The 56,499-nt window shown below is 66.7% G+C and carries 52 protein-coding genes, 1 tRNA gene and 1 pseudogene (1 of these 54 only partly in view); 30 read left to right on the top strand and 24 right to left on the bottom strand.

The window, feature by feature from the left end; translation table 11 throughout:
• The 11 genes from HB681_RS34255 to HB681_RS34205 all read right to left on the bottom strand — a co-directional run.
• Window positions 1-779, bottom strand: the 5' portion of a protein-coding gene (locus tag HB681_RS34255) for an ABC transporter ATP-binding protein (protein ID WP_213959346.1). It extends 757 nt beyond the left edge of the window; 779 of the gene's 1,536 nt are visible here — the first part of the coding sequence; its start codon is at window positions 777-779; the stop codon falls past the left edge of the window.
• A 4-nt stretch (window positions 780-783) separates the two neighbouring features.
• Window positions 784-1,719 (bottom strand): 5'-methylthioadenosine/S-adenosylhomocysteine nucleosidase, encoded by a 936-nt coding sequence (locus HB681_RS34250; protein WP_213959345.1) that lies wholly within the window; start codon window positions 1,717-1,719, stop codon window positions 784-786.
• A 27-nt stretch (window positions 1,720-1,746) separates the two neighbouring features.
• A complete protein-coding gene (locus HB681_RS34245; RefSeq protein ID WP_213959344.1) occupies window positions 1,747-2,766 on the bottom strand; it encodes a BMP family protein in 1,020 nt (339 codons plus the stop codon).
• Between the two features lie 39 nt (window positions 2,767-2,805).
• The gene (locus HB681_RS34240) at window positions 2,806-3,507 is read right to left on the bottom strand and encodes a hypothetical protein (protein WP_213959343.1); all 702 of its coding nucleotides are present in this window, start codon (window positions 3,505-3,507) and stop codon (window positions 2,806-2,808) included.
• Window positions 3,508-4,137, bottom strand: a complete 630-nt coding sequence (gene upp, locus HB681_RS34235) for a uracil phosphoribosyltransferase (RefSeq protein ID WP_213959342.1) — start codon at window positions 4,135-4,137, stop codon at window positions 3,508-3,510. It lies immediately after the preceding gene.
• A 57-nt stretch (window positions 4,138-4,194) separates the two neighbouring features.
• The gene (locus tag HB681_RS34230) at window positions 4,195-5,550 is read right to left on the bottom strand and encodes a URC4/urg3 family protein (RefSeq protein ID WP_213959341.1); all 1,356 of its coding nucleotides are present in this window, start codon (window positions 5,548-5,550) and stop codon (window positions 4,195-4,197) included.
• Window positions 5,547-6,950, bottom strand: coding sequence for a GTP cyclohydrolase II (locus tag HB681_RS34225; protein ID WP_218628382.1), 1,404 nt, complete (start codon window positions 6,948-6,950; stop codon window positions 5,547-5,549). The genes HB681_RS34230 and HB681_RS34225 overlap by 4 nt, the downstream gene beginning before the upstream one ends.
• 92 nt (window positions 6,951-7,042) lie before the next feature.
• On the bottom strand, window positions 7,043-7,525 hold the full coding sequence (locus HB681_RS34220) for a DoxX family protein (protein ID WP_213959340.1): 483 nt from the start codon (window positions 7,523-7,525) through the stop codon (window positions 7,043-7,045).
• Window positions 7,522-8,277: a DNA-binding domain-containing protein gene (locus HB681_RS34215; protein ID WP_213959339.1), complete on the bottom strand. Its 756-nt coding sequence runs from the start codon at window positions 8,275-8,277 to the stop codon at window positions 7,522-7,524. Before HB681_RS34215 ends, HB681_RS34220 begins: the two co-directional genes overlap by 4 nt.
• Entirely contained in the window at window positions 8,274-9,161 is an 888-nt protein-coding gene (locus HB681_RS34210; RefSeq protein ID WP_213959338.1) for a DUF692 domain-containing protein, read from the bottom strand. The genes HB681_RS34215 and HB681_RS34210 overlap by 4 nt, the downstream gene beginning before the upstream one ends.
• 55 nt (window positions 9,162-9,216) lie before the next feature.
• Window positions 9,217-9,519 carry a DUF2282 domain-containing protein gene (locus HB681_RS34205; RefSeq protein ID WP_213959364.1) on the bottom strand — a complete coding sequence of 101 codons (303 nt, stop codon included), beginning with the start codon at window positions 9,517-9,519 and terminating at the stop codon, window positions 9,217-9,219.
• A 148-nt stretch (window positions 9,520-9,667) separates the two neighbouring features.
• Here HB681_RS34205 and HB681_RS34200 point away from each other — a divergent pair, with 148 nt between their 5' ends.
• On the top strand, window positions 9,668-10,249 hold the full coding sequence (locus HB681_RS34200; protein WP_213959337.1) for a sigma-70 family RNA polymerase sigma factor: 582 nt from the start codon (window positions 9,668-9,670) through the stop codon (window positions 10,247-10,249).
• A complete protein-coding gene (locus HB681_RS34195) occupies window positions 10,246-10,887 on the top strand; it encodes a DUF1109 domain-containing protein (RefSeq protein ID WP_213959336.1) in 642 nt (213 codons plus the stop codon). Before HB681_RS34200 ends, HB681_RS34195 begins: the two co-directional genes overlap by 4 nt.
• A 9-nt stretch (window positions 10,888-10,896) precedes the next feature.
• On the opposite strand, the gene HB681_RS34190 is transcribed toward HB681_RS34195, so the two are convergent.
• Entirely contained in the window at window positions 10,897-12,414 is a 1,518-nt protein-coding gene (locus HB681_RS34190) for a helicase HerA-like domain-containing protein (RefSeq protein WP_213959335.1), read from the bottom strand.
• Between the two features lie 105 nt (window positions 12,415-12,519).
• On the opposite strand from HB681_RS34190, the gene HB681_RS34185 reads away from it, so the two are divergent.
• The 10 genes from HB681_RS34185 to fabG all read left to right on the top strand — a co-directional run bounded on the left by HB681_RS34185 (window position 12,520) and on the right by fabG (window position 22,161).
• Complete coding sequence (locus HB681_RS34185; RefSeq protein ID WP_213959334.1) at window positions 12,520-12,831, top strand: phosphopantetheine-binding protein; 312 nt, start codon at window positions 12,520-12,522, stop codon at window positions 12,829-12,831.
• 10 nt (window positions 12,832-12,841) lie between these two features.
• Window positions 12,842-13,477, top strand: coding sequence for a hypothetical protein (locus HB681_RS34180; RefSeq protein ID WP_213959333.1), 636 nt, complete (start codon window positions 12,842-12,844; stop codon window positions 13,475-13,477).
• Between the two features lie 11 nt (window positions 13,478-13,488).
• A complete protein-coding gene (locus HB681_RS34175; protein ID WP_345944801.1) occupies window positions 13,489-15,195 on the top strand; it encodes an AMP-binding protein in 1,707 nt (568 codons plus the stop codon).
• Window positions 15,196-15,353: 158 nt separating this feature from the next.
• Window positions 15,354-16,259: an acyl-CoA synthetase gene (locus tag HB681_RS34170; protein ID WP_218628384.1), complete on the top strand. Its 906-nt coding sequence runs from the start codon at window positions 15,354-15,356 to the stop codon at window positions 16,257-16,259.
• Window positions 16,231-16,875 carry an outer membrane lipoprotein carrier protein LolA gene (locus HB681_RS34165; protein WP_256354024.1) on the top strand — a complete coding sequence of 215 codons (645 nt, stop codon included), beginning with the start codon at window positions 16,231-16,233 and terminating at the stop codon, window positions 16,873-16,875. The genes HB681_RS34170 and HB681_RS34165 overlap by 29 nt, the downstream gene beginning before the upstream one ends.
• A gap of 2 nt (window positions 16,876-16,877) precedes the next feature.
• Window positions 16,878-19,274 carry a transporter gene (locus HB681_RS34160; RefSeq protein WP_213959330.1) on the top strand — a complete coding sequence of 799 codons (2,397 nt, stop codon included), beginning with the start codon at window positions 16,878-16,880 and terminating at the stop codon, window positions 19,272-19,274.
• 29 nt (window positions 19,275-19,303) lie between these two features.
• A complete protein-coding gene (locus HB681_RS34155) occupies window positions 19,304-20,107 on the top strand; it encodes a polysaccharide deacetylase family protein (protein ID WP_213959362.1) in 804 nt (267 codons plus the stop codon).
• A 118-nt stretch (window positions 20,108-20,225) separates the two neighbouring features.
• Window positions 20,226-20,972 carry a class I SAM-dependent methyltransferase gene (locus HB681_RS34150; protein ID WP_213959329.1) on the top strand — a complete coding sequence of 249 codons (747 nt, stop codon included), beginning with the start codon at window positions 20,226-20,228 and terminating at the stop codon, window positions 20,970-20,972.
• Window positions 20,969-21,424: a hydroxymyristoyl-ACP dehydratase gene (locus HB681_RS34145; protein WP_213959328.1), complete on the top strand. Its 456-nt coding sequence runs from the start codon at window positions 20,969-20,971 to the stop codon at window positions 21,422-21,424. The genes HB681_RS34150 and HB681_RS34145 overlap by 4 nt, the downstream gene beginning before the upstream one ends.
• Window positions 21,421-22,161, top strand: coding sequence for a 3-oxoacyl-ACP reductase FabG (fabG, locus tag HB681_RS34140; protein ID WP_213959327.1), 741 nt, complete (start codon window positions 21,421-21,423; stop codon window positions 22,159-22,161). The genes HB681_RS34145 and fabG overlap by 4 nt, the downstream gene beginning before the upstream one ends.
• A gap of 12 nt (window positions 22,162-22,173) precedes the next feature.
• Here the strand turns inward: fabG and HB681_RS34135 are convergent, their stop codons facing one another.
• From HB681_RS34135 to HB681_RS34120, 4 genes are all read right to left on the bottom strand, one after another.
• Window positions 22,174-23,190: an STING domain-containing protein gene (locus tag HB681_RS34135; RefSeq protein WP_213959326.1), complete on the bottom strand. Its 1,017-nt coding sequence runs from the start codon at window positions 23,188-23,190 to the stop codon at window positions 22,174-22,176.
• A 114-nt stretch (window positions 23,191-23,304) separates the two neighbouring features.
• The gene (locus tag HB681_RS34130) at window positions 23,305-24,087 is read right to left on the bottom strand and encodes a glycosyltransferase family 2 protein (protein WP_213959325.1); all 783 of its coding nucleotides are present in this window, start codon (window positions 24,085-24,087) and stop codon (window positions 23,305-23,307) included.
• The gene (locus HB681_RS34125) at window positions 24,048-24,848 is read right to left on the bottom strand and encodes a lysophospholipid acyltransferase family protein (protein ID WP_213959324.1); all 801 of its coding nucleotides are present in this window, start codon (window positions 24,846-24,848) and stop codon (window positions 24,048-24,050) included. Before HB681_RS34125 ends, HB681_RS34130 begins: the two co-directional genes overlap by 40 nt.
• A gap of 14 nt (window positions 24,849-24,862) precedes the next feature.
• Complete coding sequence (locus HB681_RS34120) at window positions 24,863-25,894, bottom strand: hypothetical protein (protein ID WP_213959323.1); 1,032 nt, start codon at window positions 25,892-25,894, stop codon at window positions 24,863-24,865.
• A gap of 375 nt (window positions 25,895-26,269) precedes the next feature.
• Here HB681_RS34120 and HB681_RS34115 point away from each other — a divergent pair, with 375 nt between their 5' ends.
• Genes HB681_RS34115 through rng form a run of 8 tightly spaced genes read left to right on the top strand, consistent with a single transcriptional unit; the run spans window position 26,270 to window position 33,113 of the window.
• On the top strand, window positions 26,270-26,995 hold the full coding sequence (locus tag HB681_RS34115; protein WP_213959322.1) for a YebC/PmpR family DNA-binding transcriptional regulator: 726 nt from the start codon (window positions 26,270-26,272) through the stop codon (window positions 26,993-26,995).
• Window positions 26,992-28,275: a phosphoribosylamine--glycine ligase gene (purD, locus tag HB681_RS34110; RefSeq protein WP_213959321.1), complete on the top strand. Its 1,284-nt coding sequence runs from the start codon at window positions 26,992-26,994 to the stop codon at window positions 28,273-28,275. The genes HB681_RS34115 and purD overlap by 4 nt, the downstream gene beginning before the upstream one ends.
• Complete coding sequence (gene hemF / locus HB681_RS34105; protein ID WP_213959320.1) at window positions 28,275-29,195, top strand: oxygen-dependent coproporphyrinogen oxidase; 921 nt, start codon at window positions 28,275-28,277, stop codon at window positions 29,193-29,195. Before purD ends, hemF begins: the two co-directional genes overlap by 1 nt.
• A gap of 8 nt (window positions 29,196-29,203) precedes the next feature.
• A complete protein-coding gene (nadD, locus tag HB681_RS34100; protein WP_213959361.1) occupies window positions 29,204-29,812 on the top strand; it encodes a nicotinate (nicotinamide) nucleotide adenylyltransferase in 609 nt (202 codons plus the stop codon).
• A complete protein-coding gene (gene rsfS, locus HB681_RS34095) occupies window positions 29,812-30,507 on the top strand; it encodes a ribosome silencing factor (RefSeq protein ID WP_213959319.1) in 696 nt (231 codons plus the stop codon). The genes nadD and rsfS overlap by 1 nt, the downstream gene beginning before the upstream one ends.
• On the top strand, window positions 30,504-30,971 hold the full coding sequence (gene rlmH / locus HB681_RS34090; protein ID WP_213959318.1) for a 23S rRNA (pseudouridine(1915)-N(3))-methyltransferase RlmH: 468 nt from the start codon (window positions 30,504-30,506) through the stop codon (window positions 30,969-30,971). Before rsfS ends, rlmH begins: the two co-directional genes overlap by 4 nt.
• The gene (locus tag HB681_RS34085; RefSeq protein WP_213959317.1) at window positions 30,968-31,573 is read left to right on the top strand and encodes a Maf family protein; all 606 of its coding nucleotides are present in this window, start codon (window positions 30,968-30,970) and stop codon (window positions 31,571-31,573) included. The genes rlmH and HB681_RS34085 overlap by 4 nt, the downstream gene beginning before the upstream one ends.
• A gap of 10 nt (window positions 31,574-31,583) precedes the next feature.
• Window positions 31,584-33,113 (top strand): ribonuclease G, encoded by a 1,530-nt coding sequence (gene rng / locus HB681_RS34080; protein ID WP_213959316.1) that lies wholly within the window; start codon window positions 31,584-31,586, stop codon window positions 33,111-33,113.
• Window positions 33,114-33,136: 23 nt separating this feature from the next.
• On the opposite strand, the gene msbA is transcribed toward rng, so the two are convergent.
• On the bottom strand, window positions 33,137-34,918 hold the full coding sequence (msbA, locus tag HB681_RS34075) for a lipid A export permease/ATP-binding protein MsbA (RefSeq protein ID WP_256735207.1): 1,782 nt from the start codon (window positions 34,916-34,918) through the stop codon (window positions 33,137-33,139).
• A 162-nt stretch (window positions 34,919-35,080) separates the two neighbouring features.
• On the opposite strand from msbA, the gene tolB reads away from it, so the two are divergent.
• The 5 genes from tolB to HB681_RS34050 all read left to right on the top strand — a co-directional run bounded on the left by tolB (window position 35,081) and on the right by HB681_RS34050 (window position 38,621).
• Window positions 35,081-36,394 (top strand): Tol-Pal system beta propeller repeat protein TolB, encoded by a 1,314-nt coding sequence (tolB, locus tag HB681_RS34070; protein ID WP_213959315.1) that lies wholly within the window; start codon window positions 35,081-35,083, stop codon window positions 36,392-36,394.
• Between the two features lie 20 nt (window positions 36,395-36,414).
• Complete coding sequence (gene pal / locus HB681_RS34065; RefSeq protein ID WP_213959314.1) at window positions 36,415-36,924, top strand: peptidoglycan-associated lipoprotein Pal; 510 nt, start codon at window positions 36,415-36,417, stop codon at window positions 36,922-36,924.
• Window positions 36,924-37,664 (top strand): tol-pal system protein YbgF, encoded by a 741-nt coding sequence (ybgF, locus tag HB681_RS34060; RefSeq protein WP_213959313.1) that lies wholly within the window; start codon window positions 36,924-36,926, stop codon window positions 37,662-37,664. Before pal ends, ybgF begins: the two co-directional genes overlap by 1 nt.
• A gap of 27 nt (window positions 37,665-37,691) precedes the next feature.
• On the top strand, window positions 37,692-38,501 hold the full coding sequence (locus tag HB681_RS34055; protein WP_256735206.1) for a tRNA threonylcarbamoyladenosine dehydratase: 810 nt from the start codon (window positions 37,692-37,694) through the stop codon (window positions 38,499-38,501).
• Between the two features lie 44 nt (window positions 38,502-38,545).
• Window positions 38,546-38,621 (top strand) — tRNA-Lys (locus HB681_RS34050).
• A 418-nt stretch (window positions 38,622-39,039) separates the two neighbouring features.
• Here the strand turns inward: HB681_RS34050 and HB681_RS34045 are convergent.
• Entirely contained in the window at window positions 39,040-39,657 is a 618-nt protein-coding gene (locus HB681_RS34045; RefSeq protein ID WP_213959312.1) for an ABC transporter substrate binding protein, read from the bottom strand.
• 484 nt (window positions 39,658-40,141) lie between these two features.
• Here HB681_RS34045 and HB681_RS34040 point away from each other — a divergent pair, with 484 nt between their 5' ends.
• Window positions 40,142-41,479, top strand: a complete 1,338-nt coding sequence (locus HB681_RS34040) for a hypothetical protein (RefSeq protein ID WP_213959311.1) — start codon at window positions 40,142-40,144, stop codon at window positions 41,477-41,479.
• Between the two features lie 172 nt (window positions 41,480-41,651).
• On the opposite strand, the gene HB681_RS34035 is transcribed toward HB681_RS34040, so the two are convergent.
• From HB681_RS34035 to HB681_RS34020, 4 genes are read right to left on the bottom strand one after another with little or no spacing between them, the layout of a single operon-like run.
• A complete protein-coding gene (locus HB681_RS34035; protein ID WP_213959310.1) occupies window positions 41,652-42,482 on the bottom strand; it encodes an SDR family oxidoreductase in 831 nt (276 codons plus the stop codon).
• A gap of 33 nt (window positions 42,483-42,515) precedes the next feature.
• Window positions 42,516-43,703 (bottom strand): lipid-transfer protein, encoded by a 1,188-nt coding sequence (locus HB681_RS34030; RefSeq protein WP_213959309.1) that lies wholly within the window; start codon window positions 43,701-43,703, stop codon window positions 42,516-42,518.
• Window positions 43,704-43,751: 48 nt separating this feature from the next.
• Window positions 43,752-46,412, bottom strand: a complete 2,661-nt coding sequence (locus tag HB681_RS34025; RefSeq protein WP_213959308.1) for a LuxR C-terminal-related transcriptional regulator — start codon at window positions 46,410-46,412, stop codon at window positions 43,752-43,754.
• 31 nt (window positions 46,413-46,443) lie between these two features.
• The gene (locus HB681_RS34020) at window positions 46,444-47,946 is read right to left on the bottom strand and encodes an aldehyde dehydrogenase family protein (protein ID WP_213959307.1); all 1,503 of its coding nucleotides are present in this window, start codon (window positions 47,944-47,946) and stop codon (window positions 46,444-46,446) included.
• Window positions 47,947-48,131: 185 nt separating this feature from the next.
• Here HB681_RS34020 and HB681_RS34015 point away from each other — a divergent pair, with 185 nt between their 5' ends.
• The 3 genes from HB681_RS34015 to HB681_RS34005 are packed head-to-tail and all read left to right on the top strand — an operon-like array spanning window position 48,132 to window position 52,535.
• The gene (locus HB681_RS34015) at window positions 48,132-49,217 is read left to right on the top strand and encodes a Zn-dependent alcohol dehydrogenase (RefSeq protein WP_213959306.1); all 1,086 of its coding nucleotides are present in this window, start codon (window positions 48,132-48,134) and stop codon (window positions 49,215-49,217) included.
• Between the two features lie 28 nt (window positions 49,218-49,245).
• On the top strand, window positions 49,246-51,156 hold the full coding sequence (locus HB681_RS34010; RefSeq protein ID WP_256735205.1) for an AMP-binding protein: 1,911 nt from the start codon (window positions 49,246-49,248) through the stop codon (window positions 51,154-51,156).
• Window positions 51,157-51,206: 50 nt separating this feature from the next.
• Complete coding sequence (locus HB681_RS34005; protein ID WP_213959305.1) at window positions 51,207-52,535, top strand: MFS transporter; 1,329 nt, start codon at window positions 51,207-51,209, stop codon at window positions 52,533-52,535.
• A gap of 60 nt (window positions 52,536-52,595) precedes the next feature.
• Here HB681_RS34005 and HB681_RS34000 read toward each other — a convergent pair whose 3' ends face one another.
• The gene (locus HB681_RS34000; RefSeq protein ID WP_213959304.1) at window positions 52,596-54,716 is read right to left on the bottom strand and encodes a PKD domain-containing protein; all 2,121 of its coding nucleotides are present in this window, start codon (window positions 54,714-54,716) and stop codon (window positions 52,596-52,598) included.
• Window positions 54,717-54,867: 151 nt separating this feature from the next.
• A complete protein-coding gene (locus tag HB681_RS33995; RefSeq protein ID WP_213959303.1) occupies window positions 54,868-55,950 on the bottom strand; it encodes an AraC family transcriptional regulator in 1,083 nt (360 codons plus the stop codon).
• 354 nt (window positions 55,951-56,304) lie between these two features.
• On the opposite strand from HB681_RS33995, the pseudogene HB681_RS33990 reads away from it, so the two are divergent.
• Window positions 56,305-56,499 (top strand): annotated as a pseudogene (locus HB681_RS33990) (amino acid ABC transporter substrate-binding protein); the annotation flags it as partial.

The following is a 56,499-nucleotide window of genomic DNA, read 5'->3' as shown; positions in this document are numbered from 1 at the left end:
TCGCGCAGCACGCACACCGACTCGCCGATGCGGCTGGCCGGATGTCGTTCGGGCGGCTTGACCGCATGCCCGACCATCGCGTTTGCCAACTGCGCCTGCGTCGCGCCGGCAGCCGGCATCTCGGCCACCAGCTTGCCGCCGCGCAGCACGGCGATGCGGTGCGAGACACGCAGCACTTCGCCGAGTTTGTGGCTGATGAAGATGATCGACAGGCCCTGCGCCACCATCTGCGCCAGGGTGTCGAACAGCGCCTCGCTCTCCTGCGGCGTGAGGACGGCGGTCGGCTCGTCGAGGATCAGGATGCGGGCGCCGCGATACAAGGCCTTGAGGATCTCCACGCGCTGCCGCTCGCCGACCGAGAGCGAGCCGACGCGGGCTTCGGGCACGACTGGCAGCCCGAAGCGCTGCGCCACCTCGAGCAGCCTGCCGCGTGCCGCGGACTTGCGCGTGAACGGCTGCCACAGCGGTTCGCTTCCCATCATCACGTTGTCCAGCACGCTGAGGTTGTCGGCCAGCGTGAAGTGCTGGTGCACCATGCCGATGCCGGCGGCCAGCGCGGCCTTCGGGTTCCCCGGCGCAAGCGGTTCGCCGAACACCTCGATATCGCCTTCGTCCGCGCGGTAGTGGCCGAACAGGATCGACATCAGCGTGGACTTGCCGGCGCCGTTCTCGCCGAGCAGCGCCAGCACCTCGCCGCGATCGAGGGTCAGCGAAATGGCATCGTTGGCGACCAGCGTGCCGAAGCGCTTGGTGATTCTGTGGAGACGGAGGACCGTCACAGTCCTATTTCCAGGCGCCGAGGAATGCCAGGAGCACCTTGGCCGAGTTGTCCGCCGCAATGCCCATGAAGGTGCCCATCTCGTTTTCTTCCGCGCCGCCGCCGGCCAGGTCGCTCAGCGAGCGGAACGCGATGTAGGGTACGGCGTTGCTGTACGCGACCATGCCGACCGCGGCCGTCTCCATGTCGAGCACGTTGGCCTGGAAGGTCTTGTACGTGTATTCGCGGTAGGCCTTGTTGTCCATGAAGGCCTGGCCGGAGACGCCGTTGCCGCCGACCCGCAGTTGCGGCTTGCGTGCGAGGCACTTGCCGGCACTGCAGCTGGCCAGGTCGACGTCGCGAAGGCTGCGCGCCACGTCGAGCATCTTCGGGTCGGCCTCGAACCAGAATTTCGGCGTCACCTTGGGGTTGGCTGCGGTGCGCGTTTCGACCGGGCGCGGATGCATCATGCCGAAGGCGGGCAACGTGGCGTCCTTCATCCACGGCGGCGCGCTGAACTTGCCCGTCGCGGTCTCGCGCGCCATCAGGACCTCGAGGTATTGGCCCCATTGCGCCGGCACGGTCACGTCGCCGATATGCAGGTCAGGGTTCACGCCGCCGGCAATGCCGCTGAACACGATGCGCTCGACGTTGAAGCGGTCGAGCACCAGTTGCGTGTTCATCGTCGCATTGGTCATGCTGATGCCCGACTGAAACAGCACGACCGGCTTGCCTTGCAGCGTGCCGGTCGTGAACTCGACACCGTTGACGCTGTACTTGACGGGCGACTGCACCTGCTTCAGCAACAGCGACAGCTCGGGCTCGAAGGCAGACAGCACCGCGATGCGCGGCGTACCGTCGAGCCGCGTGCTGCCCGCCGGCATGCCAACGCAGCCCGCGAGCGCCGCAGCAAGGACCGCGGCCGCGCCGACGCGACGAATGACGTGGTTGCTGCCGCGCATGCCGCCGTGCTTCCGCTTGCCGTTCGCCTACTTCGCAGTGGACTTGGGTTGGCTGTCGTCGACCTTGACGCTGAACTTGCCGCCGAGGATGTCCGCCTCCCTGGCCTTGACCTTGGTCACGATATCGGCCGGTACCTTACTTGCGAAAGTGCCCAGCGGCGCGAGCTCCGAGCCCTTGTGCTTCATCATCGAATACGGGCCGTAGTCCTCGGCGACGAACTTGCCTTCCTTCGCGAGCTTGATGGCGCGGTCCGCCGAGGGCTCGAAATTCCACAGCGCGGAGGCGACCACCGTGTCGGGGTACTGCGCCTGGGTGTCGATCACGTTGCCGATCGCGAGCTTGCCTTTTTCCTTGGCCGCGTCGCTCACGCCGAAGCGCTCCGCATACATTACGTCCGCACCCTTGTCGATCATCGCGAAAGCGGCTTCCTTGGCCTTGGGCGGGTCGAACCAGCTGTTGATGAAGCTCACGCTGAACTCGACCTTCGGATTGGTTTCCTTCGCGCCGGCCATGAACGCATTCATCAGGCGGTTGACTTCGGGGATCGGGAAGCCGCCGACCATGCCGATCTTGTTCGACTTGGTCATGCCGCCGGCGATCATGCCGGTGAGGTAGGCCGGCTCCTGGATGAAGTTGTCGAACACGCTCAGGTTGGGCGCCTGCGGCTTGCCCGACGAGCCGAGCAGGAAGTACGTCTTCGGGAAGTCCTTGGCCACCTTGCGGGCCGCGGCTTCCACCGCGAAGGCCTCGCCCACGATGAGCTGGTTTCCGCCGGTCGCGTACTCGCGCATCACGCGTTCGTAGTCGGCATTGGTGACGTTCTCGCTGGCCTTGTATTCGATCTCGCCGCGCGCCTCGGCCGCCTTCAGCGCCTTGTGCAGGCGGCTGACCCATTGCTGCTCGAAGGGCACGGTGTAGACGCCGGCCACCTTGAGCTTGGCGCCTTGCGCCAGCGCAAGGCCGGGCAGGGCGCCTGCGCCGAGAACGGCCGCGATGGCGGCGGAACGGATGATCAGGGCACGACGTTTCTGGCTCGGCACGGACATGGCGGTTTCTCCTCGTTGATGCAGTTGCGGAAAGAGGCTTCAGGCGGCAGCGGCCACCGGCGCCAGCAGCCGCTTCATCGGCATGCCGCGCACAAAACACCAGTAGTCGACGAAGGTGCTCGACGCATGGATGCGGTGGATTTCGGCGCAGCGGCCCAACGTGAACCAGTCGTGCAGCGCGGATTCGATGGCAGGCCGCGCGCGATCGTCGTCGTGTTCGGGGCGTTGCAACTCGCTGCGGATCACCGCGCGAGAAAGGCCAGGCAGTTCGGTATCGCTGGCAAGGAAGACATTCCCTTTTTCTGTCAGAGCATTGACCTCTGCGGTCGCGCGCGCGAGGTCGCAGTCGATCTCGGGGTGGTGCGTGCGCACATGGACGCCGATGGTGCCCGGCGGTACCGGCTGGCCACCTTCGCGCAACTGAAGCTTGCTCGGAAGGTTCCCGGTGATGACTTCGCCGCTCCAATGCCAGTGCCAGTCTTCCAGTTCATCGGGCGCGACGCCTTCATGGTTGGGATAGTGCCCCGTCGTGCCAAGGCGTGCCGGGTCGATGTTCGGGAACAGCCAGACGTAGTCGCCACCCTTCGTGTCCACGAGGTCCAGCGCCTCGGGGTTGCGGAAAAGGTCGTCGGGTCGAAGTTCGCCGGTCGCGCGCCAGCGAAGCGGGCGGCCCGACACCTGCGCCGCCCACGCGGCATTCATGCAGTTGCCGATGCCCCCGCGCGCTTCGATGGCCTTCAATTACTTGGTCCCGAAGATCCGGTCGCCGGCATCCCCCAGCCCTGGCAGGATGTAGCCATGGCTGTTGAGTTCGCGGTCGATCGCGGCGGTGTAGATGGGCACGTCGGGGTGGTTGTCCTGCATCGTCTTCACGCCTTCGGGGCAGGTCAGCAGGCAGACGAACTTGATCGACTTGGGGTTCAGTTCCTTCAAGCGGTCGACTGCGGCCACAGCCGAGTTGCCGGTGGCCAGCATCGGGTCCACCACCACGATGTCGCGGTTCTCCATCTCGCCGGGCATCTTGAAGTAGTACTCCACCGCGGTCAGCGTCTTCGGGTCGCGATACAGGCCGATGTGGCCGACGCGCGCGCCGGGCACCACGCTCAGCATGCCGTCCAGGATGCCGGTGCCGGCCCGCAGGATGGAGACGAACACCAGCTTCTTGCCATCGATGACCTTGGCCGTCATGGTTTCCAGCGGCGTCTCGATCTCGATCTCCTGCATCGCCATGTCGCGCGTGACCTCGTAGGCCATCAGCATGCTGATCTCGTTCAGCAAGCGGCGGAAGCTGTTGGTGGACGCATCCTTGCGACGCATCAAGGTGAGTTTGTGCTGGACCAGCGGGTGGTCGATCAGGTGGACGTTGCTCATGATCGGGAAGATGTTGACGTTGAGGAACCCGCGAGACTAGCAGTTGAAGGCGCAGTACTAAAAAACGGTGCCATCGCTTTCGATGCGAAGGGGAGGCGAACCGTCACGCAAGCGTTGTGCCAGTGCGCGGCCGGCCGCCCAGGTGCCGCCCTCCAGCACGCAGGCCAGCGGCAATTCGTCGATGCCACGGCCCAGCACATGGCGCACGCGCTCCGCCACTTCGTCGAGCAGGGCGACGGTGAGGGCGCGCCATTCGACGATGAACTCGTCATGCACCTGCCAGCTGCGCTCCAGCAGCGCCGGGCTGCGCGGGACGATCATCCCGCTGTCGATCAAGAGGCCGCCGTTGCGGTATTCGGGCAGGCCGGTCAACTGGTCGAGTCCGCTGACGCGCACGCCGGCCCATTCGAAGGGTTCGAGCAGTGAATAGGTGAGCCACTGCGACAGCTTGTGAAAGGGCATCCAGCCGTTGGTCAGGCCGGGCCCGGTCACGGCACTGTGGCGCCAGCAATCGCCCAGCGCAAAGGCCGGGTCGCCGGAAGCGATGCCGCCGGGCATGTCGCTGCCATCCGCCGCGATGCTGTCCACCGCATTGGCGGCCGGCCAGATGCCCGACAGCGTGTCGAGCAACAGGGTCAGGATCTCGTGCGCCGTCACCTCGGCCGTGGGCGGAACCGCCGGTCCGTAGGGCCCGACCAGCGCATCGAACAGGCCGCCAGGTCGACCGTCCTCGCCGAACACTTCGGGCTGCGCCGCCAGTGCTTCACCCAGGCGGCGCAACAACATTGCGCGACCCCCAAGCCCTACCAGCGGATTGCTCGTGCTCACCTGGAACGCGTCGCCGAGCCGGTCGGTCACGAGGCCGCGCAACCCGGCTGCATCGGCGCGCAACGGGTGCGCCGGGTCGGACGAGAACAGCCCGCTCGTGAAAGCATGGAAGCTCGCGACGCCGAGTCCTTCGGAGCGCGAGAAGCGCTGGCCGTTGGACGATTCGATGTAGTGCCAGTCCGGGCCGGCGCCTGCGTCCAGCAGCACGCTGACCAGCACCAGGTCGATGCGTGCGCGGGCACGCTCGCGTTCATGCACGTCGGGGCCCAGCAGGTCGTCTAGTTCCTTCAGGCGGTTGACGCCGCCCGCCTCGAAATGGCGCCAGCGGCTGTGGTACGGGATCGGCCCCCAGGTGTAGCGGTCGCGCGTGACCTCGGCGACGATGCGGGCGGTGTCGTCCATCTTCGCGTCGTCGCCGATGGTGAACCACTGCGATTCGCCGCGACGCGCACGGGCCAGCAGCGCGCGGGCCCGGCCACGCACCTCGGTCGTCGAGCGAAGGTACGCGGCGGCGCCTGCGGGATGGGCGGTGTCGGCGGTCAGCTCGGTCGCGGGATCGACCGGTCGGTGGGTCCCCTCGCTCATTCCGACAGACCCCGGCCCTTGGCCTTCTTCAGTTCCTCGGCATCGGGCACCGCACCGGGCGTGAAGTAGCCGGCGGCCATCTTGGCATCCATCTCGACGCGTGCGTCGGCAGGGATCAGCTCGTCGGGAATGTTCACACGCTCGCCGATCTCGATGCCCGAGCCGCTGATGGCGTCGAACTTCATGTTGCTCATCGACACCAGGCGGTGGATCTTCTTGATGCCGAGCCAATGGAACACGTCCGGCATCAGCTCCTGGAAGCGCATGTCCTGCACGCCGGCCACGCACTCGGTGCGGGCGAAATACTGGTCGGCCGTGTCGCCGCCGACCTGGCGCTTGCGCGCGTTGTAGACCAGGAACTTGGTGACTTCGCCGAGGGCCCGGCCTTCCTTGCGCGAGTAGGCGACCAGGCCGACGCCGCCGCGTTGCGCGCCCATGATGCATTCCTCGATCGCGTGCGTGAGGTAGGGGCGGCAGGTGCAGATGTCGGAGCCGAACACGTCCGAGCCGTTGCACTCGTCATGGATGCGTGCGGTGAGTTCGACCTCGGGGTTGGCCAGGTCGGCCGGGTTGCCGAAGATGTAGAGCGTCTGCCCGCCGATGGGTGGGAGGAACACTTCCAGGTCGGAGCGCGTGACCAGCTCCGGATACATGCCGCCCGTCTCCTCGAACAGCACGCGGCGCAGGTCCGCCTCCGAGCATCCGAAGCGCTTGGCCACCTCGGGCAGGAACCACACGGGTTCGATCGCGGCCTTGGTGACCACCGCCGCGCCGTTGGGCGTGAGGAACTTGCCGTCGGCCTTGAGGCGGCCCGATTGCAGCGCCTCGATCACCTCCGGCAGGATCACATGCGCCTTGGTGATGGCGATGGTCGGGCGGATGTCGTAGCCGGCCGCGAGTTCGTTGGCAAACACGTTGGCGATGGTCGCGCCCCAGGGGTCCAGCGAGACGATCCTGCCGGGCTCGCTCCACTGCGGATACGGGCCGATCACGTCGGTGGGCGAGGTGTTGGTGAGATCGGCCTTGTGCTGCGGATTGAGCGCGCCGGCTGCAACCGCCAGCGCGCGGTACACGCTGTACGAGCCGCTGTGCGTGCCGATCACGTTGCGGTGCGCGCGCTTGGTCGTCGTGCCGACCACCGGGCCACGCTCCGTGGCCGTGGCCGCCGCCCAGTGCAGGGGCAGGGCGCCGAAGCCGCCTGCATGCGAAGTCAGCCGTATGTGCCGTGGCGAGACGGCAGCAGTGGCAGAGGTGGCGGGGACGCCAGCGGCCGGAATGACAGGGGAAAGGGATACCGACGCCACCACGACTGTCGGCTCGGCGGCGTCGGCAGGGACTTGAGGGGGAGTCGTGGAGGTGGGCGTGGCGGAAGAAGAAGTCGAAGCGGTGTCTACAGACATTGCGGTCCCTCAAAAACAGCAATGTAGCGATCACCTCCGTGGCTGGCAAGCCGGCCCGTGGCGGGCATACGCCATCCGCCGTATCTTTGCCCTCAGTCGATCTTCAACAGCCGGTCCAGGGAGAAGCTGCCACCACCGCGCCCCACCAGGTAAAGCAGGATGGCTGCCCACGACAGATGCGTGGGCCAGGCATCGGGATAGACGAAGAGTTGGATGGTCAGCGTCATGCCGAGCAATGCAAGTGCCGAGAGCCGGGTGCACAGGCCGAGCACCAGCAGCACCGGGAACAGGTGCTCGGCGTAGGCGGCCAGGTGGGCCGCGATCTCGGGTGGCACCAGGGGCAGCTTGTATTCGCTGCGGAACAGTTCGTAGGCGCCATCGGTGATGTGAAGGAAGCCGTCGACCTTGGTGCGGCCCGACATGAAGAAGATCGCCGCGATGGACAGGCGGCCGGCAATCGCCAGTACGTCGTGCGTGACCAGTCGCTGCAGGCCTCGCGCGATGGCATTCCAGGCGCCACGCAGTCCTGCTGTCGTGGGTGCAACCGAGGCGGAGGAGGCGGAGGCGTGGTTCATGGTGTGCTTTCCAGAGTGGGAGAGACGACGAGGGCGCCGGCGTGCAGCAGTCCGGCAAGGAGGTCGGCAAGGTCGGCGTCGGGCTGGGCGGCGAGCGCTGCGGCTGCTGCGTCGCCAAGCGGCTTGCCTTCGGCGCAGGCATCGAGGAACGCGCAGACGGCCAGGGTCGCCTCGCGCCAGGTCACTGCGTCTTGCGGTCGCGTCAGCAACGCGCCTTCGGGCTGCCACTCGATCTCGGCCGTGTCGTCGCTCGCGCTGCGGTTGCGCTGCCAGATCGTGTAGATCGGTGCGTCCGGGAACCATTGCCAGCGCGCGGCGGGATGCGGCGCAACGCGCAGGCTGCCTAGCGCCTCGGGGCTCAGGCCCGCCAGCCAGGCGCCATCGATGGCGTTGGCATCGGCGGCCGTGTGCGCTTGCGTCCAGCAGTTATCCAGCCGCGCCACGCCGGGCAGGTAGGGCAAGCCGCTGGCGGGTTCGAAGGCGGCGAGGAAGTCTGCGAAGTCCGCGCCGTAGTCTTGCAAGCGGCCGTTGCGCGGTGGCCGCTCGACTACGTGGACCGCGGCCGCCGCGCGAAACCAGTCGCTGCCGACGAGCCGTGCCACGCTGGGGTAGTTGGCCTCCAGCGCGTCGATGCAGCCCTTCATCACCGTGTTGCGATAGACCGCGAACGCCGGTTGCGATGCCAGGCCGGTGGCGATGCCCGGGTCGAACAGAGTAGTGGCGAAGCCGGACTGGAAGTCTGCGAGCTTCACAGGGACACCTCCTCCGGCGTGCGAAGTCGCGGCAACGGGTCCGCAGACGATGCCGCCGCGTCAGCCGAATGAAGCTCGGCAGCTGCCCTGTGGCGCTCGGCGAGCAACTCGTCAAACGAGGGCACATTGCCGTCGCGCTCCAGCAAGGTCGGTCGCACGCCGATGCGCCCGACCAGCCGGCGATACAGCGCCCAGACTTCCGGCGCGACCGGCGCATCGTGCGAGTCGATGAGCAAGGCTTCGCCAAGCCGCGGGTCGTGGCTGTGGCCGGCCAGGTGAATCTCCATCACGGCGTCGCCAGGAAAGCGGTCGAGGTGCGCCCCGGCGTCGAAGCCGAGGTTGCGTGCCGACACATGCACGTTGTTGACATCGAGCAGCAAGCCGCAACCGGTGCGCCGGGCCAACTCGGCGAGAAAGTCGATCTCGTCCCAATCGTGCCCGTCGATGTGCAGGTAGTGGGAGGGGTTCTCGATCGCGATGCGGCGGCCCAGCGCAACTTGCGTCTGCTCGATGTTCGCGACGATGCGGTGGAGCGCTTCGTTGCTGCGCGGAAACGGCAGCAAGTCGGGAAAGTAGTGGCCATCGAAGCCCGACCAGGCCAGGTGCTCGGACACCAGCGCCGGCTCGATGCGCCGCACCAGCGCGGCGAAGCGAGCCAGGTGATCGGCATCGGGGGGCGCAGCGCCTGCCAGCGAGAGCGAGACGCCGTGCAGCGCGACGGGATGCGCCGCGCGCACGGCTTCGAGCCAGCGCAGGCGCGGCCCGCCGGCCACCATGTAGTTCTCCGGATGCACCTCGAACCACAGGCCCTTGGCCGTGCAGTCGAGTGCCGCGTCGTAGTGCTCGGGCTTGAGACCCAGGCCGGCGGAAAGTGGAGAGGCCATGGTGCGTGTCGTGCGTGCGGCGGAATCAGGCGGGATCAGGCGGAATCAGCCGGGATCAACTCTTGATCGGGGTCAGCGAGCCCATGCCCTTCGGCGTCTTGATGGTGGCGCAGGTGCCGGCCGGAACGTTCCTCCACGAGTTGCCTTGGTAGTCCATCTTGGACGTGCCGGCGCAGGTGGTGCCGGGACCGGCGGCGCAGTCGTTCTTGCCCGCCATGGAGACACCGAAGCACTTCTCCACGGTGGCCATCTTGTCGGTCATCTTGTCGCCCATCGGCTTGGTGTCCTGGGCCATGGCGGCGCCGGCGGCGAGTGCGCTGAGGGTGAGGGCGGTGATGGCAAGGGTACGGTTCATGATCGATTCGCTCCGAAAGGTAAGTTGAGGTTTGGAACCACGCCATCTGGCGCAGTCGTTTCTATTTCGCGGACTCTTGGGCGGGAGTTACAGCAGACGGCACAATTCGCCGAATTTCTTTTTCTCCACACGGCTGTAACCAACCGACCCGATGGCACGAATAACAGCTGGGAGCCTGGTGCAAGCGAATGAAGCCGAGACGATATTGCGCGGCTTGTTCCTGCGCGGCCTCGACGGCGACGCCGCGGCCTATCACCAGTTTCTCCAAAAACTCAGCGCGCACCTGCGTGCTTTTCTGGGCAAGCGCCTGTTTGGCTGGCCTGACGAAGTTGAAGATCTTGTTCAGGAATGCCTGCTCGCCATGCACAACCAGCGCCACACCTACCAGCCGGACCAGCCCCTGACGGCCTGGGTCCAGGCCATCGCGCGCTACAAGATGATCGACCTGCTGCGCGCCAAGTCGAGCCGCGAGGCCCTGCATGATCCTCTGGACGACGACCTTGCCGTGTTCGCCGATTCCGACACCGACGCCAGCGATGCCAGGCGCGACCTGGCAAGCCTGCTGGAAACCTTGCCGGACCGCCAGCGGCTGCCGATCGAGCACGTCAAGCTGCAGGGGCTTTCAGTGGCGGAGACGGCGGCGGCGACCGGCATGTCGGAGTCGGCGGTGAAGGTCGGCATCCATCGCGGACTGAAGGCACTGGCCGCCCGTATCAGGAGCAGCGCGTCATGAAGACCGACGACCTGGTTTCGCTGCTCGCGGCCGACACCTTGCCGGTGCCGCGGCGCGCTGCCTCCCGTCGCATCACGCTCGCGCTTGCCTTTGGCGTGCCGTTGGCGCTGCTGATCATGCAGATGGAATACGGCGTGCGGCGCGATCTGGTGCAAGTCATGTTCTGGCCGATGTTCTGGATGAAGCTGCTCGTGCCCATCACCATCGCGGTGGCGGGGTTCGTCGTGCTCCAGCGGCTGGCCCGGCCTGGCGCAAAGGTCGGCGCAAGCTGGCTCGGGGTGGCGGCCCCGGTGCTGATGCTGTGGGCCATGGCCATTGCAAGCTACCTGATGGCGCCGGAGGACCGTCGGTCCGACATGGTCTGGGGCCAGACCTGGCGCACCTGCGTGTTCAGCATCGCGGAGATCGCGCTGCCCGTGTTCGTCGCCGCGCTGGTCGCGTTGCGCAGCCTGGCGCCCACGCGGCCGGCATGGGCCGGAGCCTGCGCCGGCGCCATGTCCGGCGCGGCCGGGGCGGCGGTCTATGCACTGCACTGCCCCGAATTGACGGCGCCCTTCCTCGCGATCTGGTACGTGGCCGGGATGGCGCTGCCGGCGGCCGTGGGCGCCGCGCTCGGGCCGCGCATTCTCAGGTGGTGAAGGGGCTGGCTACCGCCCCTTCGACCCGAAGATTCCGCCGAGCACGCCGCGCAGGATTTCCTTGCCCACGCTGGTGCCGACCGTGCGCACCGCCGACTTGGCCATGGTCTGAACCAACCCGTCGTGCTTGCCGCCACGTGGGCCGGTGGTGCCGAACAGCAGGTCGTTCAGCCCGCCCATGAGCCCGCCCGAAGCGCCTGCCTGCGGGCTGCCGGGCGCACCTGCTGTCGCTGGCGGCGCGCCGGGCGCAGAAGCGGCACGGCCCTTCAGTTTTTCATAGGCCGATTCGCGGTCGACTGTCTTTTCGTAGACGCCCGCCACCAGCGAACCGGCAATCAGCGCCTGTCGTTGCACCGGCGTGATCGGGCCGAGCTGGCTGCCGGGCGGCACCACGAACACGCGTTCGGTCACGCTGGGGCGGCCCTTCTCGTCGAGCAGGCTCACCAGTGCTTCGCCCACGGCAAGTTCGGTGATGGCTGCTTCGATGTCGAGGCCGGGCTTCTGCCGCATCGTGGTCGCCGTGGCCTTGACCGCCTTCTGGTCCCGCGGCGTGAAGGCGCGCAGCGCATGCTGCACGCGGTTGCCCAGCTGGGCCAGCACGGAATCGGGAATGTCGAGGGGGTTCTGTGTCACGAAATACACGCCGACGCCCTTGGAGCGCACCAGCCGCACCACCAGTTCGATCCGCTCGACCAGGGCCTTGGGCGCCTCGTTGAACAGCAGGTGCGCCTCGTCGAAGAAGAAAGCCAGCTTCGGCTGCTCCGGGTCGCCGATCTCGGGCAGTTGCTCGAACAGCTCCGACAGCAGCCACAGCAGGAAAGTGGCGTACAGCCGTGGCGAATTCATGAGCTTGTCGGCCGCGAGGATGTTGATCACGCCCTTGCCGCCGACGGTCTGCATGAAGTCGGCGATGTTGAGCATCGGCTCGCCGAAGAACTTGTCGCCGCCCTGGGTCTCGATCTGCAGCAGCCCGCGCTGGATCGCGCCGACGCTGGCCGCGCTCACGTTGCCGTACTGGGTGGTGAACTGGCTCGCGTTCTCGCCGACGTACTGCAGCATGGCGCGCAGGTCCTTCAGGTCAAGCAGGAGCAGGCCGTTGTCGTCCGCGATCTTGAAGACCAGGTTCAAAACGCCCGCCTGCGTTTCATTGAGGTCGAGCATGCGCCCCAGCAGCAGCGGGCCCATGTCGGAAATGGTGGCCCGCACCGGGTGGCCCTGCTCGCCGAACACGTCCCACAGCGTGACGGGGCAGGCCAGCGGCGCTGGCAGGTCGAGGCCGCGCTCCTTCAGCACGCCGGCCAGCTTGCCGCCGATGGTGCCGGCCTGACTGATGCCTGTCAGGTCGCCCTTCACGTCGGCCAGGAACACCGGGACGCCGATGGATGAGAGCTTTTCGGCCATGGTTTGCAGGGTGACGGTCTTGCCGGTGCCGGTGGCGCCGGTGATCAGTCCGTGGCGGTTGGCCAGTGCGGGCAGCAGCAGGCACTCGGTCGTGGCGTGGCGGGCAATCAGCAGGGGTTCGGCCATGGGGTCTCCGGGGGCAGGTAGAAGCGTCAGTCTATCCAAGCAGACTCCTATAATTCCCGATCGCGTAGCGCAATCGTTCCCCCTCAAATCGTCTCGGAGTTTGCTTTGTCATCGACCGCCCAGTCTTCCCTTCCCGCCGATGGCGAAACCCTCGCGCAAACCGCACTCGAAAACGAATTGGCCGTGTTGCTGGTCGAATCGCTGAATCTCGAGATCGCCGCAGACGAAATCGTTCCGACCGCACCCCTTTACGGCGACGGCCTGGGCCTCGATTCCATCGACATCCTCGAAGTCGCGCTCGAGGTGTCGCGCAAGTACGGTTTCCAGTTGCGCTCGGACGATGAACGCAACCAACAGATCTTCGAATCGCTGCGCAGTCTCGCGACCCACGTCGCCCAGAACCGCAGCGCTGCGTGATCCGCTGCGCATGACGCGCTGGCGCCTGGCCCTCCTGCTGCTGGGCGGTGCCGCCTACGCGGTGTTGTCGCACTGGATGATGCTCTATCACGCCAATGATCCGTGGGCCGTGCTGGTGCTGCTCGTGCCGCTGTGGCTCACCGCGCTGGGCCTGGCCGGTTCGTACTTCGGACGCTGGGGGCTGCTGGCGGTCGGGGCTGCCGGTGCGGCCCTGTTCTGGTTGGTGATGAATGGCGATGCGGGTGACACGAGTCGTCTTTACGTGGTGCAGCACGTCGGCATCAACGCCCTGTTGTGCGGCTGGTTCGGCAGCACCCTGCGCGGGGCCGGTTTGTCGCTGATCGGGCAATTGGCAGAGCGCGTGCATCCGCTCGTCGGCGAGATGCCGCGCTACACGCGCCAGGTCACGATGGTCTGGACGGCGTTCTTCGCGCTCACGGTGGTGTCTTCCATCGTGGTGTACCTGTGCCTGCCGTTCTCCGCCTGGTCGCTGTTGTCGAACGTGCTGTCGCCCATCGGCGTGGTGTCGTTGTTCCTGGGCGAGCATCTCCTGCGCTATCGCATTCATCCCGAATTCGAGCGCGCACGCCTCATCGATGCGATGCGCGCTTTTTCCGGCGCCAGCGGCGATCGCCGCGCTCCCTGATGAACGCACGAGTGAACACACAAGGCGCCGCGCTGCTTCCCTTGCTGGGAGCGCGCGACCTGGATGCACCCCTGGCCTGGCGCGGTGGTCAGGCCATTTCGGGGCGGCAGTACCTTGCCGATGTGGCGCAATTCGCGGCGCAGCTGCCCGAACGTGGGCCGGTGGTCAATCTCTGTGTCGACCGGTACGCCTTTGCGATCGGGCTCGGCGCTGCGATGCTGCGCGGCCTGCCCAGCCTGCTGCCGCCCGATGCGCGCCAGGACACGCTGGACCGCCTGCGCCAGGGCCAGCCCGATGTGTTCGCCGTGGCCGACGACCGGCGCCTCGACGTGCACGGCATCCGGGTGATGTGGATCGACCCGGCTTCGCATGCTGCCGTCGACACCTTCGCCACCGCGCCGGACCTGCCGTCCGCCATGCATGCCGTGAGCTTGCTCACTTCCGGGTCGACGGGCGTGCCGCAGCCCCACGCGAAGAGTTGGCACACGTTGGTGTATGACGTCGCTGCGGCCGTGCCACGCCTTGCGCAGTTGCTGGGGCTGCCCTCGTTGGCCGGCCTGAACCTGGTCACGACGGTGCCGGTGCAGCACAGCTACGGGCTGGAGTCGTCGGTACTGCTCGGGATGCTGGGTGGCGCGGCATTCGATAGCGGCCGGCCGTTTTTTCCGGCGGACGTGGCTGCCACGCTGGCCTCGTTGCCGCGTCCGCGCGCCCTGGTCACCACGCCGTTCCATCTGAAGAACCTGCTGCTGGCCGGCATCGAATTGCCTCCCGTCGACCTGATCCTCTCGGCCACGGCGCCGCTCTCGCCGCAACTGGCCGCGCAGGCCGAGCAGGCCATGGGCGCGGTGCTGATCGAGATCTACGGCAGCACCGAGTCGGGCCAGGTGGCCTCGCGCCAGACTGCACGCAGCGATGTCTGGCATGCGATGGGCGCCATCGAAGTGCGTGCCGAGCGGGACGCGGCCGGCGACGAGCGCTTTGTCTTCGATGGAGACTTCATTCCGCAGCCGACGCCGATGGCGGATGTGCTCGAACTGATCGACGCGCAGCACTTCCGGCTGCTGGGTCGCGCCAACGACCTGATCCACGTGGCCGGTCGGCGCAGTTCGCTGGGACACCTCAATTTCCATCTCAATAGCGTGCCGGGCGTGCTGGACGGCGCCTTCTGGTTGCCGGACGACGTGACCGATGGCGTGGTGCGTCCTGTTGCCTTCGTGGTGGCGCCCGAACTGGATGCCCACGCCGTCATCGCGGCCCTGCGACAGCGGCTCGAACCCGTGTTCGTGCCGCGTCGCGTGGTGCACGTGGCGTCGCTGCCGCATGAAGGCACAGGCAAGCTCACGGTGCGCGCGATGCGCGAATTCGCGCTGGCCCAGCTTGCCGGCGACGGCACGACCGTGCGGGTGACGCGCGATGTGCCGCTCGACCATCCCGTGTTCGCGGGGCACTTTCCGGGCCAGCCGCTGTTGCCTGGCGCACTGGTGCTGGCCGAGGTGCTGGAGGCCGCAAGGGCCGTGCCCGCACTGCTTGCCCGCCTGGGCCCGAATCCCACGCTGGCCCAGGTCAAGTTTCTTGCGCCGGTGCGCCCGGGCAGCGCCATGATCATCGAGTTGCAGCCCGAAGAGGGCGCCGCACGCGGCGTGCGATTCGAGGTGCGCTGCGGCGACCGGGTCGCCGCCAACGGGCGGTGGTTGCCGCATGCCGGCGCTGCTTGATGGGCGTGTTGCGATGAGCGCGGCGTTAATCCAATGAGCGCCGTGCCGGGCCGCCCCAAGGACGCGCAGTGCCGAGCGTGGGGGCTGTCGTGAGCGCAGTCGACCCCTCCGACAACGCGCGTCCGGACGATTGGTCCCGCAAGCCCGAGCGCAGCAACATGCTGGCGCTGCGGGTGATCTGCTGGATCGCGCTGACCTGCGGGCGCAGCGTCGCCCGGCTGGTGCTGCATCCGATCTCCATCTATTTCTTCCTGTTCTCGCCCGCGGCGCGGCGCAACATCAAGCGCTACCTGCGGCGCGCCATTGGCCCGGACATCGGTTGGCGCGACGGCTATCGCCTGCTGTATTCCTTTGCCTCGACCGTGCTGGACCGCGTGTACTTCCTGCGCGGTCGCTGGGATCTGTTCGACGTGACTCTCGCCGGCAACGTGCCGGTCGAAGCCGAGGCGCTGGCCGGGCGCGGCGCCTTCCTGCTGGGCGCGCACGTGGGCAGTTTCGAGGCGCTGGGCGCCTGCAAGCACATGAGTCCGGACGCGCCGCGCCTGCGCGCGGCCATGCTGATGTTCCCGGACAACGCACGCCAGATCACCGCCATCCTCAACGCGATCTGCCTGCCTGAAATGCGGCCGCATGTCATCGCGCTGGGACGCGCGCATTCGATGCTGGAACTGCGCGACTGGCTCGACGCCGGCGGCATGGCCGGCCTGCTGGCCGATCGCACCCTGCCGGGGCAGGAAAGCGATCCGGGCGTGCAGCGCGGCAACAACCTGTCGATTCCGTTCCTTGGGCAGCCGGCCATCTTCAACGACGGCCCATTCCGGCTGGCCGTCCTGTTGCGCCGGCAGGTGTACTTCATGTCCGGCCTCTACCTCGGCGGCGCCCGCTACGATGTGCAGTTCGAACCCCTGGCCGACTTCAGCGCGCGCATCACCGATCCGGTCGAGCGGGAACGCCGCATCCGCGAAGCCGTCCAAAGCTATGTCGCGCGCCTCGAGGACCTGTGCCGAAAGTACCCCTACAACTGGTTCAATTTCCATGATTTCTGGCTGGAAGATGCGCGCTGATGACGTGGTGCGCCGATCGCGCGCGCTGCTGTTGCTGCTGCTGTGCGCCGCCGCGCCGGCGTGGGCGTTCGACCTGACTGAACTCATGGGCCTGCTGGCCAGGAAGAAGCAGGGCGAGGGCACCTTCACCGAGCAGCGCTATGTGCACGGCCTCGAAGGCCCGTTGTCCGCAAGCGGCACGCTGAGCTTCGTGGCGCCCGACCAGATGACGCGGCGCACGCTGACGCCGCGGCCCGAGTCGATGGTGGTCGACGGCAACAACCTCACGCTCACGCGCGGCAACCGCACGCGCAGCATGGCGCTCGACAGCATGCCCGAGTTGCTCGGCATGGTCGAAGCCATGCGTGGCACGCTGAGCGGCAACGGCGCGGTGCTGCAGCGCTACTTCCGCAGCACCCTCAAGGGCAGCAGCGCGGAATGGACGCTCGACCTCGTGCCCATCGACGAGCGCCTCTCCGCGCAGGTGGAAGCCATGCGTCTCAGCGGCAAGGGTGGCGAAGTGCTTGGCGTGGAGATGGAATTTCGCGGCGGCGACCGGTCGGTCATGACCATCGTGCCGCAGCGCAGCGGCGCGGCGGGGTCGACGCAGGCGCCCGCCGGGCGCACCACGCCGTGACAATGGCCGCAGCCGGACCCAGCCGCTCGCGCAGGGCGCTGGTGCTGCTGATCTGGCTGGCGTCGGTTCTGGCCGGGGTCGCGGTCATTTCGCGCACGCACTTCAGCGCCGACCTGTCGGCCTTCCTGCCCGCCAGCCCCGACCCGCACCAGCGCGTCCTCATCGAGCAGCTCCAGGCGGGCGTCGCCTCGCGCACGTTGCTGATCGGCATTGAGGGCGGCAAGGATGCGGCGCAGCGCGCCGACGTGTCGCGCGCCTTGGGCAAGGCCATGCGCGCAAGCGGCCTGTTCGACCAGGTGCAGAACGGCGACAACAGCGATTGGGCGGCGTCGGGCACCTTCGTGTTCGACCATCGCTACCAACTCTCGCCGGAGGTCACGCCCGACCGCTTCACCGTCGAAGGCCTGCGCAACGCCATCGACGACACCCTTTCGCTGCTGGGCACGCCCGCCGGCAACATCGTCAAGCCGCTGCTCGAGCGCGACCCGACGGGCGAGACGCAGCGCATCGCGGAAGGCCTGCTGCCCGCCACATCGCCGCGCACCGATCATGGCGTGTGGGTCTCGCGCGATGCGCCGCGCGCCATGCTGCTGGCCGGCACCAAGGCTGCCGGCGGCGACCTCGATGCGCAGGCGCAGGTCATCGCGCGCGTCGAGGCCGAATTCGCGAAGGCCACGCAAGGCCTCGGCGCCAGCGCGCCCAAGCTGCTGATGAGCGGTGCGCCGGTGTTCTCGGTGACCAGCCGCGACCAGATCAAGCGCGAGGCCCTGCATCTCGCGCTCATCGGCGGCATCGTGATGAGCGGCTTGTTGATGCTGGCATTCGCATCACCGCGCGCGCTGGTCATCGCGTTGCTGCCGGTGGCGACGGGCGTGGTGGGCGGCACGGCCGCGGTGTCACTCGCGTTCGGCCATGTGCACGGGATGACCATGGGCTTCGGCAGCACGCTGATCGGCGAGACGGTCGACTATGCGATCTACTACCTGATCCAGGCGCGCGGTGCGCGCGTGCCCGGCACCGGTTGGCAGCGCTGGCGCGACCTCAACTGGCCCACCGTGCGGCTCGGCCTGCTCACTTCCGTGTGCGGCTTCGCGGCCTTGGTGTTCTCCGGATTTCCGGGGCTGGCGCAGTTGGGCGTGTTCTCGATTGCCGGGCTGATCGCGGCCGCGCTGGCGACGCGCCACGGCCTGCCGATGCTCGCGCCCGACGGCGCCTCGGGCATGGGCATGCGGCACCTCATGGCCCGCGCCGCCGGCGCCATCGCGCGCACGCTGCCCAGGCTGCGCTGGGGTTTCCTGGCGCTGGGCTTCGTCGCGGCCGGGCTGGTGGCATGGCAAGGGGCCGACCTGTGGCGCGCCAGGCTGTCGTCCATGAGCCCGATCAAGCAGGAGATGAGCGACTTGGACGCCAAGCTGCGCGAGGACATCGGCGCGAGCGATGCCAGCACGCTGGTCGTGGTGCAGGCGGCGGACCAGCAAGCCGTGTTGCGCGCCACCGAAGCCGCCAGCGCGCGGCTCGATGCCTTGATCGAGGGCGGCGAACTCCTCGGCTTCGAGACCGTCACCCGCATGCTGCCGAGCATCGCGGCCCAACAATTGCGCATCGACAGCCTGCCCGATGCGGTGACGCTGCGCACCCGCCTGGCCCAGGCCACGGCCGGCGGGCCGCTGCCGGCCGCGCGGCTGGAGCCTTTCATCGCCGAGGTCGAGAAGGCGCGCACGCAAAAGCCGGTCATGCGTGCCGACCTGATGGACGGGCCGCTTGGCGCGGTTGTCAACGCGATGCTGTATGAGAGGCCGGGCGGCGGTTGGGCGGCGCTGATCGCGCTGCATCCCGGTCCCAACTTCGACGCGGTCCGGTTGGCCGCGGCACTGTCGACGCTGCCGGAAGTTCAAGTAGTGGATGTCGGCAATGAACTCAACAGCCTCTATGCGCACTACCTGCACGAGGCCTTCGTGCAGGTCATGGTCGGCGCGCTGGCGGTGGTCGTACTGCTCGGGGCCTACCTGCGTTCCGGGCGCAGGCTGCTGGCCGTGTGCGAGCCGCTGGCGCTCGCCGTGCTGCTGACGCTCGGCGGCATGGCGGCGCTGCATGTCGCGCTCGGCATCCTGCACCTGGTGGGACTGCTGCTGATCGTGGCGGTGGGCTCCAACTACGCGCTGTTCTTCGACCAGTTGCAGGAGACAGGAAGCGCCGATGAAGACACGCTGGCCTCGCTGATGCTGGCCAACCTGACGACCGTGGTCTCGTTCGGACTCATCGCGATCTCGGATATTCCGGCGCTGTCGGCGATCGGCCGCGTAGTGGCGCCGGGGGCCCTGCTGGCCTTGTTGTTGTCGGCGGCGTTCATGCACCGGAAGAAGACCGCCACGGGCGTTGCAAGCAAAATGGCCCTCTGATGTCGACCACTGTTCCTGCCTCCTCGGCGATGCCCGATGCACCGGGCATGCCGCCCATCTTCATTGCCAGTGCGGTGCTGCACGTGCTCGCGATTGGCGCTGCGGTCCTGGTGCCGGGCGCATGGCCCTGGGCCCTGGGTGCGGTGGTGCTGAACCATGCGTTGATCACCGGCGCCGTGCTCATGCCGCGCGGCAGGCTGATCGGGCCCAACGTGACGCGCTTGCCGCAGGCGGCCATCGATCGCCGCGAGCTCGCGCTGACCATCGACGATGGGCCGGACCCCGAGGTCACGCCGCAGGTGCTGGACCTGCTGGATGCGGCGGGCGCGCGTGCCACCTTCTTCTGCATTGCCGAACGCGTGGCCGCGCACCCGGCGCTGGCGCGCGAAATCATTGCGCGGGGACACAGCATCCAGAACCACACGGCCATCCATCGCCACGACTTCTCCTTGCTGGGACCACGCGGCTACACCGCCGAGATTGGACTGGCCCAGGACATGCTGGCGGCCGTCACCGGCCAGCGGCCGACCTGCTTTCGTGCGCCCGCCGGCTTCCGCAATCCATTCCTCGCGCCGGTGCTGCGCCGGCTCGGCCTCTCGCTCGTGAGCTGGACGCGCCGCGGTTTCGACACCCGCGAGCGCGACCCGGCCAAGGTGCTGGCGCGCCTCGCGCACAGGCTGGCCGCGGGAGACATCCTGCTGCTGCACGACGGCCATGCCGCGCGCACTGCGGCTGGCACGCCGGTCGTGCTCGAAGTCCTTCCGCCGCTGCTGCAAAAAATCAGGCAAGCCAGGCTGCGCGCCGTCACCCTGCCTGAAGGCTTCGCTGCATGAGCGCCGCCCGGCCGCCCGAAGGCGCTCGCACCGTAGCGCGCAGCGCGGAGGTTATCCAATGAGCGCCGCCCGGCCGCCCGAAGGCGTGCACCGCGGCGCACCGCGCGAAGAATCCCGAATGACTTCCATGATCTCCACCGATGCCGCCTGGCGGCAGTTGCATGACGCCGCCACCGCGCCTTATCGAAAGGCCGGCAAGTTCGCTTATGAGTTCGCGCGAGGCAAGCTGGGCCGCGATCCTGTATTCCGGGGCCTCATCGAGCGCGGGCTGATCGGCGCGGGGCGGGGCAGGGTGCTCGACATTGGTTGCGGACAGGGCCTGTTCGCGAGCCTGCTGTCCTCGATGGCCGCGATGCAGGCGAAGGGCCCGTGGCCCTCGGGTTGGGCCGCCACGCCACCACGCGCGGACTACACCGGCATCGAGTTGATGCCACGCGATGTGGCCCGTGCCGAGTCGTCCGTGGGGCACCTGCAGCCCACGCCGCGCTTCGTCTGCGGCGACATGTGCACCGCGCCGTTTCCCGCCAGCGACCTGGTGGTGATCCTCGACGTCCTGCACTACGTCGACCTCGATGCGCAGGAGGGCGTGTTGCGCCGCGTGCGCGATGCCTTGCCCGCGAGCAGCGGCAGGCTGCTGCTGCGCGTGGGCGATGCGGCCAGCCGGCGTGGCTTTGCGATCAGCCAGTGGGTCGACCGCACCGTGACGCGCATCCGTGGTCACAAGGTCTCGCCGACCTGGGGCCGCACCTTGCAGGAGTGGACTGCGCTGCTGCAACGCCTTGGCTTTCGCGTGCAGAGCATCCCCATGAGCGAGGGCACGCCGTTCGCCAATGTGTTGCTGGTCGCCGACCGCATCGAAGCATGACCCATCCCCAGACCATGAACCGCGAAGCGATCGAGGCCCTGATTCCCCACCGCGGCACGATGTGCCTGCTGGAGCGCCTGGAAAGCTGGGATGCGCAGGCCATCCACTGCGCCACCTCCACGCACCGCCTGCCCGACAACCCCTTGCGCACCGCCAGCGGGCTGATGGCGCCGAACGCGATCGAGTACGCCGCGCAGGCAATGGCCCTGCATGGCGGCTTGCTGATGGAGGACGGCGACACGCCATCCGCCGGATTCATCGCCAGCGTGCGCAACGTGCGCCTTGCCGTCACCCGGCTCGATGACGTGCCGGGCGCCCTGCAGGTGCGCGCCACCCGGCTCTCGGGCGATGCCCGGCAGGTGCTCTACGAATTCAGCGTCACCGACGCGAACGGCGCCGCGCTCGCGGACGGCCGTGCGGTGGTCGTGCTCAACACCCCCATGCCCACATGACTGCGACGAACCTCTCCGGAAAACGTGCCTTGGTCACCGGCGCCAGCGGCGCCCTGGGCGCGGCGATTGCGCAGCGCCTCGCGCGCGATGGCGCCACCGTCCTGCTGCATGCCAGCTCGCGCCCCGAAGCCGTCCAGCAACTGGCCGGATCGATCAAGACCGCCGGCGGCAGCGCCGAATGCCATGTGTTCGATCTGCGCAGCGACGAAGCCACGGCAGCCGGCTGCGCCGCGATGCTGCAGGGCGGGCCGGTGCAGATCATCGTGAACAACGCCGGCGTGCATGACGACGCCGTGCTGCCCGGCATGCGGGCGGAGCAATGGCACAAGGTCATCGACGTGTCGCTCAATGGCTTCTTCCGCGTCACGCAGCCACTGCTGCTGCCGATGCTGCGTACGCGCTGGGGCCGCATCCTGAACATCTCCTCGGTGGCGTCGCTCATGGGCAACCGCGGCCAGGTCAACTATGCCGCCGCCAAGGGCGGGCTCAACAGCGCGACCAAGGCGCTGTCGCTCGAAGTCGCGGCGCGCGGCGTCACGGTCAATGCGATCGCGCCTGGCGTCATCGCATCGCCGATGGCCGATGCGGCGTTCGACCCGGCGCTGATTCAGCAGATGGTGCCGGTGAAGCGTGCCGGTACGCCAGAGGAAGTGGCGGCACTGGCCGGCTTCCTGGCGAGCCACGAGGCGGGCTACATCACGGGGCAGGTGATCTCGATCAATGGCGGGATGATCTGACGACGAGCCTCTTCATGTGTTGCCGTTCTTCGGCAAGAACTCGGAGAGGTAGCGATATTTGATGTTCGGCTCCCACAGCACGTGTTCGCTGATCAGCAATCGAAGCGCACGCTCGAAATTGGAGATCTCACGCTGTTCTGCGGCGGTCTGCCTCCCGACTTGCCCGACATATGCGGCGGGAAAGATTTTTTGAATCGCGCGTCTTGCCGATTTCATCGTGGTCGGGACATCGAACAGTTCAAGGTGTGTCGAGTCTTCGGCGGGCAATACATGGATGTAAAGCGGAAAGTCGCGCAACGTGCCGCTGCTGACCGTCACTTGCGATAGTCCCCGTAACAGGCCCTTCAGGTTGGTCTGCTCAACAAATTTCAGGTCGTCCGGGATCACGATGTTCAGCGTGAACGTCTTGTACTTGAGTTCGCGCTCGATGACTTCATCGCTGTCGGGAGCCTTTCCCTTGAATTTCAGCGGTTGGTAATTGTCGAGTTGGTCGCAGACCCTCGAGATGAAATTCTCGAAGTATCCAATCGCCAGCGCAGTGGAAGGCAATTGCGAGAATTCGGCCGTGGTCGCGTGGTGCTCAAGAATGTCGCTGACGATGCGATCAGCCAACGCCCCGAAGTCTTCATCGGGAGTCTTGTTGTCGGGCCCGAGTTTGAACCTGTCGAAGTGGATGCCTTGCAGGTCGGAAGGAACAGGCAGTTTGTCAAGCACGAGGGCGAAGGCTCTGTGTTTTCCAACACGTCCCAGGAACAAGCCGTACTCGAACAGGATGTTGTCACGGGCGGTGGCGCGAGTCACATCCCGGCTGGTCGTCTCATCGTCCGACGTGAACACCAGGACAGCAAATTCGTAGAGGCTCGATGCCGTCAGAAGCGAATCGAGATAGGACTCCTGTCGTCGAAATACCTGGCCGGCACCGTTCCACATTCGAACGACCGCCTTGTCGCCAAAACGCGCTTCCAGCGCCTTGGCAACTTCCAGCCCTTCGCTCGAAGAACCAATGAAGACGGTGGGTCTCTTGTCCATGGCGCGATCCGATGCTGCTTGCCGGCCAAAACGGCCGCAGCCATCGTGACCGCCGCGACGCATGAACGCAATCCAACTTATTGGGGATGCCGGGCCGCAGGCGCTGGCGGGAAGCTACCTCTGGAACGGCGGCAAGCCCAGCACGCGCTTGACCAGCAGCCACGGCAGCCGGAGCACGAACTCCACCATCAGCCGCGTGTGCATCCAGGTCAGCAGCACGTTGTCGCGCCCGTACCGAAAGTGCGAGACGCCGCCTTCGGCCGCGGTGAGGTACTTGACCGGCGCATCGATGTTGACCGGCTTCACGCCGCGCCAGGCCAGCCGCACCACAGCCTCGGTGTCGAAGTCGAAGCGGCGCATCCAGGGCTGCCGAGCCATCACATGGATCAGCGCGTCGATCGGGTAGACGCGAAAGCCATAGAGCGAATCGCCGATGCCGGCGAACAGCGTCTCCAGCTGCGTCCAGCTGTTCGACACACGCCGCCCGCGCACGCGCAGCAACGGGGCGCTGGCGTCGAACACGGGGCGGCCGAGCACCATGGTCTCGGGTCGCGCGATGGAAGCCTGCATGAAGGCCGGGATCAGGTTGGCGGGATGCTGGCCGTCGGAGTCCATGGCCAGTGCATGGGTGAAGCCCGCCTCCCGGGCCTTGCGCAGGCCATACAGCACCGCAGCGCCCTTGCCCTCGTTCATGGGCAGTTGCAGTACCTTGAGGCCGCTGTCGTCCGCAGCGAGTTGCGCAAGCCGCTCGCCCGTGCCGTCGGTGCTGCCATCGATGACCACCCACACCGGCGTCCATTGGGCGCGCGCTTCGCGGACAGTCGAAAACAGGCGCTCGCCGGTGTTGTAGCTCGGGATCAGTACGAGGTGTGTGCGCGAGTCGGCGTCTTGGGGCATGCGGGCTGGGCGTCGGGGGCGCGTTGTTCGAGGTTTTGGCGGAAGTACTGTTCGAGTTGCATCAGCAGCGCATTGCTGTCCTGCTGCGGTGCAAAGCGCTGGCCGAGCCGCAGCTTGAAGACGATCGGCAGCGGCGGCACCTTCCAGATCGGCCAGCCCTTGCCGAGGTAGGGCGATTCGGTGTCGATGAAGACGGTCTGGATCGGCGCCTGCGCGAGTTTGGCGATGAGCGTGACGCCGGGGCGGAAGTGGTTGACGGGTTGCTCGACCGTGCGCGTGCCTTCGGGAAACAGCACCAACTGGCCGCCGGCGCGCAGGTCCTCGACCGCCAGCCGCACCATCGAGCGGGCCGAGTCGTTGCGGATGTAGTGCGCAAGTCGCGCGCCCGCCCCGAGGAAGACGTTCTTCATCAGGTCGGCCTTCATGATGCAGGCGCTGCGCGGCAGATGCGCCACCAGCAGCAGTGCGTCCAGCATGGTGGGATGGTTGGCCACGAAGATCAGCCGGCGTTCGTCGCGCAAGGCGTCCAGGCAGCGGGCGTCGATGCGCATCATGCCGGTGATCGATGAAATCGCCCAGAACCAGCGGTAGGCCATTGCAATGGTGGCGCGGCCCAGCGGGCGCGCTGCACGGGCGGGCAGCACCGGGTGCAGCAGCATCGCGATGAGGTTCCACACCAGCGACATGATGCCCAGCAGCGTCAGCAAGGTGTAGAGCGGCACGGCCAGCAAGACCTTCTTGAGCGCACGTAGAAGCTGCATCTCGATCCGGACCTTCAGTCGCCGAGTTCGCCGGCTTCGGTGGCGTGGGCTTCGATCTCGACCAGCAGGTCGCTGCGGCAGATGTCGGCCTCGAGGAACACCGCGTGCCGCATGAAGCGCGAGCGCGCACCGAGCGCCTGCACCAGTTGCGCACGGATGCCCGGCGCGTCGGCCGGGTGGCGTACGTACACCACCGCGTCGCTGCGATCCAGCGAGAACTGCGCGCTGGTGCGCTGGTTGGCCGCCTGGATCACGGCGCGCAGGTTGACCAGCGTCTCCGCCAGTTGCGCGCGCACGTCGCCGGCATGCACGGTTCGATGGCCGACGATGCTGGCCGTGCCGGAGATGAACAACGCCACCTGGCCCCCGCCCAGCGCAGCCAGCGCGGCGCGCGAGAAGGTCGGCGAGCGCGGGCCGTAGTCGCTGGGGTAGTGGTAGGCCGACACCTGGCGCGGGTTTTCCACGGGCACCGGCGGGATGCGGCCGGCCAGGAAGCGCACGCACAGCGCGCCTTCGTGCACGCCCAGTGCGCAGGCGGCGGGCGCACCTTCGAACGCGGCCTGGCCGGCTTCCAGGAAGGCCTGCTGGCGCCCGGCATTGAATTGGCGGTAGCGCTCCATGCCGCCGCCGTCGGCATTGATGCGCGGCAGGTAGTTCCAGATGCGCAAGAGATGCGGGCAGCCCGCGTGCTTCATGGCCTCGAACACATTGCGGTAGGCACGACAGGAGAGCGCAGCGAGGTCCTCGCCAAACGCGTCTTCGTCCAGGTCCACCACGCCGAGCAGCCAGTGGCCGTCGGTACGCCAGCGCACCACGCCGGTGGTGCCGGACTGCACCGGCGTGCCCGCGTGCCACAGGTCGACGACTGGCTCATTGTCGAGCAGCACGCGCGCCGCCACGCCGCTGACCCAGGAACTGTCGCCGCCTGCGCCATAGCTCAGTGCGGCGAAGGGCCGCGCGCCATCGGCCGCGCGGGCCAGGCCCTGGGCCAGGGTGAGCCGTTCGACACGAAGGGGGGGGGCTTCCGCCGCAACGGAGGTTGTCATGCAGCCCCTGCGAGCTTCACGGACGCGGACACGCGTGGCGTGGTCCAGGTCGATGCCTTGTGGTGAATGGCGCCAGCCATCGATGCCTCCTTTGCGCATGGCCGGATCGCGGGAGAGGCGGCCGTCGTCGTGTTGTTCTGGTGTTTCATGCCGCTCGGGGGCTCGGATGCTAAAGGTTGGACCGGTCCCTGCACCAAAGCGCGGCGGGTGCAGGTGGGTGTGCCAGGGACGGCAGCCGGGCGTATGGCTTCGGCGTCATCGGCGGATTATCCCAAAAAGCTTGGACGCACCATTCGCCGGAAAGGCGGCGTTGCGTTCGCCGGACAGTAAACTCGCGGACTGCTTTGCAAACAAGAGAACGCGAGATATAGAGCTATGGCCGGACACAGTAAATGGGCGAACATCCAGCACAGGAAGGGCCGGCAAGACGAAAAGCGCGGCAAGGCCTGGACCCGGGTGATTCGCGAAATCATGGTCGCCGCACGGCTCGGCGGCGGCGACCTGTCCATCAATCCGCGGCTGCGGCTGGCGGTGGAAAAGGCCAAGGCGGTCAACCTGCCGATCGACACGGTCAAGCGCAACATCGACAAGGCCACGGGCAACCTGGAAGGCGTCAACTACGAGGAAATCCGCTATGAAGGCTACGGCATCGGCGGCGCGGCCATCATCGTCGACACCATGACCGACAACCGCGTGCGCACCGTCGCCGAAGTGCGGCATGCCTTCAGCAAGCACGGCGGCAACATGGGCACCGAAGGCTCGGTGGCCTTCCAGTTCAAGCATTGCGGCCAGTTCGTCTTTGCACCTGGCGCAAGCGAGGACAAGATCATGGAAGTGGCGCTGGAAGCCGGTGCCGAAGACGTCATCACCGACGACGACGGCGCCATCGAGGTGCTGACCGCCGTCGGGGACTTCGAAGCGGTGAAGAACGCGCTGGAAGCCGCCGGTCTCAAGCCAGAGGTGGCCGAAGTCACGATGCGCGCCGAGAACCCCATCGCAGTCACGGGCGAGGAGGCCGCCAAGATGCAGAAACTGCTCGACGTGCTCGAAGACCTGGACGACGTGCAAGAGGTCTATCACAACGCAGAGTTGTCCGAATGAAAGTCCTCGTCATCGGCAGCGGCGGACGCGAGCATGCGCTGGCCTGGCGTCTCGGCCAGTCGGAACGCGTGTCGAAGCTCTACGTGGCACCCGGCAACGGCGGCACCGCGCTCGACCATCGCTTCGAATGCGTGCCCATTACCGACCCCGTCGCGCTGCGCGAGTGGGCCGCCAAGGAAAAGATCGTGCTGACCGTGGTCGGCCCCGAGACGCCGCTGGCAGCGGGCGTGGTCGACGAATTCCGCGCGCACGGGCTGCGCATCTTCGGCCCGACCAAGGCCGCGGCGCAGCTCGAGAGCTCAAAGGCCTTTTCCAAGGCCTTCATGAAGCGGCACAAGATTCCGACGGCGGAATTCGAGACCTTCACCGACCCGACGCAGGCGCATGCCTACATCGACGCCAAGGGCGCACCGATCGTGGTCAAGGCGGACGGCCTGGCTGCAGGCAAGGGCGTGGTCGTCGCGACCACGCTGGCCGAGGCCCACGAGGCGGTCGACTTCATGCTCGAAGGCAACAAGTTCGGCGTGGCCCACAACGAGGGTGGCGCGCGCGTCGTCATCGAGGAGTTCCTGCAGGGCGAGGAAGCCAGCTTCATCGTGATGTCCGACGGCCGCAACGTGACCGCGCTGGCCACCAGCCAGGACCACAAGCGCCTGCTCGACGACGACCAGGGTCCGAACACCGGCGGCATGGGCGCCTACTCGCCCGCGCCGGTGGTCACGGCCACCGTGCATGCGCGCGCGATGCGCGAGGTCATCCTGCCGACCATCCGTGGCATGGAGCGCGACGGCATCCTCTTCACCGGCTTCCTGTACGCAGGCCTGATGATCGACGCGCAAGGGCACGTCAAGACGCTCGAATTCAACTGCCGCATGGGCGACCCGGAAACGCAGCCGATCATGATGCGGTTCAAGTCCGACCTGTTCGAAGTGCTGTGGCATGCCACCGACGGCACGCTCGACCAGGTCGACTTGCAATGGGACCGCCGCACCGCACTCGGCGTGGTGATGGCTGCGCATGGCTACCCCCTCACGCCACGCAAGGGCGATCTCATTACCGGCCTGCCGCCCGAGGCGCCGGACGCGATGGTGTTCCATGCCGGCACCGCGCTGTCGAATGGCGAAGTCCGCACCAGCGGCGGCCGCGTGCTTTGCGTGACTGTGCTGGCCGACAGCGTCAAGCAGGCGCAGCACCGCGCCTATGAAGTCGCGGCGCGCATTCATTTCGACGGCGTGCAATACCGCCACGACATCGGCTTCCGGGCCTTGCCGCACCGTTGATGGACAAGGCAGCTTCGCCCGAAGCGGTCGGTGAGTGGCTGCGGGGATTGCAGCAGCGCATCGTTGCAGCGGTCGAGCAGGCGGATGGCGGCGTGGCCGTGCGCGATGCCTGGCAGAAGGCGCCCGATGAGCCCTTGCAAGGCAGCGGCCTGACCTGCATCCTCGAAGGCGGCACGCTGTTCGAACGTGCGGGCTGCGGCTTCTCTCAGGTACGCGGACTGAAGCTGCCACCCTCGGCCACGCAGCATCGGCCGGAACTCTCGGGTGCGCCCTTCGAGGCCATGGGCGTGTCGCTGGTGTTCCACCCGCGCAACCCTTATGTGCCGACGGTGCACATGAACGTCCGCATGCTGGCCGCGATGCCGGCCGACGGCGAGCCGGTCTGCTGGTTTGGCGGCGGCATGGACCTCACGCCGTACTACGCTTTCGAGGATGACGCACGGCACTTCCATCAGACTTGCCGCGATGCGCTGGCGCCGTTTGGCGACGACAAGTACCCGCGCTTCAAGGACTGGTGCGATGACTACTTCTTTCTAAAGCATCGCAACGAGGCGCGTGGCGTGGGCGGCATCTTCTTCGACGACTTCTCGGAGCTGGGCTTCGCACAGAGCTTTGCCATGCTGCAGGCGGTCGGCGATGGCTTGTTGCCCGCCTACATGCCCATCGTCGAGCGCCGCCGCAACACGCCGTATGGCGAGCGCGAGCGCGAGTTCCAGCTGTACCGGCGGGGGCGCTACGTCGAGTTCAACCTGGTGTGGGACCGGGGCACGCACTTCGGCCTGCAATCGGGCGGGCGCACCGAGTCGATCCTCTTGTCGATGCCGCCGCTGGCAAGCTGGGTCTACCGCCGCGAATCCGAGCCTGGGTCGCCCGAGGCCGCGTTGACCAGCGATTTTCTCGTTCGACGCGAGTGGGTGTGACACAGGCGATGCCGTGCCTGGGCGTCTTCGGCGGCGCCTTCGACCCGCCGCACAACGCGCACGTGGCCTTGGCGCAGGCGGCGCTGGCGCAACTCGATCTCAGGCAGTTGCGCATCTTCCCGACCGGCCAGGCATGGCACAAGGCACGCGGTCTGAGTAGTGCGCAACACCGTCTTGCCATGGCCGAACTCGCCTTCGAAGGCTTGCCAAATGTGGCCGTCGATGCGCGCGAAATCCGGCGTTCCGGGCCAACCTATACACTAGACACCCTGCTCGAACTCAAAAAGGAGTGTCCGGACATGCAACTCGTGTTGCTGATCGGCACCGACCAAGCGGCTGCCTTGCGCAGTTGGCATGGCTTTGAGGAGATCCTCTCCATCGCTATCGTTTCGATAGCGCACAGGGCAGACCCCACACGCGCCACAGCCCGGTTCGATCCGCAGAGTCTGGCGCCGCTTCCGCGCGGCGCAAGGTTCGAACCGATCGATCTGGCACCGATGGACATCAGCGCCACCGATATTCGCGCCCGCGTTGCCCGCGGCGCCGACATCTCTGGTCTGGTTCCACCTGCCGTTGCGCGCTATATTGACCGCCACCACCTCTACGCACCCGCCTGATGACCACTGAAGCCGCCGCCAAGAAAGACACCCAGAAACTCCAGAGAGCCATCGTCGATGGACTCGAAGACGTCAAGGCGCAGGACATTCAGGTTTTCGACACAGAGCATCTTTCACCGCTGTTCGAGCGCGTGATCGTGGCGTCGGGCACCTCCAACCGCCAGACCAAGGCGCTGGCCGCGAGCGTGCGCGATGCGGTGCGCGAGGCCGGCTTCGGCAAGCCGCGCATCGAGGGTGAAGACAACGGCGAGTGGATCATCGTGGACTGTGGTGCGGCGGTGGCGCACATCATGCAGCCGGCGATCCGCCAGTACTACCACCTGGAAGAGATCTGGGGCGAGAAGCCGGTGCGACTGAAGTTCGGTGCGGCCAAGCCTGCCACCGCGGCAAGCGCTGCACCCGCACCTGCCGCGAAGAAGGCGCCGACCACGCTGCGCCGCGCGAGCGCCGCCAAGACCGCGATTCGCGAAGCGGAACAAGCTGCCAAGGCCGCAAAGCCATCGACGCGCAAGCCCGCGGCCAAGAAGACCGCGGCAAAGCCCGCTGCAGGCAAGGCGCCCGCGAAGAAGTCGGCCGCCAGCAAGACCCCGATCAAGACGGTCGTCGCCGGCAAGCCAGCCGCCGGCAAGGCCGCCGCCAGGAAGCCCGCAGCCAAGAAGGCAGCACGCAAGACTCCTGCCTCGCGCAGCAAATGAAGCTGCTGGTGGTCGCGGTCGGGCAGCGCATGCCCGACTGGGCGCAGACCGCCTGGGACGACTATGCCAAGCGCTTCCCGCCCGAACTGAAGCTGGAGCTGCGCGCCGTCAAGACCGAGCCGCGCGGTTCCAAGACCCTCGAAACCCTCTACGCCGCCGAACGCGAGCGCATCGAAGGCGCGATCGCCCGAGGCATGCGCATCGTGGCGCTCGACGAGCGCGGTACCTCGCTCACCACAAAGGCCCTGGCTGCGCGCCTGCAAGCCTGGCAAGGCGAGGGCGACGACGTGGCGCTGGTCATCGGCGGGCCCGATGGCCTCGACCCGGCCTTCAAGGCCGCCGCGCACGAACGCATCCGCCTGTCGGACCTGACCTTGCCACATGCGATGGCGCGCGTGCTGTTGGTCGAGCAGTTGTATCGCGCGTGGTCGGTCAATGCAGGCCATCCCTATCACCGCGAATGAAATCGCTGTTCATCTACCTCGCTTCGCAAAGCCCTCGCCGCGCGCAGTTGCTGGGCCAGCTTGGCGTGCGGCATGAGTTGTTGCTGGCCGCGCCCGATGAAGACGCCGAGGCGCTGGAAGCGGTGCGTGGCGGCGAATCGCCGAGCGCCTATGTGCAGCGGGTGACCGGCCTCAAGCTGGACGCTGCCGTGGCACGCCATGCACGCCTCGGCTTGCCGCCTGCGCCGATCCTTTGCGCCGACACCACCGTCGCACTGGGGCGCGTCATCCTTGGCAAGCCCGAGGACGCCCGCGATGCGCATCGCATGCTCGCGATGCTGTCCGGGCAAACGCATCGCGTGTTGACCGCGGTGGCCGTGCAGAACGGCCGGCGCCGCGTGGCCGCATTGAGCGTGTCGCGCGTCACCTTCGGCGCCGTCAGCCGTAAGGACATCGCGGACTACGTGGCCAGCGGCGAGCCGCTCGGCAAGGCCGGCGCCTACGCGATACAGGGGCGCGCGGCGGCATTCATCGAGCACATGACGGGGTCGTATTCGGGCATCATGGGACTCCCCATGTACGAGACAAACGCATTGCTCCAACAGGCCGGATTCAAGGCCTGAATCACAACCCATGCAAGACATCCTGATCAATTGGTCTCCGCAGGAGACCCGCGTAGCGCTGGTCGAATATGGCTCGGTGCAGGAGCTTCACGTCGAACGAACGCTGGAGCGCGGACTGGTTGGCAACGTCTACCTCGGCAAGGTTTCGCGCGTGCTGCCCGGCATGCAATCGGCCTTCATCGACATCGGCCTGGAGCGCACTGCGTTCCTGCACGTGGCCGACATCGTCGCGCCCTTCACGCCGGGCTCGCGCCCGATGAGCGCAGCGCCCGAACGCGATCATCGCGGGAACGCCAGCGCGATGGTGCCGATCGAGAAGCAGGTGTTCGAGGGCCAGTCGCTGCTGGTGCAGGTCATCAAGGATCCGATCGGCAGCAAGGGTGCGCGGCTTTCGACCCAGATCAGCATCGCGGGCCGGCTGCTGGTGTTCCTGCCGCAGGACAACCACATCGGCGTCTCGCAGAAGATCCCGCCGGACTTGCGTGACGCGTTGCGCACGCGGATGCAGGCGCTGATCGAGGCCGCAGCCATCGCCGACGGCAACGGCACGGCGCCAGCCAACACCGGCGGCTTCATCCTGCGCACCAATGGCGAGGATGCCAGCGATGCCGAACTCGCCGACGACATCGCCTACCTGCGCAAGACCTGGTCGCGTGTGCGCGACCTGTCGACCCGCCTGCCGCCGATGTCGCTGCTGCACCAGGACCTGAGCCTGCTCCAGCGCGTGCTGCGCGACCTGACCAACGAGGAGACGCAGGCCATCCGCATCGACTCGCGCGAACAGTTCGAGGCGCTGCAGAAGTTCGGTCGCGAGTTCATGCCCAAGGCGGCCGAGAAGCTGCAGCTCTACAAGGGCGAGCGGCCGATCTTCGACCTGTGCTCGGTGGACGAGGAGATTGGCCGCGCGCTGGGCCGGCGGGTGGACCTTAAATCGGGCGGCTACCTCGTGGTCGATCAGACCGAGGCGCTGACCACGATCGACGTGAACACCGGTGGCTTCGTCGGTGCGCGCAACTTCGACGACACGATCTTCAAGACCAACCTGGAAGCGGCGCAAGCGATCGCCCGACAACTTCGATTGCGCAACCTGGGCGGCATCATCATCGTGGACTTCATCGACATGGTGCGCGACGACCACCGCGAGCAGGTGCTGGCCGAGTTCCGCAAGCAACTGGCGCGGGACCGGGTCAAGACCACGGCCGGCGGCTTCTCGCAACTCGGGCTGGTGGAGATGACGCGCAAGCGCACGCGCGAGTCGCTGGCGCACATGCTGTGCGAGCCTTGCGCCGCCTGCAACGGCCAGGGCATCGTGAAGACCGCGCGCAGCGTGGCCTATGACGTGCTGCGCGAGATCCTGCGCGAGGCGAGGCAGTTCACGCCGCGCGAGTTCCGGATCGTGTCGTCGCCGCAGGTGATCGAACTGTTCCTCGACGAGGAGAGCCAGCACCTGGCGGGCTTGAGCGATTTCATCGGCAAGCCGATCTCGCTGCAATCCGAGCCCGCGATGGGGCAGGGGCAATACGACATCGTGCTGCTGTAGCTCGCCCCGGGCGGGGCTTTTTGTCAGAGCGTGGCCGGCTGCCCCGCGGGCGCGGTCCGCATCGCATGCGTCTGCAGGCGCGCATACAGGCCGTCGAGTTGCATCAACTGCGCGTGGCTGCCGATCTCGGCGATGCGGCCGTGGTCCATCACGACGATGCGGTCGGCATGCTGGATGGTGCTGAGGCGGTGCGCCACGATCAGCGTGGTGCGGCCCTGCATCAGGCGGGCGAGGGCCTCCTGCACCAGGCGCTCGGATTCGGTGTCCAGTGCGGACGTCGCCTCGTCGAGCAACAGGATCGGCGCGTCCTTGTAGAGCGCACGTGCAATCGCCAGCCGCTGCCGTTGGCCACCGGAGAGTTGCGTGGCGTTGTGGCCGAGCACGGTGTCGATCCCGTCGGGCAGGCTGGCCACATGCTTCGTGAGGTTGGCAGCCTCCACGCATTCGACCACGCGCTCGCGGTCCACCGCGGCGCCGAGTGCGACGTTGGCGGCCAGCGTGTCGTTGAGCATGACGACGTCCTGGCTCACCATCGCGAACTGGGCGCGCAGGTTCTGCACCTTCCATTCGCCGATCTCGAGGCCGTCGAGCAGGGCGGTGCCGGCGCTCGGCAGCACGAAGCGCGGCAGCAGGTTCACCAGCGTGGTCTTGCCGGAGCCCGAGGGGCCGACCAGCGCGATGGTCTCGCCGGACTCGATCGTCAGGCTGACGCCGTCAAGCGCGCGCGCCTCGTCTTCGCCGCGGTAGTTGACCCGGACGTCACGCAACTCGATGTGACCGGTCGCGCGTTTGGTTTCATAGCTGCCTTGCTGTTCCGGCGCAACGTCGTCGATCAGCACCATGCCGCGTTCCAGGGCGGCAAGTCCACGCGTGATGGGGTTGGCCATGTCGGCCAGGCGCCGGATCGGTGCGATGAGCATCAGCATGGCCGTGATGTAGGCGACGAAGCCGCCGACGGTAAGGCCCTGTTCTCCGCTTTGCCACAACGCGATCACCACCACGATCGACATCGCCACCGCCGCGAGCAATTGCGTCAACGGCGTCATCGCGGCGGAAGCGATGGTCGACTTCACCGCCAGCCTGTTGAGGCTGGCGCTTAGCTTTTCGAAGCGGCCCAGCTGGCCCGCTTCGGCGCCATGGAGGCGCACCATGCGATGGGCCAGCACGTTTTCTTCCACGACATAGGCCAGTTCATCGGTTGCCTGCTGGCCAAGCCGGGTGAAGTGGTAGAGCCGCTTCGAAAAGAACTTCATGATCCAGGCCACGCCCGGCAGCAGCACGCCGATGATGAGCGTGAGCTTCCAGTTCAGATAGAGCAGGTAGAACAGCAGCGCCACGGCAGTGAAGCCGTCGCGCGACAGGCCCAGCAGCGCCTGCACCAGCAGCATGGCGCCGGTCTGCACTTCATAGACGACGGTGTTGGACAGCGCGCTGGCGGATTGCCGCGTGAACAGCGCGAGTTCCGCGCCGAGCAAGCTGTCGAACAGCACGCGCCGCAGTCGCTGCATGCCTTCGTTCGCGATCCGGGCGAGCGCGTACTGCGATACGAACTGGGCCAGCCCGCGCACCGCGAACAGGCCGATGACGAAGGCCGGCACCAGCCACATCTGCAGCTTGCCGGTGAATCCGCGGTCGAGCAGCGGCTTGAGCAGCGCCGGTATCAGCGGCTCGGTGAGCGCTGCGATCATCGCGGAGACGACGCCAAGCGCCCACCACTGGCGCGACTGGCCGAACCACGTCATGAGCCTTGCCAACCGGCGCGTCAGGGGAGGGCGCGCGATCGCGTCGTCAGTAGAAGGCTGCATGGCGGCGCATTCTACGGGCGGCCCCGAATACGCATTTCAACGACCCGCCGGCGATAGTCAGGCAGTACACAGTTTGTGACGTGGGTGTTGATGCAGTGTGTACCATGTCGTTTCGTTACGCCCGGCCCAGAAACTTTCTGACCGGAAACATCTCCGAACCGCATGATCAAGCCGTTGCACGACTCCTCCCCAACTCCTTCTTCATCGTTCCTCGCCCGCCGCAGCCTCATCGCGGCACTTGCTGCCTCCCCTGCGCTTCCTGCACTCGCCCAGTTCCGGGTCGAAGTGACGGGCGTGGGCTTGACGCAGCTGCCGATCGCGATCGTGCCGTTCAAGGGGCAGGACGCGTCGCCGCAGAAGATCTCCGCCATCGTGCAGGCCGACCTCGAGCGCAGCGGGCAGTTCCGCGGCGTCGATGCGTCGGGGCAGGTGATGGACGAAGCCTCGCGGCCGGACCTCAGCCTGTGGCGCCAGCGTACGGCGGACTCGGTGGTCGGCGGCAGCGTGACCCGCCTTGCCGATGGCCGCTACTCGGTGCTGTTCCGCTTGTGGGACGTGGTGCGCGGGCAGGACCTCGGCGGCCAGAGCTACACCGTTCCCCAGGGCGACCTGCGCCTCGCCGCGCACCGCATCGCCGACTTCGTCTATGAAAAGCTGACCGGCGAGAAGGGCATCTTCTCCACGCGCATCGCCTACGTCACCAAGGGCGGGCGCTACACGCTGTGGGTGGCGGACGCCGACGGCGAGAACGCGCAGGCGGCGCTGACCAGCCCCGAGCCGATCATTTCCCCGCGCTGGTCTTCCAACGGCGGACAGCTGGCCTACGTGTCCTTCGAGTCGCGCAAGCCCGTGGTCTACGTGCACAACGTGGCCAGCGGCCAGCGCCGCCTGGTCGCCAACTTCCGCGGCAACAACAGCGCGCCGGCCTGGTCGCCCGATGGTGGCACGCTGGCGGTGACGCTGAGCCGCGACGGCGGCTCGCAGCTCTACACCATCTCGTCCAATGGCGGCGAAGCCAAGCGCCTCACGCAGAGCAACAGCATCGATACCGAGCCGGTCTACTCGTCCGATGGCGGCACGATCTACTTCGTGAGCGACCGCGGCGGTGCCCCGCAGATCTACAAGATGGGCGCGGGCGGTGGCAACCCGACCCGCGTGACCTTCACCGGCACCTACAACATTTCTCCGTCCGTCAGCGCCGATGGACGGTGGTTGGCCTACATCTCCAGGGTGGGTGGTGCCTTCAAACTCCACGTGATGGAGTTGTCGTCCGGCAATGTGTCAGCCATCACCGACACCTCTGCCGACGAGAAGCCCAGCTTTGCACCCAACAGCAAGCTCATCGTCTATGCAACGCAACTCGGCGGCAAGGAAGCGCTGATGACCACAACACTCGACGGCAAGATCAAGGCTCGATTGGCAGGACAGGCAGGCGACATACGCGAACCGGACTGGGGTCCGTTTCAAAAGCAATGATTAACACTGAGGAGTTCCAAATGTTGAAACGCACGATTTACTCGCTGGCCGTAGTGGCCCTGATCGCCGGATGCTCGTCCAGCACCAAGCTGAACGACGTGCCCGTGACGGATGCGCGCGGTGGCGCGGGGCAGGGCGGGCAGAGCGCCGTGGCGCCGGTCAACGCCGACCAGGGCTCGCTCAATGCGCAAGGCCCGGTCGGCGTCGCCCGCATCGTGTACTTCGACTTCGACAGCTATACCGTGAAGCCCGAGTTCCAGTCGCTGATCGACGGCCACGCGCGCTTCCTCAAGGCGAATCCGTCGCGCCACGTGTTCATCGAAGGCCATACCGACGAGCGCGGCGGCCGCGAGTACAACCTCGCGCTGGGCCAGAAGCGCTCGGAAGCCGTGCGCCGTGCGCTCGCCTTGCTGGGCGTTGCGGACACGCAGGTGGAGGCCATCAGCTTCGGCAAGGAAAAGCCGGCCGTCGCGGGCTCGGGTGAGCAAGCATGGGCGCAGAACCGCCGCGCCGAGATTTCGTACCGTTGATGAGCCCCGCATTGAGTTTGCGGCGCGTGGCTTGCGCCGCCGTTGTCATGTGTGCCTCGCTCGGTGCGCACGCAGCGCTCTTCGAAGACGATGAAGCGCGCCGCGCGATCCTCGACCTGCGCCAGCGCGTCGAGACGATGCGCACGCAATACGAGGCAGCGAGCCAGCAGAATTCGCGCTCGGTGCTGGAACTGCAGAACCAGATCGAGGGACTGCGCGGCGACGTTGCGCGCCTGACGGGGCAGAACGAGCAACTTGCCAAGACGGTCTCCGACATGCAGTTGCGACAGCAGGCTGTGGACGACAAGCTGAAGAAGAGCGAGCCCGCGCCTGTCAACGTGGACGGGCGCGAGTTCACGGCCGATCCGCGCGAGAAGTCCGACTTCGACGCGGCGCTCGGCATCTTCCGTGCGGGCCAGTTCGCGCAGTCGCAATCGGCATTCGCGGACTTCATCAAGCGCTATCCGCAGAGCGGCTACAACCCGTCGGCGCTGTTCTGGCTCGGCAATGCGCAGTACGCCACGCGCAACTACAACGAGGCGATCGCCAATTTCCGCTCGATGCTCTCGCTGGCGCCGGACCATGCCAAGGCGCCCGAGGCGGTGCTGTCGATCGCCAACTGCCAGATCGAACTGAAGGACACCAAGGCCGCGCGCCGGACGCTGGATGACCTGATCAAGGCCTACCCGCAGTCGGAAGCGGCCTCGGCTGCAAAAGAGCGGCTGGCCCGCTTGAAGTAGCAGGGCTTCGTTCTGGATAACGCGACATTGCCCGATGCTGTCGAATCCCCCGAGGCGGCTGCCGACCTGGCGCGGCGCTTCGGCGGACTTGAGCGGCTGTACGGCGTGCCGGGCGCGACGCGCATCCGCCATGCGCATGTGATGGTGGTGGGCATCGGCGGCGTTGGGTCGTGGGCCGTCGAGGCCTTGGCCCGCAGTGGCGTGGGCAGGCTGACGCTGGTGGACCTGGACCACATCTCCGAATCGAACATCAACCGCCAGATCCACGCGCTCGACGATACGGTTGGGCAGGCCAAGGTGGAAGCTATGGCCAGCCGCATCGCGCACATCAATCCCGACTGCCGGGTGCTGGCGATCGACGACTTCGTCGAGCCGGACAACTGGGCCGCGCTGCTCGCTCGGTCGGAGCAAGCGCACGGTCCGTTGAATGCCGTGATCGACGCTTGCGACCAAGTGCGGGCCAAGCTCGCGATGGCGGTGTGGGCGCGGGCCGGCAAGCATCGCTTCATCGCGGTGGGCGCGGCGGGCGGCAAGCGCCTTGCGCACAAGGTCGAGATCGATGACATCGCCATGGTCACGCACGACCCGTTGCTGGCGCAGATGCGCAATCGCCTGCGCAGATTGCACGGTGCGCCGCGCGAAGGCAAGAAGATCGGCGTGACCTGCGTCTTCAGCCGCGAGGCGGTCGCGCCGCCCGATGCGTCGTGCGCCATCGAGGAGGGCGACGGCAGCCTCAATTGCCACGGCTACGGCTCGGTGGTCAGCGTCACCGCGACTTTTGGTCAATGCGCTGCAGGCTGGGCGCTCGATCAAATCGCGCAAGACGGCAAGCTATAATCTTTGGCTTTGCCGCGTTTGATGCGCGGTGAAGAAACAAGAGTGGGACGTTAGCTCAGTTGGTAGAGCAGCGGACTTTTAATCCGTTGGTCACTGGTTCGAATCCAGTACGTCCTACCAGAAAAGACAAGGGTTAGCAGGTAAGCACCTGCTAACCCTTTTGTCATTTTGTTAGATCTGTCTCGATCCATTCTTGAAGTTCCGTGAGTGGCGTCGGCGTTGGTGCCTCGGGGCGGCGAACGGATCGTTGTGTTGACTTGGCGGGTATGGAAGTGCCTTCATCAACCTATCCCACGCATCCCAAGCGAGCCATCGAATTCGCAATCAACGAAGGCTGGAACTTGGCTTCTACGCGCCGGTCTGAATTGGCCGATTCGATTGACTGGAGCCAGGTCGAGCGCTTCCCACGCTGCTGGGGTGGGCAACGAGTGGCGACGCGGTTTTTCGAGGCGGTCGTACAAAGGCTCGATCTGCCGCTTCGTTTTTTGCTATGCGGCACTTCAGTCTTGCAGTCCAAGAGACTCACGATATGACTTCGTCAGCCTGAAGGAGCGCGCTCTGCGGGATCGGGTCCGAACGAGAGGAGGCACCCATAGCCGCGATAGTCCCCCATCACAGGTACTCGTTGCGCTGTCTCAAATGCAACCCAGTCGTCTCGTAGCTTCGCGTTGATCTGGGTTGGCATGAGAAGTACGCCGTCGGCTTGCTCCCGCTTGACTAACGCGGCTGCCGCCGGGAAATCAGTAGCCGCGTCGATGTCCAATGGAATCAAGGTGAGACCCAGCGATCGCGCGTTTTCACTGTAGTTCTCGAAAGCCGCGTCGATGCTTGACTTGCTGAGGCCCGACTGCCGACCGCATTCCGGGCAGCGGGCCAATGCGATCTTGGAGATGGCCGGGACCGCGGCCTTGAACAGCTCGATCCGCTTCGGCACGAGGTCGCCGGCGAAGTTCGACATTCCAGTGACCTGCCCGCCTGGATGGGCGAAGCTCGCGACGAGGCCGGTTCGCAGCGGGTCGTTGATTCCGAACGTGACGACGGGGATGTTTCCTCCCGCCTCCACCACCGCATGTGCTGCCGTCGATGTGCCGGTAACGACCACGTCAACGCCCTTTTCCCGCATCTCTTTGAAGACGATCAGCTCGCTTCCCGCCATGGCGGCGTAGGGTCCGTCCTGGCCGAACGGCGAGATCTACGTCATGACGATGCGCGGGAAGAGGTTGCCGAACAGCTGGTAGCGCCCGAGTCGAGGCGCGCCGATGATGGTCGGCGACCAGCGGCCAGGCATGTGGCGGATGCGATTGTCGATCGCTGGCTATGCCCGGCCAAGGATGTGCTGTTGGGCGCCATCGGCACCGCTCTGGTGGGTGCGACCGTCATCGACCATATTGCCTGTCTGCTCAGCCGCGCTGCCGCCGCATGTGAGACCATCGCCACCCACCTGACGACGCTGATCGGCGTTATCTTTCGCTCTCTTGGGCGCACGGCGCAGGCGGGCGTGTCGGTCACCGCAGCGTCCTTCGCTAGTGCCTCGATCTGTTGTCCACCTCGGTGCACGCAGTGGTGCTGCGTGCTTTGTCGCTCGTAGGCTGATGCTGGCTTCTTGCAAGCAGGCATCAAGACTCACAGGAGGGTTCTCAATGCCACAGTTCTATATGTTCAAGTGCAGCACTTGCAACACGCGGATCAAGGGCCCGAAGGTTCAACTCGACAAACTGAAAACTTTTAAGATTGGCACCCTTTTCGTCGGAGGCAACCGGCCACCAGGCGTGGCATGCAGCAACTTGGTGCACACGGGAGTCACCTACACCGGAAACCAAGACCTGCTGGAAACGCTCTACGAGTTGAGCCAAGACCCCGCCATCACGAGCCCGACGGGCGGCGACAATGTGGCGGGCTACATCGATGGCACCGAGTTCAAGTTCTATAAGTCGACCAACCTGGCGCGGCCCGCAGTGGTCAACGCAATACTGGGCAAGGCGAAGTCGAACCACGCAACGGTCTACACCAACCACGCGGATGCGCTTTGGATCAAGCACTATCCAAAGATGAAGGTGAAGTTGATGAACCAACTGAAGCCCAACGAGGGTGACGGAGCGGTCGGCGTGACACTGGCCTTTCAAAGCGTCAAGAAGTGGCCCCGCCAGATTGCCGCACTCGCGCTGAAAGCCCCCCTCCCGGACGGCGGCCTCTACGCAGCGGCGGCAGGCCTCAGCAAAGATCTCGACCTCCCGCCCGGCAGCCGCAAGAAGGGCCTGGCCCGCGCGCTTCGGTACTACATGCTGGCCACCTACTCGCTGGTGGACATCAGCTCGGCCGAGGGCTACGAAGGGTTGAAGAACTACGTGGGCACCTTGCTCGTGAGCGACCAGGGGCAGATCCTCGCCGCGGGCATCAACACCGGGTCGTTCCGGCACGCCGAGGTCAACATGCTGCTGTCCTACTTCCGCAACAATCTCACGGCGACCAAGGTGCCCGAAAACAGCGTCATCTTCTCGACGCTCACACCGTGCAAGGGGTGCACCGGTTTTCTCTCGGTGACGAAATCCAGCAACTGCGTGATTTACTTCGGCCAGGAAGACACCGGCAAGGACGGCAAGGTCGGCAAGAAGATCTCGACTCAATTGAGTGAGAAAACCAAGGCCCCTCTCGGCCGGAGCAAGGAAAAGCTCCCCGGCGAGATCGATACGGACGATACCGAGGACACCGAGGGCACAGGCGTCGTTGCGTTAGGCACCGCGAGCGAGATCCACAAGGTTCAAGTGGACAAGGGCCTGACCAACTGCATGGGCACCGGGTCGATCGCGACCCAGATCGGCAAAGCGACGCATGCGAAAGAAGTCCTGCGTTCCGCGAGCGAGGCCCTGATCCAAAAGATGCTCAGGACCCGCGCAGCCTCAGACGCCGAGAGCGAGGTCAAGCTCGCCGTCCTCACGCATATTGGCCAATGGCTGGGTACGTCGAGGTCCGTTGAGTAATTCGGCCCCTGAACCGCCGCGCTTTTCGAGGAGGCTCCGATCCTTGAGGGGATGGAGCCATGAGGATGTCAGTGAAGTTTCGCCCGAGGTTCGGGAGCGCGCGGTGCGCATGGATCAGCCTTTCGGCATCATCTCTGCAGCACCTGTCGACCCATTCCGAGGCGATCCTGGCTCAGACGTTGCCGAAGCCGCCGCCGCAGACCAGCACCTGGCCCGAGACGTAGTTCGATTCGGGCGCGCAAAACAGGTAGACGGCGTCCGCTGCCTCCTCGGCCGTGCCCGGGCGGCCCAGCGGGATCACCTGCTTGCTGGCGTCGATCATGGACTGCTGAATGCCGACCTTGATCTCGCGCCCCTCGATGCTCACGGTCTTGCTGTCGCTGCCGGCCAGGGCCTGCGTCAGGCGCGTCTCGATGTGGCCGAAGGCGACAGCGTTGACGTTGACCTTCAAGCGGCCCCATTCGCGCGACAGCGTCTTGGTCATGCCCGTCAGGCCTGCCTTGGCCGACGCGTAGTTGGTCTGGCCCACGTTGCCGCCGGCGGCGATCGACGAGATGTTGACCACCTTGCGGAACACTTCCTTGCCGTCGGCGGCCTCGGCCTTGGCGGCCGCGCTGATCACGGGGTAGGCCGCGCGCAGGATGCGGAAGGGCGCCGTCAGGTGGCAATCCATGATCGCGTACCACTGCTCGTCGCTCATCTTCTGGATCACGTTGTCCCAGGTGTAGCCGGCGTTGTTGACGACGATGTCGATGCTCTTGTAGTTGTCGACCGCCGTCTTGACGAAGTGTTCGGCGAAGTCCGGCGCGGTGACGCTGCCGACGCAGGCGACGGCTTCGCCGCCATTGGCGCGGATGGTCTCGACCACTTCGTTGGCCGGTTCGGCGTCGAGGTCGTTGACGACCACGCGGGCGCCTTCGGAGGCGAGCTTGAGGGCGACGGCGCGGCCGATGCCGCGGCCCGAGCCGGTGACGAGTGCAGTTTTTCCAGTGAGCTTGGTCATGTGTTTGTTTTGATCAGGAGAGAGTGAAGGGAATCAGCCGCGGCCGTACAGGGTGACCACGCAGGCTCCGCCCAAGCCCAGGTTGTGCTGGAGCGCCAGTTCGGCGCCTTGCACCTGCCGCGCCTCGGCCGTGCCGCGCAGCTGGTGGGTCAATTCGTAGCACTGCGCCAGCCCGGTGGCGCCCAGCGGATGGCCCTTGGACAGCAGGCCGCCCGAGGGGTTGGTCACGACCTGGCCGCCGTAGGTGTTGTCGCCGTCCTGGACGAACTTCTCGGCGCCGCCTTCGGGGCAGAAGCCCAGCGCTTCGTAGGTGAGCAGTTCGTTGTGGGCGAAGCAGTCGTGCAGCTCGGCCACGCGGATGTCCTCCGGTGCCACGCCGGCCTTCTCGTAGACCTGTTGCGCCGCCGACTTCGCCATGTCGAAGCCGACCATCTTGATCATCGACGGCGGCTCGTAGGAGCTCACGCCGTCGGTGGTCATGGCTTGGGCCAGGATGCACACGTCGGTGCGCAGGCCGTGCTTCTTCGCGAAGCGCTCCGAGACGATGATTGCCGCGGCACCGCCGCAGGTCGGCGGGCAGGCCATCAGGCGGGTCATGACATCGGGCCAGACCATCATGTCGTTCATCACGTCGTCCACGGTGACTTCCTTGCGGAAGAGGGCCAGCGGGTTGTTGGCGGCGTGGCGGCTGGCCTTGGCGCGGATGGCGGCAAAGGTCTCCAGCTGCGTGCCGTACTTCTGCATGTGCTCGCGGCCGGCGCCGCCGAACATGCGGATCGCCATGGGCATGTCGGGCACGTCGCCGGCAAGCGTGTCCGCGACCGCAAAGCAGTTGCCCATGGCAGCGGGCCGGTCGTTGTACATGTTGCCCAGCGCGCCCGGCTGCATCTGCTCGAAGCCCAGCGCCAGGGCGCAGTCGACCGCGCCGCTTTCCACGGCCTGGCGCGCGAGGAAGAGGGCGGTGGAACCGGTCGAGCAGTTGTTGTTGACGTTGACGACCGGGATGCCGGTCAGTCCGACCTCGTACAGGGCCGACTGGCCGCTGGTCGAGTCGCCATAGACATAGCCGACATAGGCCTGCTGGATCAGCTCGTAGCCGATGCCCGCATCGGCGAGCGCGAGGCGGGCCGCCTCGGCGCCCATCTCGATGTAGCTGCCACTGGCGCCCGGCTTCTTGAAAGGAATCATGCCGACTCCGGCAACGACGACTGCTTGCGTCATGGGTCTATCTCCTGTGGGGATGGTGGAAAAGTGAAAGGGGGAGGCTGCTCAGGCCTTGAGCCTGCGCGCCCGCGTGACCGCGTCGTAGCGGGTGGACACGCCGAGCTTGCGAAAGATGTTCTTCAGGTTCCACTTGACGGACTCGTAGGTGATGTCCAGCGTCAGGGCAATGCGCTTGTTGGACATCATCTGGCCGAGCAGCTCCAGGATCTCGCTCTCGCGCGGCGTGAGCTTCGTGCCCTCCGGGCGGCCGCGCGTGTCCTCGCCAGCGGGGTCCCGCGCGGCGAAGGCGGCGGCCAGTTGCGCCAGGTAGTCGCCCAGGGGCCCGTCGAGCTGCGCTTCGAGACGGGCGAGTCCGGCGCCCACCTCGGCGCCTTCGTCGATCACGGTTCGCAGCAGGCCGCGCCGGTGCGCCAGTGCCAGCGCGGCATGCCAGCGCAGCGTGGCCTCGTCGGTGCGCCCCAGCGCGTCGAGCGCCAGCGCGGAGAGCAGGTGGACGGTGACCAGGAGCCGGCTGCATCCATGCGAGGTGGCATGCCGGCCGACCCGCTCGAGCTCGCCCAGCGCGACCACCGGCTCGCCGGTGGCGATGGCGATCCGCGCCCGGACCAGTGCGGCCATGACCGGGATCTGGGCGAGCCATCCGCTGGCTTCCCGGTGCGTGGCCGCGAGTTCGTCGAGATCGGCCTGCAGCTGGATCGCGCGGTCCACGTCGCCTTGCGCGAGCACGATGCGCGCATGCTCGGCCAGCACATTGGCCAGCGCCCGATCGGTGCCCGCCTCGCGGATGCGCGCTTCTTCCGTGGCCAGGGCGGCGAGCGCGGCCTGCGGGCTGTCCTCGACTTCCAGCAGCCTGGCATGGCAGAGCATCGCGTGCGAAGCCGAGTGGCGGGATGCGGACTGCAGCATGTCGAGCCGGTTGGCCAGCGCCTCGCGTGCCTGCTCGATGCGATTGGTCTCGTGGAACACATCGGCCAGCACCGCGGCGCAGCCATTGGCGCTGATCGATCGCCGCCCGAACCGCTGCTCCGCGCGCAGCAGGCATTCGCTCGCGATCTGCTGCGCTTGCCGCATGTCGCCCTGCCGAAGCGCGGAATGCGCCAGGTGCAGCGTGGCCAGGATGGCCATCTCGTCATCGCTGGTGCGGGTGACCCGCGCCACCGCAGACTCGTAGTGGCGCCGGGCCTCCAGGTGCCGACCGGCGACCCCGTGGCTGGCGATGATCATCGCGGTGCGGACATGCGAGAAGAAGGGGTCCGGGAAGGACTGCTGCGCCAGCGGGCCGATCCACTTCCACATCTCGTCGCTGTCGTCCCGGCTGCTCGCGATCATGGCCCGCAGCACGCACATCTGCGCCTGCACCTCGGCATCGGCCTGCGCCAGGGGGATCTGGTCCAGCCAGTGCTGCGCGTCCTCGTAGCGGCTGCCCAGCACGAAGGTGCAGCAGGCCGTCACCAGCACGCCGGGGTGGCGCAGTACGGTGCTGGCCGGCAGGCGGTCGAAGCAGCGCAGGAAGGCGCCGAGGTGGCTCAACGAAAGGATCCTGGGCGCGCTGCGCTCGATCAGCCCGATCGCGACCTCTGCCTCGTCGCCCAGCAAGGCATAGCGGATGCCTTCGGCCAGCAGGTCATGTGCGGCGAACCAGGCACTCGCGCGAAGGTAGAGGCGCGCGGCCTCGTGCCGCGCAAGGCGTTCCGACAGGAACTCGGCGAACAGCGGGTGAAGCCGGTACCACTGGTAGCCGTCGTCGGAATCGACGGGAAAGACGAACAGGTTCTGGCGTTCGATCTGCGCGATCAGCGCCGCCGCATCGGGTGTCTGCGTCACGGCGCCGGCCAGGTCGGCGTTGAAGCGGCGCAGGATCGCGATGCGCTCCATGAAGCCGAGCAAAGAGGGCGGCAGGTGCGCGATGACATCCTCGAGCAGGTAGGCGCGCAGGTCGGCGGGCCGGGGCATCATCCGGCGCAGGCGCGTGCGTGCATTCGGATCGGCCTTGAAGGCGATCGTCATCAGTTGCAGGCCGATCGGCCAGCCATCGGTGAGCGCGTGCATCCAGTGCGCGCCGTCCGCATCGATCGCCGCGTCGAGGTTCTCCTTGAGGAAGGACAGGCTCTCGTGGAAGTCGAAGCAGAGGTCGGCGCAGTCGATCTCGGCCAGGTCGCCGCTCGCCCGCAGGCGACCCAGCAGCAGGCCCGGCATCGAGCGCGAGGCCAGCACGAGGTAGAGGCGATCCGGTGCGCAATCGACCAGGGCCTGCAGCAGCCGCGTGACCTGCGGATCGTCGACGTGGTGCAGGTCATCGATCATCAGGTGCACGTCGTGCGGCGCCTTGGCCAATGCATTGACCAGCGCCCACGCGACCGGCTCCGGCGAACTGCCGAGATCGGCGCCGGCCAGGTAGGGCAGCTCTTCCTGGATCGGCACGCCTGCTTCCCGCAGGGCGCCGATGAGGCTCGCGCAGAAGGGCGCGAGCTGGCCGTCTTCGGCCACCAGCGACAGCCATGCGACGTTCTCACCCGCTTTCAGCAGTTCCTTGCGCCATTGCGCGAGCAGGGTGGTCTTGCCATAGCCCGCCCCGCCGCTGACGAGGACCAGCCGGCACTCGCGACTTTGCTGCAGGCGGTACAGCAGGTGCTGCCGCAGCACCGACCGGGCGCTCGTCCGCGGGGGCGAGAACTTCGTGCTCGGAAGGAGCCTGGCGGATTGCATGGTCACGCGCCTGCGGCACTCTTGCGTTGCGTCAGAGCGCGATCGCCACCGACTTGAGCTCGGTGTAGGCTTCCACGCCTTCGCGGCCCAGTTCGCGGCCCACGCCGGATTCCTTGTAGCCGCCGAAGGGCAGCGCCAGGTCCAGCCCGGCCGGTGCGTTCACCCGCACGGTGCCTGCCTTGATCTTGCGCGCGAGCCTGTGGGCCACGCCGATGTCGCGCGTCCAGATGTTCGACGACAGGCCGTAGCAGGTGTCGTTGGCCAGGCGCGCGATGGCGTCCAGGTCGTCGTCTTCGAAGGGCATGGCACACAGCACGGGGCCGAAGATCTCCTCGCGCATGACCGACATGTCGGGCAGCGTTCCGGTCAGCACCGTCGGCTGCACGAAGTTGCCAGGGCCCTCGATGCGGCCACCGCCCGCGATGACTTCCGCGCCCGCCTGCCGGCCGGCCTCGATGTAGCCCGTGACGCGCTGCATGTGCTCGCGCGACACGAGAGGGCCGATCTCCGTGCGCGGATCAAGGCCGGAACCCACGCGCAACTTGGCAGCGGCACCGGCGATGGCGCCGACCACGTCGTCGAACACCTTCCTGTGCACGTAGAGGCGCGAGCCGGCGATGCACATCTGACCGGTGTTGCCGAAGATGCTGTGCACGGCCGCCGTGACGGCCTGCTCCAGGTTGGCATCGGGGAACACGATGAAGGGCGACTTGCCGCCGAGCTCCAGGGTCACCCGCTTCATGGTGTGCACGGCGTCCCGCACGATGGACTTGCCCACCGCCGTCGACCCCGTGAAGGTGATCTTGTCGACCATCGGATGCGCGACCAGCGCCTGGCCTGCCGCAGCGCCCAGGCCGGTGACGACGTTGACCACGCCGGGCGGAAAGCCCACGGCCTCGATGAGTTGCGCCAGGCGCACGGCCGTCAATGGGGTCTGCTCGGAGGGCTTGAGCACGACCGTGCAGCCTGCGGCCAGGGCCGACGCGATCTTCGTGACGGCCATCATCAGCGGGTAGTTCCACGGCACGATCGCGCCGACCACGCCGATGGGTTCGCGCAGGGTGTAGGCGTGCCACTGGCCGGGCATCGACGAGGTGATCGTCTCGCCGTTCAGCTTGGTCGCCCAGCCTGCCATGTAGCGCAGGCATTCCGATGCCAGCGCCACGTCGCCGATGCGGGCCATCTTCAGCGGCTTGCCGTTGTCGAGCGATTCGAGCAGCGCCAGTTCATTGGCGTTGGCGTCGATCGCATCGGCCAGCTTGTGCATCAGCCGCGAGCGGCCTGCCGGGGGCATGCGGGCCCACGGGCCGGCGTCGAAGGCCTGGCGCGCGGCCTTGACGGCCAGGTCGATGTCGGCAGCGCCGCCGGCGGCGGCCTGGGCCAGCAGGCGATCGGTCGCGGGGTCCACCACGTCCAGGGTCTCGCCCGATTGGGCGGGCATCCATTGGCCGCCGATGAAGTTCTGCAGCGGCTGCGCCAGGAAGCCGGCGCCCAGTGCGGCGGCTTGTTGCTCGATGGTGAGGTTGGTCGTCATGGCGTCTGTCTCATTGAAGGTTGAAGGTCAGTCGCATTCGAGGATTGCAGGGCCCGGGGTGGCTTGCACCACTCCGGTGGAGTGGCGCAGGTCCGCGTGCCACTCCACCGGAGTGGTGAAGTGCTTGCGGCTGCGACCTAACCTCGTCTCATCCCGACAGCTTCAACCTGAAAGAGCAAGAGACAATGAAAGCAGCCGTATTCCACAGTCCCGGCACACCACTGGTGATCGAGGACGTTTCCATCGACAAGCCCGGACCGCACGAAGTGCTGATCCGCACCGTGGCGGCCGGCGTGTGCCACTCCGACCTGCACTTCGTGGACGGCATGCTGCAGCACCCGGCGCCCGTGGTGCTCGGCCACGAAGCGGCCGGCGTGGTCGAGCAGGTCGGTTCGCTGGTGCGCACCGTCAAGCCCGGTGATCACGTGGTGACCTGTCTCTCGGCTTACTGTGGCCATTGCGATCATTGCCTCACGGGCCACCTCTCGCTGTGCGTCTCGCCCGACACCCGTCGCGGCAAGGGCGAAGAGCAGCGCCTGTCCTACCTGCAAAAGCCGATGCCCCAGTTCGGCAACCTGTCGGCCTTTGCCGAGCAGATGCTGGTGCATGAGCATGCCTGCGTCGCCATCCGGCGCGACATGCCGCTGGACCGCGCCGCCCTGATCGGCTGTGCCATCACCACTGGCGCCGGCGCGGTGTTCAACACGGCCGGCGTGCGGCCGGGCGAGACCGTCGCGGTCATCGGTTGCGGCGGCATCGGGCTGGCCGCGATCAACGGCGCGGCGCTGGCCGGTGCGGGCCGCATCATCGCGATCGACATGCTGCCGTCCAAGCTCGAACTGGCCAAGCTGTTCGGCGCCACCGACGTGATCAATGCAGCCGACACCGACGTCGTGAAGGCGGTGCGCGATCTCACCAACGGCGGCGTGCACTTCTCCTTCGAATGCATCGGCCTCAAGGCGACCGCGGAGCAATCGTTCGCGATGCTGCGCCGCGGCGGCACGGCGACCCTGATCGGGATGATCAAGCCGGGCGTGAAGCTGGAACTCGATCCCAACCACCTGCTGCACGAACGCCGCATCCAGGGTTCGGTCATGGGATCGAACCGCTTCCCGGTGGACATCCCGCGCCTGGTCGATTTCTACATGGCCGGCAAGCTGCACCTGGACCCGATGATTTCGCGCCGCCTGAAGCTGGACCAGATCAACGAGGCTTTCGACGAACTACGCCGCGGCGAGCTTGCCCGTTCCGTGGTCGTCTTCGAGCAATAAGCAAACAAACAATAAAAGGAGACATCCCATGACCCAAGCTGCACAAGCCAGCCAGCTGCCCGAAGCCTTCTCGGGTGAAGCGGCCGCCGAGCCAAGCTTCCGCGACTCGAAGCTGCTGAACTCGGCAGCGTCGCACCAGCGCCGCGCCGATGGCACGCTGCTGATGAAATCCCTGGACGATCCGGGCGAGATCACAGAGTCCACCTTCAGCGAATTCGTCGCTCAGTGGGCGCAGACCCGTGGCACGCAGGTGGCCCTGGCCGAGCGCAACGGGCCCGACACCTGGCGCACCATCGACTGGGCCGGCTTCCATCGCCAGATGCTCTCCGTGGCTGCCGCGCTGCTTGAACTCGGCCTGTCGCAAGCGCGGCCGCTGATGATCCTCTCGGGCAACTCGATCGAGATGGCCGTGCTCACGATGGCGGCGGACTACGTCGGCATCCCCACCGCGCCGGTCACGCCGGCCAGCGCGCTGATGAGCCAGGAGTTCACGCGCCTCATCGACATGCATGCGCTGGTCGAGCCGGCCGCGGTCTTCGTGCAGGCGGTCGGGCCCTTCGCCAAGGCGCTCCAGGCGCTGGGCACGCCGGCCAGCGAGATCATCGCGGTGCAGGGCAGCACGCCGGGCCAGATCACCTGGCAATCGCTCGTCGAGACGCCCATGACGCCGCAACGGCTCGCCGCCGTGCAGGCCGCCCACGAGGCCATCGACGTCGACCGCGACGTCGCACGCATCTTCTTCACCTCGGGCTCCACCGGCGTGCCCAAGGGCGTGCCGCTGCGCTACCGCAATGCCGCGGCCATGATCGGGCAGATCCGCTACATGCACCGACCCATGCTCGACGAGACGGTGGTGATGCTGGACTGGCTGCCCTGGAGCCATGCCTTCGGCGCCGTGGCCAACTTCGGCCGCCTCTTCGTGACCGGCGGCTCCTTCTACATCGACGACGGCCGGCCCCTGCCTGCCATGTTCGCGCGCACCGTGCAGAACCTGCGCGAGGTCTCGCCCTCGTTCTATGCCAACGTGCCGGCGGCATTTGCCATGCTGAGCGCGGAACTGGAGCGTGACGAAACGCTGGCCCGCTCCTTCTTCTCGCGCCTGAACTTCGCCGGCTATGGCGGGGCCAGCCTGCCGCGCGACGTCTGGAAGCGCTTCCAGGCCGTGGCGGTGCGCACCATGGGCCAGCGCATCGTGTTCGCCTCCGGCTTCGGCGCGACCGAGACCACCGGCCTGGGCTCGGGCTTCACGATGCCGGGCGACGACGTGGACAACATCGGCCTGCCGGGTCCGGGCGTCGAGCTCAAGCTCGTCCCGCTGGAAGGCGAGGAGGGCCGCTACGAGATCCGCACGCGCGGGCACCATGTGTTCCCCGGCTATCTCAAGCGTCCCGACCTGAGCACGGCCGCCTTCGACGACGAGGGCTTCTACTGCCTGGGCGATGCGGTTCGCCTGGCCGATCCGCAATTGCCCGGAGCGGGCCTGCGCTATGCCGGCCGCTGCGTCGAGGACTTCAAGCTGGCCAGCGGCACCTGGGTGCGCACCGGCGCGGTCCGCCTCGGCCTGATCGAGGCCTGCGCACCCTTGCTGGCCGACGCGGTGATCTGCGGACACGACCGTCACCAGCTGGGCGCGCTCGCCTGGCCGAATGTCGCGCAGTGCCGCGCCTTGGCGCCTGAACTGGCCGAGCTGCCGGTTGAGGCGCTGATCCGCCACCCGCTCGTTCTCGATGCATTGCGCGCCAGGCTGCGCACCCAGGTCGGCGCCAGCAGCCAGCAGGTGCGCCGCGTGATCCTGATGGCCGAGCCGCCGTCGCCGGATGCCTATGAGATTGCTGACAAGGGCTATGTGAACCAGGCCATCACGCGCCAGCGCCGCGCCCACCTGATCGACGTGCTGTATGCCGATCCGGTGGATGCCGCTGTCGCCAGCATCGGCTGAGTGACCCCGCGCACGCACCCTTGACAGACACAAACAACCCGGAGACAAGAATGCAATCCACCCCCATCGCGCTGGACGCCAAGCTCGGCATTGCGGTACGCGACGACACTGTCGAGTCGGTGTACTCGAAGGTCGGCTGGCGCATCATGCCGCTGCTGATCATCTGCTACATCGTCGCCTTCCTGGACCGCATCAACATCGGCTATGCGCAGTTGCAGATGAAGCAGACGCTGCCTTTCAGCGACACGGTCTACGGACTGGGCGCGGGCATCTTCTTCATAGGCTACTTCCTGTTCGAAGTGCCGAGCAACCTGATGCTGGCGAAGGTCGGCGCGCGCAAGACGCTGCTGCGCATCATGTTCTGTTGGGGCATCGTCGCCGCCGGCATGGTGTTCGTGCAGACGCCGACGCAGTTCTACGTGCTGCGCTTCCTGCTTGGCGCCTTCGAGGCCGGCTTCCTCCCAGGTGCGATCCTGTACCTGACCTTCTGGTACCCGTCGGCGCGGCGCGGCCAGATGATCGCCCTGTTCATGACCGCGACCACCCTCGCGAGCCTGATCGCCGGTCCGTTGTGCGGCGGGATCATGAAGTGGATGGACGGCATGAACGGCTGGCACGGCTGGCAATGGCTGTTCCTGGTGCAGGGCCTGCCGGCGTCGGTGCTGGGCATCGTCGCCTTCTTTTACCTGGACGACAAGCCGGAGGATGCGAAGTGGCTGGACGCGCGCGAGAAGGCGGTGCTCCGTGACCATCTGGAGCACGACCAGCGCCCGGTGGCCGGTACTGCCCACGGTTCGGCATGGCAGATCCTGAAGGACCCGAAGGTCTATTCGCTGGCGCTGGTGTTCGCCCTGTTGCTGGGGGCGGCCTACACCGTCGTGTTCTGGCTGCCCACGCTGATCAGGAGCTGGGGCATTGCCGACCTGTTCATGATCGGCATCTACGCCGCCATCCCCAACATCTTCGGCGTCATCGGCATGGTGCTGATCGGCCGCAACTCCGACCGCACGAAGGAGCGGCGCTGGCACTTCGCGGCCTGCGCGCTGCTCGCCGCCGCCGGCCTGACCCTGACCATCGTGATGCAGGGCAACTTCATCGGTTCGATGATCGGCCTGTGCATCGCCGTCACGGGCATCGCCTCGCTGGCGCCGCTGTTCCTCACCATCACCAGCGAGTACCTGTCGAAGGCGGCTGCCGCCGGCGGCATCGCGTTGATCAGCAGCCTGGGCAACCTCGGTGCGGCCGTCAGCCCGTCGATCACCGGCGCCATCAACGCCGCCACCGGCAACCCGAACAAAAGCATGTACCTGGTGGTCGCAATGTATGTCGCTGCCGCCCTGTTGCTGCTGCGCTCGGTGCGGCCAGCCCAGCGCGGATGAACGCGCCGGGAGTCGCCCGGCGTCGCCGGATTCGCGGCCATTTGCCCACGAACTGACTAACTACTGCACAGGCGCCTGCGCCGTCGCCGAATTGCCAGCGCCGTCCCACGCCGTCACCTTGATCGTGCCGTTGAGCGGAAGGCGGTTGCAGGATACGGTCAGGCCAGACGGCTGCTGGCCGTCGGGGCAGGTCCAGCGGGCTGCCAGCAGTTGTCCCTGGCCGCCCTGTGGCGTCAGGTTCAACTGAATCTTGCCGACATCCTGCTCCGATGGCGATGCCACGATGGCCAGCGACAAAGGCTGCTGAATGGTCAGCGTCTGCGACCAGGCGCGTGCGTTTCCGGTCGTGGTATCGGTCACCTTCGCGGTCACCTTGTAGGCGCCCGGTGTGGTAAAGGCATGCGACAGGCGGTCCGAACTGTTGGAGTTGACCGCGCCAGAGTCGTCGCCGAAGTCCCAGTCGATCATGCTCAGCGCATGTGCCGGCTGCTTGTAGTTGTTCTGCGGCTGGGCGGTGGAACCATAGAAGCTGATGGTCGCTGCCGTGGTGGCGATGCGAGTCGAATAGAACTGGATACCTGGCAGGTCGCCTACCGTGCTGTCGTAGACGGCCTTGACCACGTCCTTGCCCGCCTTGACCTTGAAGCCGAGCGCGGCCGCATTCGAGTAGGCGCCGTCGGCGGTCAGTTGACCCAGGTCCGGCCCGACGTTGTAGCGGGCGAAGTCGCCCGAGCCGAACTGAACCGTGGTGTAGTCGCTCGGCGACCAGGCGTAGCCCAGGAAGTCACCCGACAGGCCAACGACATTGACGGATTGCGCGTCCAGGACTTCGCCGCGGACCGTGTCGTTCACCTCTGCGAAGGATTCTCCAGGGTTGCTGATGTAGAGCAGCGGCCCGATGCGCAGCGCCGTCATGTAGGTGCCCAGCGTGGTTGCGCCGCTGCCGCTGACAGCACAGTTGCCGTTGCACCAGGGTGCGACCAGCGCGCGCGGCACCGAGCAGTTGCCGCCGAGCGCCGCATTGCAGTTGGGGCCACCGAAGGGGGCGCTAGCCGCGTTGTACTTCATCAGGCTGAGCAGCCCCTGGTTCTCCGCCGTGGCGCCGACCGTGACGTTGTTGATCAGGGTCTCCGAACTGCCCAGTGCGGCGCTCGTCAGGGGAGCCGCCTTGGCCATCGCCAGACGCAGTGTGTTGAGTACGTATTCGCCCTGGTAGGCCACCTCGGCATAGTCCGCGTTCTGGCCGGGCGATTCCTGGCGACCCAGCGTGCCGGTGGCGACGACGGCCATGCCACCGATGGTGTCGTCCATCTGCTTGCGCACGTAGCCCGGCACGTCGGCCGAGAAGCCTTGCGTGACCGCGCCATTGAACGGCCGGAACTGGTCTGGATGGTTGGGAATGTTGACGTAGAGCGCGTTGGTCGCGCCTGTCTGCGGATCGCGCGCCCACAGCACCGGCATGCGTGCATCGACGGCGAAGCCGTCCACGTGGTCGGTGCCCTGGCCGTTCTGCCAGATCAAGGCATCGATGCTGCCGTTGGCCACCCACAGCTCCGAGGTCTTGAGGTCTGCAGCGGCCGCATCGACCGCCTGCACCACGGCATCGTGGACCTTCTTCACGTAGGCGCGGTTGTCCGTGCCCATCAGCCCCCAGATGCCAACCAGCGTCGGCGTCGCATGCGAGTGCGTCGTCGAGACCATGACCGCCGAGCGATCGACTGTGAAGCCGCGATCGGCCAGCTTCTGCGCCGCGTCCACCCGGGCCCCGAACTGGCCCATGCCCGCTTCGGCGCCTTGGTAGTCGGCGAACCAGCCGGTGCTGTCGACCACCGCGAAGGCCACGGCCTTGTCGCCGCTGGCCACCACGAAGGCGCGCACTTCGAGCGGGTCGTTGCTGGTCTGGATCGCCGGCTTGGACTTGTCGGAGTAGCCACCGACGTAGACGGGCTTGTCCGGCGCGATGCTGACGGTGGCCGCGCCGACCTTGAACAGTGCGTTGGGCGTGGGCGCAGGCTGAGTCGGCGCGCCATTCGTCGGTGCGTCGGGCGCCTTCTGTGTGGTGTCCTGCGGCGCGGCATTCGACGCGAGCGGCAGGCTGAGGGCGGGGCCCGAGTTGCCACCGCCGCAGCCGGCGAGCAGCGCGATCAGCGCGCAGCCCAGCCAGGCAATTGATCTCTTCATTCTCTATCTCCAGGGTTCATTGGGTCTGTTGTGTCGCAGGCCCGCAGGGGTGCTGCGACGCGCCGACGAACTCTATGGGCGTCGCCCACGTCGATCCATGACTTGTGGTGCCAGCAGCTTTGCCTTTGGTGACACGCCTTGGGGGCGCTGACTAGCTTTGACAGGCCGCGTCGACCTGGCGCTGAAGCTCGCGCGGACTCAGGCCGAACCAACGCTGCACCGCGCGACTGAGCACTGCGCTGTCGGCGTATCCCAGGTCTTCCGCAATCTCGGCGAGATTGAGCTTGCGTTCCCTCTGGGCCGGGTGCCGATCGCTCATCCGGCGCATCAGGCGTTGCTTGCGGCTGGCATCGACCAGATCGCTGAATGTCGTTCCTTCGTCGGCCAGGCGGCGGATCACCGTGCGGCGCGAAGTGCCCAGGTGTTCAGCGACCTTGGGCAGCTTGTAGTTGGCAGCATGGCCCGTGCGAAAAAGCTGCTCGATGCGCGACCTCAATGACGCCGACCATCCCTGATGGCGTTCTGCGTCCTCACACGCTCGCCAGGCACGGGTGTAGTCCTCTGCCGAGGCCGTCGGCACGCTGGCATCGGCCAGGACAGCGGGCACGAACAGCGTCGGCCAGCGCGCACCGCCTTCGACATGCACACCCACTTCGGCCCAGGCGCGGGCAATGTCGGCGCCCATGCCCGACAAACGCAGCGTGGTGTTTCGACGGGCTTCCGGGGAAAGCTCCTCCAGCATCGAGCAGATCATCGCCAGCAGGAAATCCAGGGTGAACCGCTCCACGTCGCCCAGCGCGACGCGCGGACGCACATGGAGTTCCAGGCTGCCCTTCCGCTCGCGCACTTGGACGTTCAGCACCGCCAACCGGAGTGGCGCAAAGCGCACCAGTGCTTCGAGGGCCTGGCGCAAGTTGCTTGCGCTGGCCATCAGGTAGGCAAGCGGTCCATGTGCGAGAAGCGGTACTCGCCTGCCCAGCCGAATGGCCAATCCGGGTCGCGGCGCGCATCGTTCCAGGCTCAGCATCAAGTCTCGCCAGACCGCCAATGACACCGGCTCGTCGCAGTTGGAAAGCCAACGAGCGTTCAGCCCGAGCGGCACCAGGCAGGCGTCGAGGTCCACCCCTTCGGCCTTGGCCGCCGCGACGAGCAGCCGCAGATAAGTGGGGTGTACCAATGGCAGGTCGAGCTCCCAGGTGTCCGGGCCAACTTCAGAGTCGTTGGCGAAGGGCAAGTGGGGCTTTTCGTTCGAGGCAAGCAAGACAGATGGAGGTCAGCGCCTTTTTAGGCTGAAAGAAAGTTGTTGAAAGGGCCGGACTTGCCCAGTAAGAGGTGCCCCGCTGAATCGGTGTGGTGCGCGTACGGAACTGTAGGGATCGCGACGACTTGACGCTTCGCAAGTTGCGACATGCTTTTCGCTTTTCGTGCCCGAATCGGGCTCACCGATCGCCAAACGGGCAGCGCACCGTTGCCAATGCCGGTAGCGGGCCTCACAATCCGCCGGCTTCGCAACGCGGGTTGTTGAGTCCAGCGAATGGGTCTGCCTGGGCTCGTCGGCACGCAACTATTGATTGCCTGAGGACGACGCATGAATTCACGACTTTTGACGCTGGTGGCGCCCCTCCTGATGTCTGCCTTGCTGGCGGCCTGCGCCAGCGGGCCGGGCGCTGGACCTCGAGACTCACTGGCCCGCATCGGCCAGTCCCAAACCCTCAAGCTGGGCTATCGGGAGGATGCAAAGCCGTTCTCGTTCAAGGGGGCTGACGGTGCACCGGCAGGCTAT

The sequence above is a fragment of the Variovorax sp. dw_954 genome, assembly GCF_018449755.1.
GTDB lineage: Bacteria > Pseudomonadota > Gammaproteobacteria > Burkholderiales > Burkholderiaceae_C > Variovorax.
The sequence above is the reverse complement of the archived record's forward strand: the minus strand, read 5'-3'. Positions and strand labels throughout refer to the sequence as shown.

Bases quoted from the DNA above. Each gene is read 5' to 3' on its own strand.
- HB681_RS34145 (WP_213959328.1), top strand. From the start codon at position 20,969: ATGACCCATCCCCAGACCATGAACCGCGAAGCGATCGAGGCCCTGATT.
- HB681_RS34030 (WP_213959309.1), bottom strand. From the start codon at position 43,703: ATGACGCAAGCAGTCGTCGTTGCCGGAGTCGGCATGATTCCTTTCAAG.
- HB681_RS34210 (WP_213959338.1), bottom strand. From the start codon at position 9,161: ATGGCCTCTCCACTTTCCGCCGGCCTGGGTCTCAAGCCCGAGCACTAC.
- HB681_RS34020 (WP_213959307.1), bottom strand. From the start codon at position 47,946: ATGACGACCAACCTCACCATCGAGCAACAAGCCGCCGCACTGGGCGCC.
- HB681_RS34190 (WP_213959335.1), bottom strand. From the start codon at position 12,414: ATGGCCGAACCCCTGCTGATTGCCCGCCACGCCACGACCGAGTGCCTG.
- ybgF (WP_213959313.1), top strand. From the start codon at position 36,924: ATGAGCCCCGCATTGAGTTTGCGGCGCGTGGCTTGCGCCGCCGTTGTC.
- HB681_RS34025 (WP_213959308.1), bottom strand. From the start codon at position 46,412: ATGCAATCCGCCAGGCTCCTTCCGAGCACGAAGTTCTCGCCCCCGCGG.
- hemF (WP_213959320.1), top strand. From the start codon at position 28,275: ATGGACAAGGCAGCTTCGCCCGAAGCGGTCGGTGAGTGGCTGCGGGGA.
- HB681_RS34035 (WP_213959310.1), bottom strand. From the start codon at position 42,482: ATGACCAAGCTCACTGGAAAAACTGCACTCGTCACCGGCTCGGGCCGC.
- HB681_RS34000 (WP_213959304.1), bottom strand. From the start codon at position 54,716: ATGAAGAGATCAATTGCCTGGCTGGGCTGCGCGCTGATCGCGCTGCTC.
- rlmH (WP_213959318.1), top strand. From the start codon at position 30,504: ATGAAGCTGCTGGTGGTCGCGGTCGGGCAGCGCATGCCCGACTGGGCG.
- HB681_RS34125 (WP_213959324.1), bottom strand. From the start codon at position 24,848: ATGCAGCTTCTACGTGCGCTCAAGAAGGTCTTGCTGGCCGTGCCGCTC.
- tolB (WP_213959315.1), top strand. From the start codon at position 35,081: ATGATCAAGCCGTTGCACGACTCCTCCCCAACTCCTTCTTCATCGTTC.
- upp (WP_213959342.1), bottom strand. From the start codon at position 4,137: ATGAGCAACGTCCACCTGATCGACCACCCGCTGGTCCAGCACAAACTC.
- HB681_RS34085 (WP_213959317.1), top strand. From the start codon at position 30,968: ATGAAATCGCTGTTCATCTACCTCGCTTCGCAAAGCCCTCGCCGCGCG.
- HB681_RS34045 (WP_213959312.1), bottom strand. From the start codon at position 39,657: ATGGCGGGAAGCGAGCTGATCGTCTTCAAAGAGATGCGGGAAAAGGGC.
- HB681_RS34120 (WP_213959323.1), bottom strand. From the start codon at position 25,894: ATGACAACCTCCGTTGCGGCGGAAGCCCCCCCCCTTCGTGTCGAACGG.
- HB681_RS34230 (WP_213959341.1), bottom strand. From the start codon at position 5,550: ATGAGCGAGGGGACCCACCGACCGGTCGATCCCGCGACCGAGCTGACC.
- HB681_RS34250 (WP_213959345.1), bottom strand. From the start codon at position 1,719: ATGCGCGGCAGCAACCACGTCATTCGTCGCGTCGGCGCGGCCGCGGTC.
- HB681_RS34015 (WP_213959306.1), top strand. From the start codon at position 48,132: ATGAAAGCAGCCGTATTCCACAGTCCCGGCACACCACTGGTGATCGAG.
- fabG (WP_213959327.1), top strand. From the start codon at position 21,421: ATGACTGCGACGAACCTCTCCGGAAAACGTGCCTTGGTCACCGGCGCC.
- HB681_RS34115 (WP_213959322.1), top strand. From the start codon at position 26,270: ATGGCCGGACACAGTAAATGGGCGAACATCCAGCACAGGAAGGGCCGG.
- rng (WP_213959316.1), top strand. From the start codon at position 31,584: ATGCAAGACATCCTGATCAATTGGTCTCCGCAGGAGACCCGCGTAGCG.
- pal (WP_213959314.1), top strand. From the start codon at position 36,415: ATGTTGAAACGCACGATTTACTCGCTGGCCGTAGTGGCCCTGATCGCC.
- HB681_RS34225 (WP_218628382.1), bottom strand. From the start codon at position 6,950: ATGTCTGTAGACACCGCTTCGACTTCTTCTTCCGCCACGCCCACCTCC.
- rsfS (WP_213959319.1), top strand. From the start codon at position 29,812: ATGACCACTGAAGCCGCCGCCAAGAAAGACACCCAGAAACTCCAGAGA.
- HB681_RS34160 (WP_213959330.1), top strand. From the start codon at position 16,878: ATGGCCGCAGCCGGACCCAGCCGCTCGCGCAGGGCGCTGGTGCTGCTG.
- HB681_RS34010 (WP_256735205.1), top strand. From the start codon at position 49,246: ATGACCCAAGCTGCACAAGCCAGCCAGCTGCCCGAAGCCTTCTCGGGT.
- HB681_RS34220 (WP_213959340.1), bottom strand. From the start codon at position 7,525: ATGAACCACGCCTCCGCCTCCTCCGCCTCGGTTGCACCCACGACAGCA.
- purD (WP_213959321.1), top strand. From the start codon at position 26,992: ATGAAAGTCCTCGTCATCGGCAGCGGCGGACGCGAGCATGCGCTGGCC.
- HB681_RS34245 (WP_213959344.1), bottom strand. From the start codon at position 2,766: ATGTCCGTGCCGAGCCAGAAACGTCGTGCCCTGATCATCCGTTCCGCC.
- HB681_RS34200 (WP_213959337.1), top strand. From the start codon at position 9,668: ATGGCACGAATAACAGCTGGGAGCCTGGTGCAAGCGAATGAAGCCGAG.
- HB681_RS34195 (WP_213959336.1), top strand. From the start codon at position 10,246: ATGAAGACCGACGACCTGGTTTCGCTGCTCGCGGCCGACACCTTGCCG.
- HB681_RS34040 (WP_213959311.1), top strand. From the start codon at position 40,142: ATGCCACAGTTCTATATGTTCAAGTGCAGCACTTGCAACACGCGGATC.
- HB681_RS34165 (WP_256354024.1), top strand. From the start codon at position 16,231: ATGATTTCTGGCTGGAAGATGCGCGCTGATGACGTGGTGCGCCGATCG.
- HB681_RS34155 (WP_213959362.1), top strand. From the start codon at position 19,304: ATGCCCGATGCACCGGGCATGCCGCCCATCTTCATTGCCAGTGCGGTG.
- msbA (WP_256735207.1), bottom strand. From the start codon at position 34,918: ATGCAGCCTTCTACTGACGACGCGATCGCGCGCCCTCCCCTGACGCGC.
- HB681_RS34170 (WP_218628384.1), top strand. From the start codon at position 15,354: ATGCTGGCGCTGCGGGTGATCTGCTGGATCGCGCTGACCTGCGGGCGC.
- HB681_RS34180 (WP_213959333.1), top strand. From the start codon at position 12,842: ATGACGCGCTGGCGCCTGGCCCTCCTGCTGCTGGGCGGTGCCGCCTAC.
- nadD (WP_213959361.1), top strand. From the start codon at position 29,204: ATGCCGTGCCTGGGCGTCTTCGGCGGCGCCTTCGACCCGCCGCACAAC.
- HB681_RS34150 (WP_213959329.1), top strand. From the start codon at position 20,226: ATGACTTCCATGATCTCCACCGATGCCGCCTGGCGGCAGTTGCATGAC.
- HB681_RS34005 (WP_213959305.1), top strand. From the start codon at position 51,207: ATGCAATCCACCCCCATCGCGCTGGACGCCAAGCTCGGCATTGCGGTA.
- HB681_RS34130 (WP_213959325.1), bottom strand. From the start codon at position 24,087: ATGCCCCAAGACGCCGACTCGCGCACACACCTCGTACTGATCCCGAGC.
- HB681_RS34135 (WP_213959326.1), bottom strand. From the start codon at position 23,190: ATGGACAAGAGACCCACCGTCTTCATTGGTTCTTCGAGCGAAGGGCTG.